Origin of the sequence: Arenibacter palladensis, assembly GCF_900129275.1 — a bacterium.
Lineage (GTDB): Bacteria > Bacteroidota > Bacteroidia > Flavobacteriales > Flavobacteriaceae > Arenibacter > Arenibacter palladensis.
On sequence record NZ_FQUX01000004.1, the window covers coordinates 115,344 to 173,014 of the forward strand.

Sequence of the window (57,671 nt, forward strand, 5' to 3'; positions counted from 1 at the left end):
TATAGCCTCCTCCAAAGTAGCTGCATATTGTAAAATTTCCCTGGTAAGAATACTGATAGGTGTTTTGGCAACCAAGGGAATTTTAGATTTTCCGGCATTGATGGTAACTGTTAGTCCATGTTCGTTCATTCCAGAGACCACTCCCGTCATGCCGGCCCAGGTAACGGACATAAATTTGTGGCCTTCTGTAGGGTCCAGGAAGGAAATTATTTTGTTTTTGGCAAAATCATCCCCTGCGTAAAAGTCAAAATTGCGACCAAGGATCAGACTTCCATCCTCAGATTTATCGCCCCAGACGGCAAAGGAAGAACAGCCAACAAGGGCCAAATCCTGAAGGGCATGCCCTATATCATGGGCGCCATGAAGGTATAGTACCCTGGAATAGGGATCTGCTATGTCATTAAAGTTTTGGGATGCATATTGGGAAAGTCCCCAAATTTCGGCTTTAATTTCCTCGGGAATGTTCTTATACATTTTTCTATTGTACCAAGCCAAGAATTTTCTAAGGAAATATCTTTTTGTTTTGGAAGGGACCAATTCTTCAACCTTGGATAAAAATATTGCCTCTTGTTCTTGAAACAGGTCTTCCGTCAGGGCTCCAGTTATTAATCCCCTTTGCAATGGATCTCCAGATACATAAAGTTCCCACAGACCTTGTTTGTTTTTGGTCAGGGAGTTATTGGAATAAACATAGGAAGAATCCGAGGTTTTTGTTATTTCCGGAATTTGAGGGTTGTAGTTGCTTAAATTGGGCCTATCCTTTAGTGATTTTGAAACTCCACAAGAACCAAAAAACCCAAGTATAATAGCAATACATACAATCCATCTTATCCGGTACATCCTAATTGTTTAATTTATTCCTTTCCAAACCTGTTATTGGTTTTTACCAGCATCCTGTTCTCCTTGAAATCTACCCATTTCTGACCCCAAATTTTCCTCATAGTATTCTCAAATGGTCTCATAAAAAAAAGATTTCCAAACATTTTGGACAACAATACAGGATGTTTTGGCAAGGCCCTTAAGGTAATGGAAAATCCGCCATCCAGATATTTAATATAGTGCCAGTAACCACTGGGCATATAAAGGGCGTCCCCATGTTTCATCTCCACATATAACCCTTCTGCCTTTTTTAGGGCAGGATAGCGATCAAAATCAGGAGCATCCATATTTATGGATTCCAAATTATGGACAGCAAAAGGAACCTTGTACAGGTATTTCGTCTGCTCGGGCGGAAACAAAAGCACACTTTTGTGTCCGTGAAAATGGAAATGAAGCAGGTCTGACAAGTCCATGTCATAATGGGGGAGCACCACGGAACCTTCACCCCCAAAAAACATAACTGGCAGGCGTTTAAAAAATTTCAATCCAATATCCGGGTAACGTATATCCTTAATCAGTTCTGGCATTTTATCCAGGATATTATAGAAAAAAATACGAAGGTCGGTTGGTTTGGTTTTAAGGATTTCCAGATAGTCGTACAACTTCATTTCCGCTACCGGGGCAGCGGAGTTTTGTTTCCCTTTGGTAGGTTCGTTGTTGTACAGGGGAACGACTTGGTCGCCCGCCTTTTTCTGAATGTAATCTATATTCCATTTCTTGCGTGCAGGCCAATCCGAGGTGAGGTTTTCAATTAAAACAGGGCGTTGGGTTTTGTAATACTGATTAATAAAATCCTCTTTGCTAATAGAACTGACCCTTGTTATAGGAATGGTTTTAATCTGTCCCATATTAAACTTCTTGAGCTTTATTGACTTCCAAAATTTTTTCCAATAAATAATCCTTTCCCACTAACTCGGAACAGGTAATAATTGCTCCAATGGTTACACCTAAGATTCCGTGCATGTTTAAACTTTGGCCGGTAAATAGAAGGTTTTTAATTTTTGTTCTGGGGGAAACAAAGGAGTGTAGTGGATTGTTTACGTCTTTTACGTAACCGTACATAGATCCATTATGGGATCCTATATAATCCCTGTAGGACAATGGGGTGGACGCATATACGGTTTGAATGCAATCTCTTAGGTTGGGGAATTTTTTTTCCAATTCCGCAATAAAAATTTCTGTTTTATAAGCCTTGAACTCTTCATATGTTTGTCCTCTATCATTTTTGGATGCAACTGTATTAAAAGTGTTCTGCCAGTACTTAACCTCATCAAAATTCATATAGGTCATAGCTATTAAACTATCTCCCCATCCATCATCCTTTTTATTAATACCCATAGAGACCATATACCCCTCTGGCCAACTTTCCTGAGTATAATTCTGTGCATCCCAAACACGATCTCCATATTTAAAATGATAAAAATTCTTATTGTGATATTTAAAGGATTTGGGTTTTAGGACAATGTATACGCTAAAGGCCGAAATAACACTTTCAATGTTGTTTATTCTGTTGGTGTAGGATTTTCTAAAATTTTCCTCACCGACCATTTTTAAAGTAAGCTTGGGTTCTATATTCGAAATAAAAATATCACCCTTTATTTGCTTTCCATTTTTTATTTCCACCGAAGTGATTTCCCCATTTTCGACATTAAATTTGGAAACTTCATGATGTTTGAAGGTGTCGCCCCCAAATTTCTTTAATTGTCTAATAAGAACTTTGGTAATCTGACTTCCCCCATTAACACATCTGTAGGCGCTTTCTATATAGGAATTTACGGAAAGTGCATGTACATAAAAAGGGGAACGTTCCCCGTCACCTGCATATAGGAAATTTGTCCCCGCAAACACGGCTTGTAATTTCTTATTGTTGGTAAGAGAGTTGATATAGGTTTTGGCATTCAGTTTAAAAACGTCGTCTTGTCCATAGGAAGGATTGCCCTTGTTCAAATTGTATAAGGGAAACTTGGAACAAGTTTCCCTTAATTTTTTACTGTATGTTTTTATTGCCTTTTCCTCCTCTGGAAATTGGCTCAGGAGACTTTTCTCAAACCGCTCATAACCTTGGGCGTGCTTGTATTCCTTTGGGTCCCCTTCAAACGTGACTACATCAAAACCGTCTTCATCCAATTTTTTAAGCTTCAACTGGTCCATGATGCCCAAATACTTAAAATATTGGTTCAGGTTTTGGCCTTCGGAGAGTCCGCCAATATAGTGTACCCCTGTATCAAAGATGGTTTTGTCCCGGACAAAGGTTTGTAGGTTGCCTCCAAATTGATTGTTTTTTTCCAAGACACAGACACTATAACCTTCTTTGGCCATTATCAGGGCAGATACCAATCCCCCTAATCCGCTTCCAACAATTACAATGTCGTAATGTTCTTTCATAAATGGTATTCTTTACAAATTTCAAAACCAATTTTCAAAATTGGCTTTTGGCAGGTCTTACTCCCTTTAATAATTAAAATTGCTTCCTAATTCAATGCGAGGGTTTTAGACTCCTCCGAAATAGGCTTATTCTAGGCCCTAGTTTTTTCTAAGATAATAAGATTTTCATTTTCAAAGACATTTTTAAAACCAGTGGACAATATAATTCTTTCCAACAATTTTGCTCCGTCCTTTACCAAAATCAGTAGCCTAATATTATTTTTTATTGTTGGTGCCAGGCTATCCAAGTCCTGTATTTCCAAATCAATGATCATTATATCCGCAGGCATTGCCATAGCCTCATCAATGGTTTCAGATAAGGTTAACTTGGCTATTTGCTGGGAAATAAAACTGTTTTTTACAATCGGCCTTATTTCTTCATCTGCCAAGTAGGTGAAAATTTTACGATCTACGGCATTTAAAGATAATAGAAAATCCAGTTGCCCGAAATCTTTTGAAAGATGAATTATGGAATCGGAAGATCCAATGCGCTTTGAGATCTGGGCGTAAATTTTGGAATTGTTTTTTAAATCTTTTTTTACCGTACGGTAGATGATATCTCCTTTGTATCGATAATCCTCGAGAATTGTTCTGAGGAAATAAGTATCGCCTTCCACCTCATTTCTCAATGCCTGAAATTCAGATCTGAAATGGGCTGCGATTTTTTTATTGCGCTCTCTGTAGTTTTTACCGAAGCCTTGGTCTTCTGGGGAAATCCTGTCCAAGATCTTGACGGTTATGCTGCCATTTTTTATTACAAAACTTCCTTTGGGAAGCACTTCCGAATTTCCGTGTATCAATACAGGAACTATATCCATACTAAACTTTTCTGCCAAATAAAAGGCCCCTTTATGGAATCGTCTTATTTTGTTGGTCCGGGATCTTGTGCCTTCCGGAAAAGCCATTAATGAGTACCCTTGGGCAACCTTGTTTCTTAAATGTTCAAGGCCATTATCTATTCCTTCGGACACTGGATAAAATCCGGCCAGTTGTACGGCCTTGCCGAATATTGGGGATTTATACACCCAGTCGTTTACCAAATAAATAATCTTTGGATGTAGCATGCCGACCGCCAAAATATCTAAAAAAGAGGTGTGGTTTGCTATGATAATGGCAGGTTTGTTAAAATCCTCCCCGGATTGATTGATTATTTTTTTACTTACAAAGGGATTGGTATAGAGTACCGATTTCATAAATTTTGAAATGGTCCTATGAAACCATTTCATTTTAACTTTTTTACTAAATGGCAGTATTCTCATAAAGGTGACACTCCAAATGGACAAGAGTAGACCACCCGAACCATAATAACCAAATGAAAGGACGGAATGGACAAGTAATCGAAAGCTAATGGGGCGTTTCGCCTTACTCCCAATAAAGAGTAAAAATAATAATGGCTGTATGGCAAATGCTACAAAAACAGCTGATAGGATACCTATAAGCGATACAAGGCTAATGGAATGCAAGGCGGGGTGTTTTGCAAAAATAAGAACGCCAATTCCCAAAACCGTAGTAATGGCCGAAAGCAGAATGGAGGTTCTATGGGTGCTCAGAACTTCTTCTCCCTTACCGTATTCCTTGAGCAGTCCCGTTGTTATGAATATGCTATAATCTATACCCAATCCAAAGATAAAGGTGGAGATGATGATATTAAAGATGTTGAATTCTATATGGAACATGCCCATAATACCAATGGTGAGCCACCAGGTCAATAGAATAGGGATACTGGTCACCAAAACCAGGGAAAAACTCCTAAAGAAAAAGAACAGGATCAGGACTACTATACCAAGGGAGTAACCAATTAGTTTGTTGAAATCGTTTTTGAGATTGCCTAAAAACATTTCATTCATTTCCTGTCTATCGATGACCAATGTTGTGGGGTAAGCTCTAAAAATTTCTTTTACTTTTTCTCCATTATCCTCCTTTAATTTGATCAATGAGGTTACCGTGGTAAAATTATTGTCGGTAACCATGTAGTCATCAACGGGCAAGGCTGCGGCACTACTGTAATCCATAATATTCAAAAGCCTAAAATCTTTGTTGAGAAACGAATAGAATTTGTCAAAGGAATTGGGCTTGAATCCTAATTCAGTGCCGCTTTCCACAAGATTATTTTTTGTATTTTCAATGATATCCTTGTTCCAAAACTCCTTCCAAAGTTCAATTTTTTCTTGCTGCTTTTCTTTGGATAGGACTAGGTTGCCTATAGAGCTAAAACTAAGTATTTCCCCATTATTTCTTAGGCTGTCCAGGGCATAGGATATGGTATTGTTGGTTTGGAGGACCTTTTCGCTATCGTCCCCATAGACGGCCAAATAGATGGACTTGGAAGTTAAATTGGTAAGTGCATCCAATCTTTCCCTAGCCTGTACCAAGGCTGTAGGCTCATAGTTGAGCTTGGCAATATCCTTATTGAAGATTACCTTGTCGTGAAAAAAAATACTGGCAATCAAAAGACCTACTAGGATTGCAATGCTCCATCTGTTCTTGTGCAGGTTATAGGAGGCTATCTTATCCAAGAGGGTGTATTTTACCTTAAGATTATTGGTATTCCTATAAACATGTGGTATAAACAGAAGGGCAAAAATACAGGAACCAATGACGCTCACGGCGGCAAAAATACCAAGGTCCTGTAGGGCTTGCGAGTCTAGGAACAGAAGACACAAAAAGGCCAGGGCAGTGGTAATACTGCTCATGATAACGGGCTGGGCCACATCTGAGTAGAGGGTCTTTACGGAGGGGTTATTTCTTATTTGGGTAAGAATATGTAAGGAATAATCCAAGGTAACCCCTAGCAGCACAGAGCCTATCCCCAAGGAAATGGCAGAAATTTTCCCTCTAGTCAAATACAGTATGGCAACGGATAGAATAGCGCCAAAAAGGGTAGGGGTGAAAAGAATAATGGGAATAGTTAATTTTCTATAAAATAGGATAAGGATCCCCATTAATATGGATAAGGCAATGGTGACTGTAAGGCGTATATCCTTCTTAATTTGTTGTGCGTTGGCCACGGCTATTAGGGTGGCCCCGTAATATTCACTTTTTACCCTGTCCTTGTACAACTGGTCCAACTGATTCTGGGTCTCATAAAGCTCCGTCACAAATTTGGTGTTTTCAACGGTTTCACTGGAAGGGTGGGAAGGGGTGATAAATAGTAAAATGTTTTGAAGGTCCTTGCTTAGGAGAAAACCATCCTTAAGGGTAAACTGTTCCCCTATGCCCAAGCGACTTAATTTTTTTAGGGCAATGAAAGAAATGCCTAGGGGGTCTTTAAGTATCATTTCCTTGGCAACTATGCCAGAGGGGGAAATTAATGTTCTATAGTTTTTTTGTGTTATTTTGGCAATACTGTCCTTGTCGAGTTTTTTGGAAATGGTATTGTAGTCTTCCCTATCCAGCAGTAGAGGAGCATTATCATAGACAAACCCCAGGGTGTTTCCTAGATCTGAGTCATCTATTTTGCCCTGGATTTTTTTTATATGTGAAGACGATTTTTTAGATATACTATCCAGAAAATTATTTGCGTACTTTGTTAGTTCTTCAATGGGTACCCCTGGTTGTCGCACAATATTGACGATGATCTTATCTGAAAAATTTACCGATTTTAATACTTTTTGAACTTCTTCTGTCTTGCTATTGCTGGGTATAAGCTTGGTAATGTCTTCCTCGAATTCAATTTTGAAAGCAAAAAATATAAGGATTAAAAAAAGGGCCAGGAGCCCAATGCCGGACAGTAGTCTTTTCTTGGCCACATATTCATAAAACCTATATAAAAAACTACCCATTTTTAAGTGCAATATTTTTTCTATCAAAAATATTCAAAATAATATAACCGCATATTCCCGCGGCAAAAGCTCCTATAACGGAAAGGGTTATGCTGCCAATTATATAGGATTTTAAATGCTTAATTACTTCAAAATTGGCCCCTGCCTCCTCAAAGGTAAAATTAAACTCTGTACCCAAGACCCAGTGGCCTATTTTAAGGCTGATAAACAGCACAAAAGGGATAAAAGGAGGGAAGCTGACATTGGAAAAAGCGAAGGCAATGGTCTTGTTTAGTTTGAACAAGACGGCTAAGAATATAACTGTCAAGGTCTGGAAACCCCATAATGGTGATAGGCCTATAAGCACTCCCAGTGCAATGGACAGCGCCTTTTTTTCATGGGAATCGTTACTGCCAAGAAAGTCTTCATGGAAAAATCTTTTAACCCCTTTTTTTTTTATTTTGCGGATTAAGTCTCGTGGAAAAATATATAATAGGGTCAGAATTACCAAGTAGGTATTTAAAAGGCTGATTCTTGAAAAATCGGTGAAGGGTCTAAAATGGGATACCCTTTCAGTAACATCATAGGTTACTTTTATGGGAATATTCTTCACTTCTATGCCGTTCCATGCCGCCTTTACGATGGCTTCGATTTCAAACTCAAATTTTTTTGTAAAAAATTTGATGTCCTTTAAGGCGAGTAGTGGATATAGCCTATATCCGGATTGGGTGTCCTGAAGTCTAATCCCAGTTTCGACCCAAAACCAAAAATTGGAAAATTTGTTGCCAAAGCTACTTTTTTTGGGAACGTCTTTTTGTCCCATATTTCTTGCCCCTATATACAGTACATCTTTGGACTTCTCCTTACTAAGGTTGTTAATAAACACGGGTATATCATCCGGAAAATGTTGGCCATCGGAATCAATAGTGATGGCAAAGTGGAAACCTTGTTCCAGGGCCAATTCAAAACCTTTCCTCAAGGCATAACCTTTCCCTATGTTATTTGGAAGGGTAAGCGTATGGATATCGGGGAATTTGGCCAAAATATCGGAAGTGGTATCGGTAGACCCATCATTAACGACTATAACGTTTTGGGTGTATTGCAGCACCCCTTCAACGACTTTTTTTAGGGTTTTATGATTGTTGTAGGTAGGTATTATCACACAGCATTTAAGCTGATCCATAGCTTTAGTTGTGGATGTAGTAGATTGTGACACGGTTTTATTGCAATTTGGTTGTTCCATCCTGTAGAATATTACAAGACATGGTTCGCAAAAATAGGAATTACTGAAGTTAAAACCGTTGCTTTTCTTCAGTATTAAATCCTGTGGATTGTAATATATATGATTTTACAAAATCCCTGACCGCTTTGGAATTGGTCTTTTCGTAGTGGTCTAAAATGAAAGTTTTGTCCTCCTCAATGTTGGATCTATATTTTAAGAACTTGGGGGAATTCTCCTGTATACTCAATCTTAGGCACCTAATTTCTATATTTTCCGGTTTTTGGGATACCGCAAATTCCAGTAATAAAACCCCGTTTTTGAAAAGGTCTTTTCTTTCCGCATTATCCTTGGTGTATTTTGCCGTTAATGCAGAAACTGCACCCTTGTAAGCGACTAATATTGTATTGTCTTCCTTTGAGACAGTTTCCAGTTTATCCCTTAAAGCCAGGGCCGATTCACGGTCGTTGGTGGCCAATGGAAAATCTTTGCGGATCTGGTCTAAATCCGGTGTGGCAGGCGCAATGAAAACTACAAAAAGGAGAAAACAGATCAATTTCATTTAGGCCGCGCTTTTAAAGGTTGCACTTAATTTTAAGGCCACTGTTTCCCCAAAAATGGTCGTACTTTTTACCTTGAACAGGCCGTCTATTTCAGAAAGGTTGATATTTATCAAAAGGACTGGGTCTGTTTCAGGGTTTATAATGGCCATGAATTTTACGTTGGAGGCGACGGATAGAAACAAATCCTTTCCGAGACTTTTTTCCGTTAATTCCTTTATGATTTGAATCATACATACCCCAGGCATAATTGGTTTTCCGGGGAAATGACCCTTAAAAATTTCATGCTTGGGATTCAACTTGATTTGGGCCGAGATGCCTTCTTCGTTTGTATTAAAAGATTCCGTAGTATAAAGTCCTTCTATTAACATTATGGTCACATATTAAATTTATAGGCGAGTCCAATTTGGAATACCCTGTTCAATTGATTCTCCTCCGCATTGCCTCCATATTCTCCGGAGTCATTAAAATCTAAGTCTATCAATCCTTGTTTATATCTCAATTCCAATGCCAAACCAAAATCAAACTCATATCCAATCCCTCCAAACACGGCTAGGTCAATTGGAGTGATTTCTAAATTATCACCGTTGTCGTTAATAAGGTTGATAAAATTGTCATCGAAATTAATATCTAGACTAGGCCCCAAAATAAAATGGAACCCCTGATTTTTACTAACAAAAAATTTATTCGCTAGGGCAATGGATACGTAATTTATATTTAGGTCTTCCCCATTTCTATAGCTGGCAGTACCCCCTTGGTTGGAATATATGATTTCTGGTTGCATAGTATAGCTATCCGTTAATCGAACCGCTAAAAACAATCCTGTGTATAATCCGGATTTGTTGTCCAAGCCCGAATTCAGGACCTTGGCATTGTTCAGTCCCATTCTTACCCCTAGTTGCGACTTGCTTTGTGCAAACATGGTATAGGAAATGGTAAGCAAAAGACCGGTAAGCAGTAATTTTTTCATTTCTAAATGGCTTTTAAATCAATGGTTAACTTAATGTTTTTGTGCCGTATTTTAATTTCCCTTGCATGATCGTTTTCTATTTCCGCAAAAATATAGCTTGATTTGTCCTTACTTCCTTTTGTTTTCAATATTTTATGTAGTCGCTCATCAGCCGTGAGGTAAAAGTAAGTGTTATTCTTAAGCTTGGTCTCTAAGAAAATACTATCGCCCATTTTTCGGTATTGATTCAAGATCTTTGGATTTTCATTGATCAAAACAAATAAATCCCGCTTCAGTAGATTAATAAGAATCTTTTTATTCATTTCACTAGGAATAAAGTTAATTCTGAATTCGTTTTTGATGAACGAAAAATCGAATAACTTATTTCCCATTTCAGTGGTGAACACTACTCTATGGTGTTCTGGCCCCATTTTTTTTATAACAAATATTCCACCAAAGGATTTATCGGCGAAATTTATTTTGGCCTTGTAAATATAATCCATAGCAAGGTCTGAAAAATATGGATTGATTACAGTTGGCGTATGGCCGGATATACTTTCTAGATTGTTCTTTTTTGGAAAGGAGGCACAGGCAAACAGCAAGAGGGTTAGGCTAATTAGAAAATACTTCATTGTCCAAAGGTTTGTTGATCTGACGGTCTTCAAAGACAATTCTGGTATAATCATTAGTGGGTTCCACCATTTTAACCTCCATAACATCTGCCTGTTCCTTATCGAAGAACAAAATAAAAGAGGCTATATAACTTTTTATTTTTTCGTCTTTAGGAACAAAGATGACCTTGTAAAAATCAGGGCTTTTAAAGTAGCTCATTGTGAAATCCGAATCTTGGAACAAGTTGCCTTTTACACTATTGACAATTAATTGATTTATCTTTTTAAACAAGGCACTATTTCCTAGATCCATATTGCTTTTGCTTCCGGAATCGTTTATTAATAATTTATCGTCCTTAAAAATAATACTGTATTTAAAGGGTTCTGTATATTCCCATTTTACCATATTGGGAGCCTTAAATGCCATTTTACCCTGTGTGGTAATATCGTTGGACAAAAAGTCCAGATGCTTATACTGGGTAAAATTACTTTGGATAGTGATCGTGGCCTTGGACGTCTCATTGATCTTGGCCTTGAACTCCGCAATTTCGGTATTGTTCATATTACTTTCTTGAGAGAACAATAGGGAAGTATGGGCAATAAGGACGGCTAAAAATAAAAGGTTACGCATAGGCTTCGATATCTAACAATTGGTCCACGGTTACAGACTGCATTTTGTGCTGCTGTAAAAATAGCAATAACTGTTCCAATACTTCAACTGTTTTTTCACTACTGTCATGCAGTAGGATAATGTCTCCTTTCTTTATTTTGTTGGTAATGCGTTCCAGGATTACTTTTTTAGATCTTTGGGTTGTGTCCAAAGATCGAATATTCCAGCCCACCGTTGTAAGTTTCAATTTTTTGACCGCCTTGTTTATGCTGGGATTGGTTACCCCAAAGGCTGGTCTATATAATTTGGGTTCTAGACCTGTTACTTCTTTTATGGTAGTATTTGTTTTTTGGAGTTCCGATAGTACTTTTTGTGTTCCAAAAAAACCAAATTTGTTGGAATGTGTATAGGTATGGTTCCCAATAGTATGCCCGTTATCCACTATTTTCTTTGCAATTACACCATATTGGTTTACCTGTTGTCCCACACAAAAAAAGGATGCTCTGGCATTATATTTTTGAAGTAGCTCCAATACTCTAGGGGTAAAATTGGGATGGGGGCCATCGTCGAAGGTGATGGCAACCAAATTGTTGCGAATTTTTTTGTTGAAATGTAAGGCGGGGAGATGATAGTCCCAACGGATGTGGAAAGAGCCTATAATGGTTAGTGTTGCCCAAATGGCAACAAGCAGTATATATGCCCACCAACGTATTTCCCAAAAAAAATCCAATATAAGAAGGGTGGCGAAAGCTGCACTAAAAAGACCATTTATAATAGGATACTTCAACATCGGCGAAGAAGGGTGAAACTATGATTTTTACCTCTGTACTGATTGTACAGTAAAACATTTTCCAATCCCTTGATTTTAATGGGGTTTAGGGCAACTGGGCTCGGAATATGCTGGGTCCTAAGAATTTTGGCTCCCAACCAAAACCCAAATGCCGAGGCTGTGTTAAATTCACCACTTAGATGTTTGTAAGCCACTTGTTGGGTGTCTTTAAAAGGGCCATTGGTAAGCTCTGAATAATAGTTGTCATAGTCAATGTCTCCATTATTGCCACTTATCAACACATCAATATCTCCGAAGGTTAGGTTTTTTTCCTTTAAAAATACCTCAAGATTCGCCACAAGATCTGATTTGGCCAAGGTGTTATAGGTCTTTATACCCAGTAGCTGGGCATAGCTGTAATCTTGTTTTTTATTGGACAACACAAAGAAATTGGCACCTTCCCCAAATACAGCGCCACCGGTTTTGGAATGCAGCAGCTCTTTGGAATTTATTTTCTCCGGTTTTATATGTTGTATAAGTTTATGTATGGCATTGGTGTGGTCCCCGGATTCATCAACTCCGCCAACAAGTATGTTTTCCGCTTCCTTTAGTTCTAACTGCATAAAGGCATCGAGGAGGGCCGATTCAAAAGAAACACTGCTATGTACATAGGTGAAATTATATCCCTTGCAGCCAATCCCTAGGGCAATCTGACCTGCAACAGTATTATGGGTAGACTGTATAAACGAAGTAGGAGTAAGGAACTGCTCATTGTTGTCCAAAATGGCGGTTACAAATTTTTCGGAATCCCGAACGCATCCCATTCCCGTTCCGGTAATAATGGCATCTATATCTGTTAGATTTGCCTCCTCCAAGGCTATTTTAGAGGCAACTACCCCCATTTTTATACCCTTTGCCATTCTTCTAGCGGCTGCCGGGGGAATAAAGTCCTTATAGTTGGGTTCTATTACAGGGATAATATTGTCTTGGTACGTAACTATTTCTTCCAAAAAATCATTGTTGTCAAATGTTTTTTGGGCAGATATGGAACCGATACTGTTAATATAAACTTTTTCCATTAGTTGTTGGGAATGCCGATTTCTAATATATTATCTAAAAAGATCAAATGGTCCAAATGTAAATATAAGAAATCCTTCTTAAGGCTATTTTGAAAAAATAAGTGTGGAACAATTTCCTCCAAACCCTAAGGAATTGGACAGAACAGTGTTCAATGCTTTTTCTTTTAAGGTGGTTTGAGGGATCAGGGAAAACTCCTTCATTGGAGTTTTAAAATTTAAATTGGGATAGATAATGTTGTTTTGAAGTGATAATATTGAATATACGGCCTCAATGGCACCAGCTGCGGCCAAGGTATGCCCGGTATAAGCTTTTGTGGAACTAAACTCTGGTACATCTTCTCCAAATACACGGATAATAGCCCTTCCTTCGGATAAATCGTTGTTGCCGGTGGCGGTTCCATGGGCATTGATGTAATCTATGTCCTTTGGCTCCAATCCTGCAACGGCAAGAGCCTTCTCCATGGCCAAGGTGGCACCATCCCCATTTTCGGAAGAGGCCGTTTGGTGATATGCATCGTTGGCATTACCATATCCGACGACATATCCCAAGACTTTTTTCTTTTCCTTTTTTACTAGGAATTCAGATTCCAACACTAAATAAGCAGCAGCTTCCCCTAAATTGAGTCCTTTTCTATTTTCGTCAAAAGGTGTATTGTAGGTGTCGGACAATATCATTAAGGTATTAAAACCATTGATAGTGAATTTGGACAAACAGTCGGCACCACCAACAATTACCCTATCCAATTTTCCGGTTTTAATTAACCTTGCCCCGAACATTATGGCGTTCGCTGCAGAGGAACAGGCTGTGCTGATGGTCGTGACCAAGCTTTGGTCTATGCCCAATTGTTCCGCTATTTTGTCCGTAGAGTCCCCGGCATGGTGGCCTTCAATGTATCTTCTGTTATCCTCGCTTTCCAAGTAATCGTAATAAAACTTTTCGGTCATATCCATGCCTCCAACACTGGTGGAAGAAATAAGGCCTGTCCTGTAGGCTTTTATATTGGTTATTTTGGCATCTTCAAGGGCTTCTTTAGCTGCAATGGCTCCCAATAAGGCCGTCCTGGAGTAATTGTTGTTGGGGCCCAAACCCAGTTTCGCTTCCAATTCCCCGTTGGTGAATTCAATTTCACCAACCATAATACTGCCTTTGTGTACGGTGTCTATTTTGGAGATATGGGAAATTCCTGTTCTACCCTCCAAAAGTGAACTGTAATTCTCGGCCACATTGTTTCCAATAGCCGAAATTATACCCATTCCCGTTATAGCTACTCCTGTGGACATGAATTTTTTAATTTAAGGTATAGATTTCCTTGCATCTAACCAATATCGTTATTCAGTAAATAAACACCTTGGTTTTTACTGTTGATTGTAACAGAATTATTTTGTGCGGTGCTCAGCAATATAATTAGCCATTACTTCAATGGATTCAAATATTTTTTTTCCCTCTTTGGGGTCGGTGAGTTTAATACCATAATCCTTGTCCAACATTACTATGAGTTCCAATGCGTCAATGGAGTCCAGTCCAAGGCCATCACCAAACAAGGGATCGTTATCTGCAATTTCTTCAATTGCAATATCCTCCAAGTTTAATTGAGTAATAATTTTTTCCTTTAGTTCTTGTTTTAAATCGCTCATTTGGTTGTGTACAATTTTATTATTTCTTCTTTATTATGTTCAATGCTTCCTTCCTTGGAAACTAGGTATAAAAATGCTTCATAGTCCTCTACGTCACAGTTTATCCACCCGCACAACACTTCGTCCGCTTTTTCAGATTCAATTAAACTGCTCGCGTAGTCGTGTAGATATTTCGCATTAAAGTGGTTAAAGATAAAAAAACTATTTTCAGAATATAGTCTATGCTTAATACTTATCTCTCCAAGACAAATATTGGGCAAGGTATAGACGAAAACGGCGGGACTCGGAAAATAGTTTTCCTGATCCATAATGGACTCTTGGTGCTTTCTGTCGGTTTGCAGGCTCGATGCACTATTGGAAAATACCAAGGCAATGTTTTTGGATATTTCAGAATCTTGGGTCATTGGCTTTAGTAAAATATCCGAGGCCAGAAACCCAAGTTTGCTAAGGTCATCCATTTTAAAAAACTTGGGATAATTGGTATTCATCTTCTTATAGGCAAGTTTTATAAAAGTGGTGAAATCGCTGCCCTGGTCTTCATAAAGCAACTGATCGTTCAACAGTACCCTGTTGTTGGATATTTTACAATATTCCTTTATTTTGAGATGTTGGGCCTTCATGATCGAACCTTTTTAAATACGGCGGCTGTATTGCAGCCTCCAAAACCGGAGGCAGTCTTCAAGAAAAAATTTAAATCCTTGGCAGTGGGTGCCGTAATTATATTGAGGGGTTGTGAAACTCCCAACTCGGTGAACCCCTTGGAGGGGTATAAAGTATTGTGGTAAAGGGAATGCATGCCAATAATAGTTTCCAAAAGGCCCGATGCCCCTAAGGTGTGTCCAAAATAGCCTTTAAGGCTGTTCAATGGAACAGCGTCCAGACCTAATCTGTTCAGGGCAATTGCCTCCATTTCATCATTGAAAATGGTTGCGGTGCCATGGGCGGAAATATAATCTATATCACTGGGACCTACATTGGCTTCTTTAAAGGCAGAAAGAATACTCCGATAAAGGCCTTCCCCTGTTCTTGATGGTCCGGAAATATGATTGGCGTCATTACAGGAAGCTTCGCCCAATATTTCCACTGCTTCGGGAGGTAAATTGTCCTGGTCCTTGTTTACCAATACACTGGCGGCCACCTCCCCTATATTAATGCCTGATCTTTGCTTGCAATAGGGCTTGCAAGGCAGGGAACTCATGGCCTGGAAAGAATTGAAGCCAGAAAGAATGAAATTGGAAACAATATCCCCTCCAACTATAAAAACTTGATCGAACGTTCCTTGCGAAATGAATCTTTTGGCCGTTGAAATGGCCAATATTCCTGAAACACAGGCGTTGGACAGCACAATGGGTTCTGTAGAAAATCCAAAATGGTTTTTGATTATATACCCTAAAGTACCTAAATAGGCCCTCTCTGCAGGCATTGGGTTCCTTGGATCCAAGGTATCTATATTTCCTTTGGTTGTGGACAGAATTAGACCGACCCTATCCGTTAAAGCTACTCCCGATGCTTGAATGATTTTGTCCAGGGACAGGATCATCATCTGTTCCAAACGGGTATAGTCACCAGCTGGTTGTAATTTTTCAAACGCCTTTCCTAGTTGATCGGAATCTATGACCGAGGCATAGAATGGATTGGGAAATAAAGTTTCGTCTTCAATTAATGTTACCCCGGATAAGCCCTCATGAATATTCTGTACTACCGTAGGACTATCAAAGCCTAAGGAAGATACAATATTGTTATATGAGAGATAGGTCTTATTCATTCAATAATCCAACTTTTTGTTTCCATTCCAAGAAAAATGTAGGCATGGTGAGGGATAAACCTCCTTCGTCTTCCACAAAAACCTGTATGGTTTCCCCGGTGCATACCAATTTGTTTTGCGGGTCATAAATTTCGTATTTAAAAACCATTTTGGCCGCTGGTGAATCTACAAAAATTGTTTTAATAGTGGCAACATCCCCATAGCGCAATGGAAGTTTGTGTTCACAACAAGATTTAACGATCGGGGTGGTGTACCCGGCCGCCTTGTGATCCAGATAGGCAATCCCATGGTGTCTGCCAAAGGCTTCCCTGCCATCCTCAAAATATTGGATATAATTCCCATGCCACACAATGCCCAAAGGGTCTGTTTCTGCAAAGCGAACCCTAATTTCACTGGTAAAGCTTATTTCTGGTTTGTTATTAGACGGCATTTTTTCTTTCATTATACACAATAGAAATTGAGGTGGTTATTACAAAAAATAAAAATAATAATGTTAGTTCAGGTACAAGATCTATAAGGCCAACATCTCTCAAAAAAACATCATAAAAGGCATTTAAGCCCCAATTCATAGGAGATAAATTTGAAAGTGTCTGCATAAAATTGGGCATTATAAAGACAGGCACCCATACCCCTCCCAATGCCGCCAATATAACCACGAAAGTAGCTCCAAAGGGAGCAGATTGTTCCTGGGTTCTTGCTACTGTCCCCAATAGCAATCCAAGGCCAATGGCCGCAAGTCCTGCAAATATGGCTACCAGGAACAACAGTGGAATTTTTCCAGAGACCTCAAGGCTTGGGAGACCTAGGATAGGGAAAAGATAAACACCTATTCCCAACATTAGCCCAAACTGTATTAGACATACGGCAAGGTATATTACAGTTTTGCCCCCTAATACCGTTAGATAGGAAACGGGATTTGTCCTTAGACGGACAAAGGTACCTTGGCTTTTTTCCTTGACCATATTAATGGACAGGGGAACAATGATGAAAAATATGGCAAACAAGGTCCAGGCCGGTACATTGTGTTGCACCGAATTGGGGATTATTTCGTTTTCACCAATACTAGGGGTAATTTCCTTAAAAGTGATAAAACTTTCGGTGTCGAATATTGCTTCGGTTTCATCATCTGTTATTTGCGATTGGAAGGCCTTGTAAATAGTTTGGGTCTCTATTTTAAAGATCATCTTGTCTATTCCATTCTTTATGGAGTTTTTGAAGGCCATCTGTGTTGCGGGGTCAAAATAAAGTATGACCTCTTTTTTCTCCAAACCTGCTTTTTCTGTTTGCGGCGTTTCTTCTTCCAGACCAAATTTGGATAGCAAGCCTTCTACATTCAGATTTACTTTTTTTTCCAGTTCCGAGCTGAGGTTGACTGGTATAACTATGGCCAATTGATACTTGCCTTTGAAAACCAGTTCTTTGGCCTCGCTGTCGGATTCTTTGTCAATAATATTAAAGGATTTGGACTCGGCCAGCCCATCGTAAATATTTTTGGAAACCTCACCCTTGTCAAAGTCCACCCAAAGGATGGGGATTTTGTTATCATTGATAGACCTAAAAGTACTATCCTGAATTAAGGTAATGGTGACCACAAGCACCAAAGGCATTACAAATAGGATGGCCAATCCACCTATGTCCCGGGATAGGAGAAGTAATTCCTTATATGTGGAAGCCCAAAGTTTATGCATGATCTCTAAGTGCTTTTCCGGTCAAGGTCAGGAAGACGTCTTCTAGATTGTGCGATTCCGGATATTGGGAAATAAGATTTTTCGGAGCTCCTTCAATGATGATCCTACCATGGTCAATAATGGCCACTTTGGTACAAAATTGCTCTGCTTCGTTCAAATGGTGGGACGTATAGATAATGGTGGTTCCCTGTGTATTTAATTTTTTTAAATTTTCAATAATTACATTTTTGGATTGTACGTCCACCCCAACTGTGGGTTCGTCCAGGAATAGAACTTTGGGGTCGTGCAGAATGCTGGCAATTAGGTTGACACGGCGTTTCATTCCACCAGAAAAAGTGTCCAATTTTTTGTTGGAAAATTTTCCCAACCCTAATACTTCCAAATGGTAATTGATCTTTTCCTTTAGTTGCTTCCCTTTTAGGCCGTACATACTACCTAGGTAATACAAGTTTTCATAGGCAGTTAGGGTAGGGTAAAGGGCGTATTCCTGTGGAACTATACCAATAAGTTGTTTAAGTTGGTTGGCATTCTTTTGAAAGGTAAGTCCGTTGATGGAAAAGCTGCCAGAGGTAGGTTTTATCAAGGAACTTAGCATAGAGATCAATGTTGTTTTTCCTGCCCCATTAGGCCCTAAAAGCCCAAAAATTTCCCCCTCGTCTATTTTTAGATCAAGGTCCACCACCGAATATTCCGCGTTATTTTTATATTTTTTGGAGAGATGGGATATTAGAATCATGGGCCGCTTTATATTGCCTTTTTCAGTTTTTTAAAAAAAACTTCCTCTTTGTTGGCTATATCTTCAAGAAGGGTGGCTACATGATCATACTGGTCAACAGCCACGGAATTGCTCCTGTTTTTATATATGCGTGATGCCTCCACCGCAAAATCGCGCCATTGGTCACCTATCAAGGTCATTTCTTTGGATAGCTCCAAAAGTTGATTGTTCGTCAATAATTTTCCTGCTTCTTGTAAAAATGCGGCATAAATATATCGAAACCCACCACCTCCGGTACCTATTTCTTCTTGCATGCGCACAATTTGTCCCAAATAATGATTGGCAATTTTGGTACCCTTGGCTTTTGGCCATTTGCGAATAAGTTTGGCAATTTTCCGTATTCCCTTAACCCCAACTACCGGGACGGGCGCCAACATATCCCTACAGGTGTGCTTTATACCCTTAATAATGGCTTTTTCTAGCTGTAACTGTTCAGGGAAAGCGGTTGGATAATAAATATGTCCTTTAGGGGCAAAGGCACCTTTGGCAAATCTTACTTTTTCCAGTTCTTTTTCGGTAAGCGAGGTAACGGTTTCCATTACGGGGTCACTTATCAAATAAATGCCATCCCTTTTACCATATACCACCATATTGTGGGCGTTGAAATGGAAGCGATATTCATCAGGAAAGTAGGGTAGATTGTATACGCCCACCTGAAGTCCTACCGGATTATTTCTTTGTAGGTTTTCGTCCAATCTGTCCTTTGCAGTTTGGGCATTTCGAAATTTTTCACGTTTTATTTTAATTCCGACCCTTGTGGCGAATCGGGTAAAGATAATACCTGGCATTGCCCTATAGGATACTACAGGCGCATGGTTAACTTTTAAGAATGGGATATAGGTAAACAACAGCCCAGAGCCTATACCAAAAACCATGGGTTCGCTTACCGTAAACCCATTGTACGTCATTAAGTTGGCTACCACACCGTTCTCGCAGTGTGCAGCTTGCTTGTGTTTAAAATCTATTTCCATTGTTTAGAGATCGGTACGCTGTAGCTCTTCGATCGTAATATCGAAGACATCTGCATATTTTTGTAATGTTTTGTTATTTAGGTTTTTAAAAACGGCTGGTCTAAAATGTCTTTTAACCCTCCACTTCCAAATCCCCACATAGCTCGCAAGGATTGGGAGATCCATTTTGTGGAGTTCCATATAATATTCCAAGGGACTTACCTTATGGTCCTTTACCCTTTGTTTTGAAGCTGAAATACGCTCGTTCAAAGCTTCTATAGCATTGTTAAGGGCAATGGTCTTGGGACTCCAGCCTGTACTTAATTCTGTTGTGTATTCTCCGTTTTCATCAACGGCATAGCATAGTTCTTTGAAATTGGCCGACTCAAGATTGCTTTTGTCCTGTGGTACTTCATTCTTTTTCATGCCTTAGGTCTTTATAATTTACAGGCCACGGTTGCTGGCTTATAAAGTTATTAATACATTTTCAAATTCGATCCTCAGCGGTAACTAAACTTCCTGGATCAGAAAATTTAATATGCAGTCTGCCACTAATTCCTTCTCTGTATATATTTTGCATTCCATAGTACATATGCTAAAATTTCCAGAACTGTAATTGGATAGGAGTTTGGCCTTGGTAGTTAAGGTGTCTCCTGTTCTGGGCAATAGAAAAATGTTTGCCCTTTTAATACCGCTAATAAATCCAATTACACTATTGCCTTCCCCTTCAAGATCATCCGCTGCAAAGAAATCTTGCCCAACAATCGCGGAACATGACTGTGCGGCATTTTCTATAATCCCTGATTCGGTAAACTTATTGTCCTTTACAAAGATACAATCTTCGGTTACTTTAAATTCCGTGGTCACCGTTTCCTTGTTAAGGTCGATTATTTTGTTGACCATGAGCATTGGCGCTCTATGGGGCAAAAACTTATGTATGTTTATATGTGAACGGGCTGTATTCAATTAGTTTAGTTTGCCAATACGGTTTTCATTTCGCTATTTGCCATAATTTTGTCATTACAGGTTACTTGGATCTTAACCAAAGTAACACCTAAGATCTCATGTAGAATAGTGACAGTTGTTATTAGTTCTTGATCTACGGTTGGTAACTCCAATATTTCGGCCAGTTTAATGGCCCCGATATAACCAGTTGGGGCAGGCTCATTTTTCAGGAAATATTGGTACCCAGTGTGAAGTGCTACAGATTGTGCCATATGTTCAATTAGTCCGGCAGACATAAATTTATTATTGTACACAAACAGATTGGTCAACGTTGGTGTAAAACCGGTAATTACCTTTTCTTTGGAAAAGTGAATCAACTTGTCTACCATTACAAAAGGCGCCTTTTGGGGGATCAGATCTTCAATTAGCCCTTTGTCGTCTATTGTTTGTTTTAATAAATTCATTTAACAAACCGTTAGGTATGCATAGGAGTACGAAAACCTAGCACTTTCCGGTACGTGCAACAAAATTTTATCTCCCTTTTTCAATTGTCCTGAGCTTACCAATTCTTCTAGCATCACAAATATTGAGGCTGCACCCACGTTGCCAACCTTGCTCAAATTCATAAACCATTTCTCCCAAGGTATTTCTACCCCCTGTCGTTTTAATTCCTCGTATAAATTTTCCTTAAAATAATAGGAAGAGATATGTGGTAAATAATAGTCAATATCTGCGGTAGTGATATGGTGCTTGTTCATAGCCATTTTTAGACTGTCCACTCCTTTGCCCAATATGTTCTCTCCTAGGAGTTTAACGTCCTGCTTCATGGCGAAAAGAGATTTGTTGGCCCATTCTTCGGCAGGATATTCGCTCCATGGTTTTAAATGACCATTTTCCAATTTATCACCACCGGCATACATACAGGTTTCCATTTCAAAGGCATAGGAATACCCTTCCATCCATTCAATTTTTAAAGCAATGCCCTTAGGCTCGCTTTCCAACAATACAGCTCCCGAACCATCGGAAAGCATCCAGCGCAAAAATTCCTTATTAAAGGCCAATATGGGGTTGTCTTCCAACTCCTTCAGGTGTTCTACCTCAGTTTCAAAAATATCGGATTTCATCCAAGTTGAGGTTCTTTCCGACCCAGTACATACCGCATTGGACACTTGCCCCGCCTTAATTGCCAAGAAACCATATTTCAAGGCATTCATTCCTGAACAGCAGGCCCCTGATGGGGAATTAACCTCTAAATTTCCGTTTTTTAAAAAGCCGTGTACCATAGAAGCGTGCGATGGCAATATTTGATCGGGACTACTGGTACCACAAGAAAGGAGTTCTATGTCCTTGGTCGTAAAAGTGTCGTCACATAAAAGCTCAATGGCCTCCTTGGTAAGTTGGGCATTGTTATGGGTAATGTTTCCATCTGCGTCTATGGCGTAATATCTGGTCTTAATTTGATTGTTCCGCAGGACTATACGTCTAGCCTTGGAATTCTTACCATTGATAATGCCCAATTTTTCTTCCATTTGTTCATTGTCAATGGGTTCATTAGGTAAGAACTTGGCAATCCTGGTAATATAAACGTCTTTCATTAATTGTTCTTTAAACTAACGGATGAATAGTATGCTTTATCCCTTTTAATTTTATTGTACCGAGGTATGTAAGTCGCCAAAAATACAATAAAAACTATTGGAGCTATAGCCCAAATTGCAAATAACAAATAATATTTGAACAAAACCAGCAATTTTTTTCGTTTCGGATTGCCCGAAGGTCCTTTCTTTATGATAAGGTTGGCCCATTTCGTAAACAAAACATTGCCTCTTATGTCCGTCTGTATCAGCAAGGGTTTTACTTTAACGGCATCCAATTTTAATAATTCATCCTGTAAGTTGGTGTAATCATTATTTAATAACGCTTTACGGATAGGCATGCCAAATTTTTCAGAAGCTTTTATATCCTCGTCGGAAACCCCCGGTTTTGGAAAAATGCCAAGGTACTTGGTTTTTTTTCCTCCTAACATCCAATGTACTATGGTAATAACGCTTATATGATTTATATGGCGGTCTACTAGAGCTATATTGCCCACGAGCTTGGCATTACATGCAACCAGAAGGCGTTTCATTTTTTCTTGTGCCATTAACCACATGTTTCTACAGGCAATTACCGTAACTACCGGTGTCTGGTCTAATAATTTCTTGGCAACATCGGATTTTAAGAAAGAATTAATGGGTATGGAAGGGGTTAAATACCAAACCTGGTAACCAAGAATTATGAGGTCATATTTCCTTTCAAGGATATCGGCCTTTGGTGGCTTTAGCTCACAGGGTATCTGTAGGAAGGATTCAGGAAATGCATCATAGAAATCATCCTGTTTCCAGGGAAATTCATAATCATTTTCGGGACTTATCCTATAATAGGTGATATTTACGTTCTTCCCTTCTATAGAAGAGGCTAAATTTTGAACAATATCCAACAACTGCCCGGATTGGGAGTAATAAACTATAAGAACTTCTTTCATGGTAAGCTATTGATATTCATTATAACACCGCCAAGATGGTCATTTTGTTAGTCCTAAAAGGCCCTCATTTTGACTTTTGGCATGGTTCAAATTTAATTTTAATTTTTGGATCGGTGCCAGATTTGGATAATGTAACCAAAACTTAGTGTTATCCTAACCATACTTAGTTTTTTGAACCCCAAAAATCAAAATAGTTAAACCACTGTAATGGATATTGTTCTATTATCCATTCCATACTTTTAATATAATTGGCTAATAATCCTTCGGCATCCCTCTTCTTAAAATCTGCTTTTCTGGCGTAAAGATGATAGTGTTTATTGGTTTCCTTCATTACATATACAAAAAGGACCGGTACGTTTAATCTGGATCCCATTAAAAAAGGACCGGAAGGAAATTGTGCTTGTTCACCCAAAATCGGAGCGGTCATCAACTTGGCCGTAGTTGCATATCTATCCCCGGTCATGCAAATAATTTCATTTTTTGCCAAGGCGGCATTCATTTCAAAGATATGGGAAAGATCGTCCTGTAGGATGATAAACTTGGTAGATGATTTCTTAATATACCTGTCAAGGTATTCCTTTATTGCTCTATGCTCTGCATCTGTGGTAAGTAAATTAATAGTGGCGCTCCCTTCCAATTCGTCCAGAAAAAATTCAGCAATTTCGAAGTTGCCCAAATGGGCACTGATCAGAATTCCACCTTTTTTGTTGGCCAAGGTTTCGTTTAGATGCTCTATTCCGTCGAAATGGTAGGTGAATCTATTTCTTAGACCGGAGGAAATGGCTACTTTGTCCAAAATGGTCTGCCCGAAGACATAATAGCTTTTGTAAATGGATACAATACTTTTTAGGGTGCCGTATTTAAGTCTTTTACGAAAGTAATAATAGCTGGACTTGGTACTTGCAGGGGCAAAAAAGCAAAAATAAAAGGCGACAAAATATAGAATAAAATAGGCCGATCCCAATCCAAGCCTTCTAATGGAGAAAACAAAAATCTTATAACCTAAAACGGAACCTCTGGACTTTCCTTTCCATTGATTTGGCATTTTTTGCGATTAATATTTTAGTTTAATTTCCTCTCTATAAGGTCATAAAAGTCTTGTAATGTAATAACATTAATGAAATCTTCCCCCACCAATTTAACACTAAAGTTAGATTCGATGGCCACTACTAAATCAACAAAATCCAAACTGTCCAATTCAAGCGTTTTCTTTAAATTGGCCATTGGAGAAATATCATCTGCATCAACTTCAAATTCATCTATAAGAAAGTTGTTTATTTTATCAATAATTACTTCTTTATTCATTTTTAATCTTTCACTTTTTTTATTAGCAATGCTGAATTTGTACCTCCAAATCCAAAAGAATTCGACAAAAATACATCAATTTTTTTATCCAGTGTTTTTCTTACCAGATTTAATTTGGCGGCATCTTCGTCAGGATTTTCGAGATTTATATTAGGCGCAATAAACGAATGTTCCATCATGAGCATGGAATACACAATTTCACTGGCACCTGCCATCCAACATTCATGGCCGGTCATGGACTTTGTAGAACTAACGTAGGGGCCGTTATCCCCAAAAACGGCAAATATGGCCTTGGCTTCATTGGAATCCCCTACAGGAGTGGAAGTAGCATGGGCATTTACATAATCTATTTCACTAGGTTTTATTTGGGCTTGGTCTATAGCCTTTTTCATGGCCAATGTAGGTCCATCAACGTTTGGAGTAGAGATATGATCCCCATTGGAGGAAAACCCATAGCCAATAATTTCACCTAAAATAACAGCATTTCTTTTTTTAGCGGATTCATAGCTTTCAACTATAAGGGATGCTGCCCCTCCGCTAGGTACCAATCCGTCCCTACTTTTGTCGAATGGGCGGGAGGCGGCCCCTGGTGCTACATCGTTGACAGAAAATACACCAAGGCCATCAAAACTTCCCATAGCCAATTCATTGATTTCTTGGGTTCCTCCACATATGATACAATCTTGAAGCCCACTTTTAATTAATTGATAGGCGATACCTATGGCATGCGATCCGCTTGCGCATGCCGCACTTACGGTGAAGTTGATTCCCGTTAATTTGAAAATGGTAGAGAGGTTCATGGTTACGGACGAGTTCATGGCCTTAAAAATGGCACCGGAACCTACTAAAGTAGTATCTTTCTTTTCCCTTAGTTTGTCTATGGATTCTATTACAGATTTGGCAGTGCTATCATTACCGTATAGTACGCCAACTTCATTATTATCTATATACTCTTGGGATATACCTGCATTTCTTAAGGCCTCCAATGTGGCTATATATGCATAGGCTCCTTCTTCGCCCAAACTTAGTCGTTGCCTTCTAGTGAGCAAATCCTTTAGGTCTGGTTCTTCTACCATACCCGTTAAACAGGAGCGATATCCAAATTCCTTGCGTTTTTCGTCATAAACAATTCCTGAAGTTCCCTTGTATAGTGATTCTTTGACTTCGTCCAAGTTTTTTCCTAAACAAGAGTATATTCCCATACCTGTAATTACGACCCTCTTCATTTTTCCTTGTATTATTTTTAAGAATATATTCCTCCGTTGATATTTATGACCTCGCCCGTAATATACGATGACTTTTTGGATGCCAAAAAGGAAACCAAATGGGCAACCTCCCCTGCTTCCCCAAAACGGTTCATAGGAATCATTTTTTTAAGCTCTTTTTCGTCAAGATCACCGGTCATATCTGTTTTTATAAAGCCTGGGGCCACTGCATTAACGGTGATGTTTCTTTTTGCTATTTCCTGGGCCAATGCCTTTGTGCCTGCTATTATTCCTCCTTTTGCAGCAGAATAATTAACCTGTCCCGGTGTACCTTTAAGGCCGGATACTGAAACCATATTTATGATCCTGCCATATTTATGAACCAATAATTTTTGGATCAGGTGATTGGTAACATTGAAAAAACCGTTTAAACTGGTATTGATGACATTGTTCCAATCCTCAGATTTCATCCACATGAAAAGTCCGTCCTTGGTAATCCCGGCATTGTTGACAATTACCTCTATTATCGCGTCTTTGTTGGTCTCATGCCAAAGGTCCAATTTATCTTGTACATCCTTGTTGTCACCTACATTAAACTGAATAAGCTCGGCACTCCCGCCAATTTCTTCTATTTCATTTAAGGTTTCCTGTGCTGCCGATGCGTTGTCTTTATAATTTATTAGAATCTTATACTCGGTATCCAGTGCGAGCTGCAGGCATATAGCTTTTCCGATTCCTCTTGAACCTCCGGTTACCAGTGCAAATTTCTTTTTTTCGCTCATTTATTTAGTTAGTGTGATTTAATTCTTTACGTCGTCGAATACCTCCGCATTTTCGTACCATTTATTGCCCAAAACCTCTCCCTTAGCATTTAGAAATCCCCATTCTTTGTTGTATTTTACTCGGGCAAGTCCATTGATGAACCCTTTTTCCAGATTCTTTTGAAAGATAGAAAACGATAATCCTGCGGTGATATCATATTCGGGTTGTATTGCCCATTTACCGGTCTTATCAATAAAGCCCCATTTTTTTTCTTTTACGGGGGCAAGACCGTTCGCGGAGAACACTTCGGCATCCTTAAACTTGAAATCTATGACCTTTTCTCCCTTCTCATTAATATATCCCCAATTTTTATCCATGAATACCGGGGCCAATCCTTGACTAAAATCCCTTGCCTTATCATAGGTAGGGGGTATGATCCACTCTCCTTTGTTATTGATAAAGCCCATCAATTTATTGCTTCGGGCATATGTTAACTCCGATTTGTCTGTAAATTCCCAAATCTTATCGGCATTCTTTACCGGGTAAAAGTTGCCATTGGCAACAATACCAAAGGTATCCTGTTTTTTTACCCAAACACCTTTACTGTTATAATCTCCAATTTCTTGATTTTCAATGGGGATGTAGATTTCTCCCTTTTTGTTGATCATTCCCCATAGCTCACCTTTTCTTGCCTTGGCATATCCGTCTATAAAGGGTTTTATTTCATCAAAATCCGGTTCCACGATTAATTTTCCGTCGGTTCCTAAAAGACCAATTTTTTCGCCCCTTTTAAAAAAGGCTACCCCATTGTCAAAATCATAATATTTATCCGAAACAGGTGTTTCCAAGGTTTCACCAGAAACATTGATATAATGCCATTGGTCACCTTTGTTTACCAATGCCAGTCCGGAATTAAATTCTTTTACATGCTCATATTCCGGTTGAATTGCCCATTCTCCAGAAGTATTTATGTAACCCCATTTGTCGCCCATTGAAGCGGCGGCGCGTTCGTTAGTAAAGTTGTCCGCTTTCTTGAACTGCGGCTTTATCGCATATTCCCCTGAGGTATTAATATACCCAAATAAGCCATTTTCCCTTACCAAGGCATACTCTTGAGAATAAAAATGACCAAAAACTAAAAAAAGTGCAACCGAAAATCCAATCTTTGTTTTCATCTGAGATTTTTTTAAATTAAAATGTTCATATTCAATACTTACCAAGTAAGGACTCGGTATAGGTTTAAGATTAAACTAAGCCACTATTAAATTATGGATTATTTTATTCAAATAACTTTTCTAACTAAAATTTTTAATTAAGCTCCTTGCACGCGTGAATTTCTTCTTCAAAATTTAGAATAAAGTTCTTCACCTTATTTACATAAGGATACATGGGGACGTCTTTGTCGGAGATAGGGGGGACCAAATTTCTAATATCATCGTACATTTTTTTTGTTTTTGATGATATTTTATCCTGTACTTTCAAATATTCAATGGCCTGGACAATAGTTATTGTTTCTATTGCAAGGACCTCGAAAGTATTTTCGATTACTTTTTTGGTAATATTGGCTGCGTTGGTTCCCATGCTAACAATATCCTGATTGTCGTTGTTGTTGGGGATACTGTGCACGTACATGGGATTGGACAACATTTGGTTCTCTGCAGTGGTAGAGGTGGCAGTAAACTGAACTCCTTGCATCCCAAAATTTAAACCAAGTTTGCCAAGATTGACAAATGGGGGAAGTATATTATTTAGATTTGGATTTAAGAGGTAATTTAATTGTCTTTCGGCGAGCATGCTCATTTTGGTCACAATTAATTTGAGCTTGTCCATTTCAAGGGAAACATAATCGCCGTGAAAATTTCCGCCATGATAAACATGTTCTTTTTCAACATCCACGATAGGGTTGTCATTGGCCGAATTAACTTCTTCAATAAGAATTTTTTCCACGTTGTTCAAAGTATCAAGGACCGGGCCTAAAATTTGGGGTACGCATCTCAAGGAATAGTATTCCTGAACCTTTTCCTCGAAAATTGTAACTTCATTATTGCCATTGTACAAATGGTGTTCCCTTTTACGGGTAAGTGTACTGTCCTTCAAATGATTTCTCATCGATTTGGCAATCTGCTGCTGCCCCTTGTGCTTTTTGGACTGATTTAGTTCTAGGGACAAATGGTCATCATACGCCTGCACTATTTCATTGATGGCAGAAGAACAGCATATCATCCAATCCAATAACTTTCTTGTGTTTATGGTATTGATAAGACCTATACCCGTCATAACGGAAGTTCCATTTATAAGTGCCAAGCCCTCTCTTAGGGTAATGGTAATCGGTTTTAGGTTTTCAATTTTAAAAACTTCTTCCGTTGGTCTTCTCTCTCCCTTGTAAAATACTTCACCTTCGCCTATAAGCACTAGGGCAATATGTGCCAGTTGTACTAAATCCCCACTGGCTCCAACACCACCGTGCTCAAAAATTACAGGGGTAATGTTCTTATTGATAAGAGAAGTCATTAATTCTATAACCGAAATATGTACACCCGAATGGCCAAGGCTCAAAGTGTTCAATCTGGCCAACATGGCGGCCTTAACATATTGTTCTGGGATTAAATTGCCGGTTCCGGAAGCGTGGCTCCTAATTAGGTTATATTGTAATTGAATTCGGTCGGAGTCGTTAATTTTGTATTGGGCCATTGGGCCAAAACCTGTATTTACACCGTAAATAATTTTGTTTTGGGAGAATTTGCTTAAAAAATTAAAACTATTTTCGACGGTGGCTAATACGTCTTTATTTATTAGAATTGATTCTTCTTTAAAAATTATACGATAGAAATCCTCTATTCCCAACTTTCCTTTAATAGTCAACATGTATATAAATTCAATATTTAAAAAGTAAATTGAATAACAATTAATAAAAATAGTTATTTTGGATTGCAAATGTATGATATTTAACCAATCAATATTTTAAAAATAATGAATCAACGTTTAGTCGAAGTCTTGGTAATTGGCGCAGGGCCTTCTGGTTGTGTCTCGGCAGCCTATTTGCAAAGTCAAGGAATTAAAGTTCAAGTGGTTGAAAAAAGTATTTTTCCCAGGTTTGTTATAGGGGAAAGTCTTTTGCCCAGATGTATGGATCATTTTGAGGAAGTAGGTCTGTTGGACGGTTTGAATGCCTTTGGTTTTGAAAAGAAATTTGGAGCCCGATTTATAAAAGGGGATAAAATCTGCGAGTTTGATTTTAGTAAGAAACACACCAAGGGTTGGGATTGGACCTGGCAGGTTCCAAGAGCGGATTTTGACCAGGTATTGGTAGAGGAGTTGACCAAGAAGGGTGTGGATGTCTCCTTTGGACATGAGGTAGTAGATGTTGTTATAGAGGAAAATGGGGAATCGGTAACTACCATAAAGGACGAAAATGGTATACCATACCAGGTAAAAGCCAAATACATTATAGATTCCAGTGGTTATGGGAGGGTTTTGCCCAGATTGCTGGATTTGGACAAACCTTCGGTATTGCCCAATCACTCTTCCATTTTTACACATGTAGTGGACGTAAATCGCCCGGAGGGTAGGGAAGGGACCCTGATTACTTTTGATGTTATAGAGACCGAGGTATGGCTATGGGTAATTCCATTTTCCAATGGAAGAACCAGTATTGGTTACGTAGGCCCTACAGAATTTTTGGAGTCTTTTGAAGGTAGCAACAGCGAAAAATTGAGTCAATTATTAAAGCTGTCCGATTATTATTATGAACGCTTTAAAGGGGTTGATTTTTTATTTGAACCAGTGTTGATAAAGAATTATTCCAAATCGGTTAAGCAACTATATGGAAAAGGATTTGTCTTAACGGGCAATAGCGCTGAATTTTTGGACCCTGTTTTTTCATCGGGGGTTACTTTTGCCACGGAATCGGCTTTGTTGGGGGCCAAACTTATTACCAAAGTCCTGAACGGTCAGGCAGTGGATTGGGAGAAGGAATACTCGGAATATATTAGGGAGGGAGTAAGTGTGTTTTCTTCCTATGTCAGTGAGTGGTACAGTGGTAATCTACAGACCCTGTTTTTCCATCAACCGGAAAACCCTGAGGTAAAAAGACAAATTTGTTCGGTTTTGGCGGGCTATGTTTGGGATAAGACCAACCCCTTTGTAACAAAGCATAATAGACTTATTAGAACAGTGGCCCATATAATAGATCTTGAAAAGCAAAAAAGTGAATGATGTCATCATTCACTTTTTTGTAACCAATCAAAAAAACTTGGTCTAGAAGCCTTTTTTTAGAATTAACTTGGCAAAGGATTTTCCAGTTTTGGCATATCCTTCCCCTAATCTGTCTTCATTGCTAAACGAGCTTCCCCATTGGTCTCCAGGAGCATTTTCACTAGAAACTTCCAACAGTATGTTATTTCTATTATTGGTTTCAACAAATTTTAATAAGGTGCTAACTTTTGCAGGTTGCTTCATGACACCAGCATCCCAGCCGGGATAAACCCATACCGTCTCCACAATAAGGGTGTATTTGGCCTCAGCTAAATTTTCACTAAAGAAAACATTGTGTTCCTCATAAAGATATCTATTCATTAATTCCAAAAATTTTGGTGCATAGATCAATTCCCTACTTGCGTACCAGCTTTTTTCCCAAGATGTACCTTTTCCCCGTGTTTTTTCTTCCAATTCTGCGGAATGCTCTTTTACGTATTCGTCATTTGTGAGATTCTTTTTCAATAGTTTCATATTGTCGTAGACAAATTCTACGTTTATTTCCTTCTGACCCTTGATAAAATTAAAGTCTCCCTGTTTTACTTTTAGCTTTTGGCCATAACTAAATAGGGTTGATAAAAATACTAGAGCAACGATAAAATTGATTTTCATAATAAATAATTAGTGTTTATACCTTCAAATGTATGGGAATTATATTTTAGTGAGGCTTTTCCTAAATTAATATTTCGTCAATTCAGTTCTTGAAATTTGGAAATAAATTTTGTAATCACTGAAAAGTCAGAGCTTTGTGGATTTTTTTTAAATGTTAGGGTTTTGTTATTTCTGGTAATATATGGGTGAATCTTATTCCATATGTTTAATTTTGCCGGATGCAAAAAAGTCAGCAGCGACCACAATTCGAATTTGTTGCCATAATGGCTTCCTTAATGTCTATTGTAGCACTGGCCATTGATGCCCTCTTACCTGCAATGTCTACCATAGGGATAGATATCAATAGCCTGGATCCTACTGAAAATCAAAAGTTTATAACAATGATTTTTTTGGGATTGGGAGTGGGACAATTGATTTTTGGACCATTATCGGATAGTTTTGGAAGGAAGCCTATAGTGTATATTGGTTTTGCTTTATTTTGTGTAGCCAGTGTTATCTGTGTTTTGGCTCCCAATTTAGAGTGGATGATAGTAGGTAGAATTCTACAGGGTATAGGGCTTTCTGCTCCAAGAACAATAAGCATATCCATGATTCGGGATTCCTATAAGGGCGATTATATGGCCAAGATAATGTCTTTCGTTACGGCTTTTTTTATTTTGGTACCTATAGTTGCCCCGGCCATGGGAAAGTTCTTCTTGGATCATTATGGTTGGGAATCTATTTTTTATATGCAATTGGTGGCCACTTTAGGGGTGGGTGTTTGGTTTTGGAGAAGACAACCGGAAACCTTAAAGCCAGAATATAAGATTGAATTTTCCAGTCATGTGTTCGTGGACGGTTTTAAGGAATTGCTACGACATAGGGAAACAATGGCTTTTACTATTGTTTCTGGGCTTATCACTGGAGCCTTTATGGTTTATTTGAGTTCTGCTCAGGAGGTTTTTGAGGTGCAGTACGGCTTGGCCGATAATTTCCCCTTTGTTTTTGCCGGTTTGGCAATATCCGTTGGCTTATCTACTCTTTTGAACGGTACCATGGTGGTGCAATTGGGGATGAGAAGATTGGCATTGATTGCCTTGACCCTATTTTGTACTGTTTCCATAGTTTATGTGGGCTTGTTCTGGAATTCCCAGAATCCAAGTTTATGGATATTGATCACCTTCTTGGCCATGCAATTTTTTACCCTGGGCTTTTTGTTCGGTAACCTTAGGGCCATAGCTATGGAGCCCATTGGCCATATAGCCGGGATAGGGGCTGCCATCACTGGATTTATATCTACTATGATCGCCATTCCCATAGCAACCTATGTTGGTAGTTATATACAGGATACCATTCTTCCTCTATTTGTTGGATTTTTGGTATGCGGGTCCATTTCCTTGGGGATTTTTATGATGATGAGGAGGCGTTCCATATTGGCTGCTGCCTAGCATTTAAAGGGATAAACCGAGTACTGTTGGTAAAATGGACAACTATTTAATAGCAAAATTTATTCTGCTTACCTAAATGGGGTGCCTATGCGTAGAAAGATAGGGAAGGTTATATGTTGAGGTCCGGCATTCCATTTGGGAGCTATAGTCGATATTAGTTTTTCCACTGGATTGTTGCCCTTGTTCTTTGCTATATAATTTTGTACGCTGGACCAGGAATTAAAATAACCCTCTATTTGGTCGATTGTCCATTGGGTTTCAATTTTAAAGGTCTTCTTTATTTCCACTTCATTAAAATTAAATGGAATGGAGCTGTAGCTTTGATCTGTGTGCCGCCTTTCCTTATCCCAATATTTCCCTATGATATCTTGATAAAAATGATTTATAATAAGGTCTATTTCGGGATTTACTTTTAGAAGTCCATAGCCCCAAATAGCTACAACACCATTGGGCTTTAGGAGTCTATTTACTTCCATATTGAAGCTTGGTAGGTCAAACCAATGTACGGCTTGGGCAGCTGTAATTAAATCAAAGTAATGTTTCGGGAAAGTTGTCTTTTCGGCTCTTTGAACGCTATAGTATATGTTTGGTTTGGGAATTGCATTATGAATTTGTTCTTGGCTTATATCGGTGGCAAAAACCCGATCGAAGGAACGGGATAAGATGGCGGCCACCTGACCATTACCTGTGCCACAGTCCCAACAGGTATTCCTAGCCTTACAAAAGGAGTATATATACTTAAACAATTCCTCCGGATAGGTAGGTCGATAAGTTTTATAGGTTTTTGATTGTTGGGAAAAACGGTCCAAGGCTTTTTTCATATTACAAAAGTAAGAAGCAAGGAATATTATAGGAATTCATTCAATATTAAATTGAAGTAATTCCACAATTTCGGACTTTTTAATCACATAATCTTAAAATCGTAGGGTCTCAAACTGTAAGTAAATACCTACGCTCATCGATGAAACGCAAAATTTTATCGTTAAAACGATTTTGGGTCTGCATACGTTCATCGGTATTTTTTTGCACTTAATCCGGAAATTTTCCTCTCAACGAGAAACAGTGCTTTTTATCGAAACAGAACCTAGAAAAATACACTTGCCCAAGTTATATATATAACAAAACGCAAGTCATGAAAACCATACTAACTTTAATCTTTGTTCTTTTTATCGGAATGGCCGCACAGGCTCAGAACGGTGCTGCTGAAGTTAAAGTTGAAACTGTTGCCAGGAGTATCGTTGCTACTACTGCCAAACAAGAAGTAGCCGTAAAAAATGTAAACGCTGTTGCCCGTTTGTATATGTTCAAAAATTCCAAGGTAACCAAAGAATTGTCTTTCTCTACCAAATTGAACAAAGCTAAATTGGCTTAAGACCTATTTTATTTTTTACGGCATACGCACTTCTTAATAACCCCAAAATTTCTAAGTCCTATGTGGTAACTTTGGGATAATACCTTTTCCGTAACCCAAAGGCCACACGGACCAATAAAATTAATGCGGGAACTTCCACCAAGGGGCCAATGACCCCAGCGAATGCCTGTCCCGAATTTAATCCAAATACGGCTATGGCTACGGCTATGGCCAATTCAAAATTGTTCCCTGCCGCCGTGAAGGCCACAGCAGCTGTTTTGTCGTATTCCGCACCCATGGCTTTGGTGAAGAAAAATCCAATGATAAACATCAGCGTAAAATAGATGAGTAAAGGAACCGCTATGATAAGAACATCCATGGGGATCTCAACAATCATTTCGCCTTTTAAGGAAAACATGACCACTATGGTAAACAATAGGGCAATCAAGGTCATGGGGGATATGGTAGGAATAAATGTGTTGGAGTACCATTCCTCACCTTTCAGCTTAACCAGGATCAATCTACTTAAAAAACCCATTGCAAACGGTATTCCCAAATAAATAGCTACGCTTTCGGCTATGGTAGCAATAGAAATGTCTACTATTGCCCCTTCAAATCCGAAGTAGGGAGGTAGTACGGTTATAAAGATCCAGGCATAAAAACTATAGGCAAATACCTGAAATATGCTATTAAGGGCTACCAGTCCGGCACCGTATTCGCTACTTCCTTCCGCCAGATCGTTCCATACCAGTACCATGGCTATGCAACGTGCCAATCCAATAAGGATCAACCCAACCATATATTCCGGGTAATCCCTTAAAAAGGTAATCGCGAGTGCAAACATCAAAATAGGTCCAACAATCCAATTCAGGATCAAGGAAATAGATAAAATTTTGGTGTTTTTAAAAACCTTGGGCAATAGGGAGTAATCTACTTTTGCCAATGGTGGATACATCATTAGGATAAGTCCAATAGCAATGGGAATATTCGTTGCTCCACTACTAAAACTATCGATGATTTTGGGAAAAGTGGGTATAAAATAGCCTATGCCTACGCCCAAAGCCATTGCCAAAAAAATCCATAAGGTAAGATAGCTGTCCAGAAAGCTTAATTTTTTGTTCGAGGCCATTAATTATGATTTTATTTGGGCAAATATGTACATTAATTCGGTTGCAATTTGAAAGCTTCTTTCCTGATACTTTTCAGCCTGCTGCGGGGTGTTGTCAAACGCTTTTGGATCCTCAAAGGTTATAGGGATGCGCTTTTCGGCGCCAGCGATAAACGGACAGCCCCCATCGGCCTGTGAACAGGTCATGACTGCGGCAAATTCCGATTTGGGATTAAAGGCATCATCCAATTTCTTGGAAAAACCTATTACTGCAGGTTCGTTATCGGCATATTTGATGCTGTAAATTGGATTTTTCCCCTCCGAAATAGTTTCTATTTGGAATCCGGTATTTTTTAGGGTTTCTGCCACCATTGGAAATAAGGCAGTAGATTCTGTTCCGCCCGAATAGCACTGTACATTCTTTATGTTAAAATAGAACGCCATTGTTTGTGCCCAGACTTGGGACAAGTGACTCCTTCTGGAATTGTGGGTGCAAATAAAATTAATTCTAATGGGTTCTTGGGCATCTGTTTTAGACTGTATATAGTCAGCAAGGGGCTGTAAAATTTCTTTTCGCTCCTCGCTAATATTATCTGTACTAAGTGTAGAGATGGCTTGATCTATTTGGTCAAAGATCTTCGTTTTTACGGGCATCATTGAATAAGGTTTATAGTGTGGTTAAAGGGTTTAACAGCATCCGGAGTTGGGAGTGCAGCAATTTGCAGAAGTCTCTTGTAATTGGGATAATTTTATTCTCGGTTTTTCTGTCGGAATCCCGCAGTTGTCCTTCGCTAAACAGTCTGTATGCTTGGTGGCCAGAAGAAAGTTGGTACCGTCAAATTCCAATCCAAATTTTTGTATGGTATCTCCTTGGTATTCTACCTCAATTTCCAAATCCCCAATTTCCAATACCTTTTCCGATAGTTCAATGATGTGGACCAATTTTTCAGGATGGAGACGGTGGTCATAGTCATTGGAATCCCATAGCTGAAAATTTACAACTTCCTCTTTACGGACCGTTCCGCCACAGTCTATGAAGTTCTTGGTGATTTTACCTACTTCGGTAACGTGAAAATGACTGGGTACTAGTTTGCCATTTGGCAATTGGAATGCAATAGTATCCAATTTTCCTAAAATTGTTTTTACTTCTGATAGTTTCATTTTATTATTTGTTTATTGCGATTATACGATTATTGAATTAAAAATTTTTAGCAGCAATCCCCTTGTTTGGAGATGTCCTGATTTAGAAATTGGTTTAGGATTTCCTTCATTTCATGCCATTTTTCAGTATTGATACAATAACATACACTGGTGCCCTCCACACTACCTTTAATAAGTCCTAGGAGTTTCAATTCTTTTAGGTGCTGTGATATGGTAGGCTGTGCCAATCCAATTTCACTTACCAGATCACCACAAACACAGGTGTTCAGTTTAAAAAGATGCTGCAGGATGGCCACCCGGGCCGGATGTCCAAACACCTTTGCAAAACTGGCAATTTCATTTTGTTGGTCCGAAAAAATTTCTGTTTTGGCTAAACCCATTTTTTGTTTCATTTGTATATCGCAATATTACGATTAATATTTATTGTGACCAATATTTTTTGTTTTTTTTACAATTATTCCTTTTCATGTGGATTTTTTCTGCTTATCAGGACCGTGTGTATTTCCAACAAAGCTTTTTTTCTCTCATAATCTATATGGTAGACCTCAGGTTCTCCAAATGATTTTGAAGCTAGAAGTGTTTTCAGTATTTCCAATTCATGGAAATGGAAATAGACTCTATCTCCATTGCTATCTACTTTGAAGTTCGATTTATTTGGGTCACCTTCCACAAAACTTAAATAGAGCAACCCGTTATTAATTAATAATCTTTTGCAATCGGCAATTAATTTAATACAATCTGTTGGTGAAAGAAAGGGCAGGCAAAAACCACAAACTATTCCGTCATATAGAGTGTTTAGACCGCCTAACTGTCGGCAATCCAGAACCTTGAATGTAGCGGTTGGATTGTTCTTTTCGGCTAGTTTTATCATATTTGGGGCAACATCTATCCCTAGTATTCTGAAGTCGGGTCTTTTGGATAAAAGATATCTTGTGATGTTACCAGGACCACAGCCTATTTCCAGGATTCGTGCATTTTTTGCTGATATCGAACTACAAATGAGATCATAGGTTTTATTGTACAAGTCCAGGTCCATAAACTTGTCTTGGTACAGGGAAGCTATTTTGTTCCAGGTCTCGGATGTTTCCTTATAGCGGTCCAATGGGGTATTTCATTTTGAATACTAGTAATAGACATAAATATCGTGAATAATCTTCAACCCGGGACTAACGCATTTTATCATTTTTATATTTCAAGTGTTCGAAACTACAAAACGGAGGAGAATATTTTGTAAGTAAGCCCTTATGCTTATCGATGAAATGCAAATGTTTATCGCTAAAGTGAAATTAGGCCTTCTGACGTTTATCGGTAATATTTTGCACTTTATCCGTGATTTTCCCTCTAAACGAGTAACAGTGCTTTTCAGCGAATTGGAACCTGGAAAAGTATGCTTGCGCGAGTTATATATATAACAAAACGCAAATCATGAAAACCATTTTAACTTTAATCTTTGTTCTTTTTATCGGAGTAGCTGCACACGCTCAAAACGGTGCTGCTGAAGTAAAGGTTGAAACTGTTACCATGTCTATAGTAACTGCTACTGCAAAACAGGAAATTGCCGTTAAAAATGAAAATTCTGTAGCGCGTTTGTACATGTTCAAAAATTCTAAAATAACTAAAGAATTGTCTTTCTCTACCAAGTTGAACAAGGCTAAACTAGCTTAGAACTAGGATCAAATTAATAAAGTATCCATTCCACTTTCAAACAAAGAAATATTATGATTATAATAACCCTTCTTGCCTTCTTCTGTATCTGTCTTAATTATTTGGTTGTTTTTCCTAAAACAGAGGGCAATATTAAACCCTTAAAGAGTAGGGTGGAAAAGGAGTAATAATTCAGGTTATAACTAAGGGTGCATTTAAGGGTTTTCTAGCACATTTATTTATTTGTTGGTAGGGCTTCAAATTCCTTTCTTTTATTTTCATACCATTTGGACAAAGCGTCCGGAGATTTCATAAGTTCCTGCATTTTTTTCATTGCCTCGATATGATCTGCGTTTCCGGCCTGGAACATTGCCATACCGTGCTTTTTACTTTGTTCTGCCAATTCCTCGAAGGTATTGGCATGAAATTGCATGTCACAGGCACCTCCCAATTGCTTACATGTCATTGTTTTCATTTCTATCTGTTTTTCATATGGCACACTTACTCTTTAAAGCCTTTAGATTTAGCTTAAATTTTAATTGAGGTTACAAGTTAACTAAATAGCTGTGATTTACTTTGGAAAACAGGACCTTGTTGTTATGGTCTGTTGCTGATTATTTAGGTTTTATAGTCTTCTGAAAATTACGGTTCCATTATGTCCACCAAATCCAAAGGTGTTGCTCATGGCTATATTGATTTCGCCATCCAAAGCATCTCCCGTTACAATGGGTAGTGATTTGGGAATCTGGGGGTCAATATTGACCGTGTTGATGGTTGGGGGGATAATGTTATTTTGAATGGACTTAATAGCTAAAATTGCCTCAACGGCACCTGCGGCTCCCATTAAATGCCCTGTCATGGATTTGGTGGCGCTAATTTTTAGGTGTTTAAATTCATTGTTGAAGGTTTTTGCCACGGCCTTCATCTCGCTGATATCCCCAACGGGTGTGGAAGTGGCATGGGCATTTAAGTAGTTGATTTGCCCAGGATTTAGTTTTGCTTCTTTCATGGCCAACTGCATTGCTTTTATAGCGCCTATACCTTCCGGATGGGTGGCGGAAATATGGTAGGCATCATCGGTCATAGCGGCACCCACTATCTCGGCATAAATCTTTGCTCCACGTTTTTTGGCGTGTTCGTATTCTTCCAATATTAGTGCCCCGGCACCTTCACCCATAACAAATCCGTCCCTGTCAACATCGAATGGCCTGGAGGCGTGTTGTGGATTATCGTTGCGGTTGGATAAGGCTTTCATGGAGCCAAATCCACCAATGGAAGCTTCCGTAATGGGAGCTTCAGATCCTCCGGTAACCATAACTTTGGCCTTGTTTAGCCTTATATAATTGAAAGCGTCCATTATAGCGGAGTTGGAAGAGGCGCATGCCGACACTGCTGTGTAGTTTATACCCATTAATCCAAATTTCATAGCGATCATTCCCGAAGCCATATTCACCAACATCTTTGGAATAAAAAACGGGTTGAAGCGCGGGTTCATTCCCCCTGTGGTATAATTCTTTACCTCGTCTTCAAAGGTTTGCATACCTCCCTGGCCCGAACCCCAGATGACGCCTATATCAAAAGGGGATAGGGATTCCATGTTTAATTCACTATCGGCAAAGGCTTCGGTGACCGAGTAAAGTGCATATTGTGTAAAGGAATCACTCCTTTTTATTTCATTGCGATCCAGGTAATTTTCTGGATTGAAATTTTTTACCTCACTGGCGAAGGTGGTTTTAAATAGGGATGGGTCAAATTTTGTGATTTTTGATGCCCCAGTTTGGCCTTTTATGGCACTATCCCAAAATTCGTTTACAGTATTTCCAATGGGAGTCAAGGCTCCCAACCCTGTTATCACTACTCTCTTCATAAATTCATTTTTTTTTACTGGTAATGCAATGCCGGTGAATAGGTAATTGAGTGCCTAATTATATAGTCACCCCCCTGTTCTTATTGTTCCAAAACTTCGGTAAGTATCCGTTTAAATACATCCACAGGTTGTGCACCTGTAACGGCACTTTTTCTGATAAATACTATGGTTGGCACAGAATTGACTCCTAGGTTTTTCCAATAATCCTCTTTACTTCTTATTTCATATCGGGATTCATCATTATCTAAATTAGCTAAGGCTTCTTCAGCGTTTAAGCCAACATCCAACAGGGCCTGCTTTAAAATAGCTCTGTCCGAGACATCTTTTCTTTCGCTAAAAAAGGCAGTGGTTAAGCGCATCTTTAATTCGGTCTGCTTTCCAAATGCCTTGGCATACTCCAATAATATATGTGCTTCAAAAGTATTTGCCATTCTCATTTCATCAAAATAATCGAAGGTAAATCCCAGTTCTGCTCCCGCCTCGGCCATATATTCCTGTGAACGTTTTTGTTCTTCCAAACTTGAACCATATTTTTCGGTAATATGTTCCTGTACGTTCTGCCCTTCTTTGGGCATATGTGGATTTAGTTCAAAAGGTTGCCACTCTATTTCTACTTGGTCCTGAATACCCATTTCTGAGATAGCTTTATCCAAGCGTTTGTAACCAATGGTGCACCAAGGGCACACTACATCGGATACAATATCTATTTTAATTTTATCTGCCATTACAAAGTGTATTTAGTATATGTTTAGGCTTATATAACTTCACTAATTGGAAATTGTGGTTGCGCATTGGTCAAATTAGGAAGGTCTGCCAAAATTGCTTCGGTATTTAAACCAAACGAATGTTCCAAAGATTGCAAGAATTCAAAAGTTCAAAGTTAATGAATATGAAGCTGGTTGCATACAAGCTGTTCCTATATTGGTGCAATGGGAACTTGGTGGACGCCTAGGATATGTAAACCTTTGGCGTCCTATTCCATTATTAGCCCATTCTTGTGTTTAATTGGTTATAGTTTCGGGTTTCCAAGCAAACTTTTTAAATGCGTCATCAACGGGAGTCTTGGCAATATGGTTGGTATAGTTGCTTATTACCTTTTGTGAAAGACCAAGGATGATTTCCAAAATTTGTCTTTCCCCGTAACCAACGGCATAGAATCTGTTCAATTCGTCTTCCGAAATATTTCCACGGTTCCGAACAATGGATAAAGTGGTCTCATACAACACCTGTAGTTTTTCCGTGGGCATGCTGGTCCTATTTCTTAAGGCTTCACTTAATGCCGGATCTACTTTCATCATATGGGCAATACCGGTATGTGCCGGTATACAGTAGTGACATTCGTGTTCTACGTTAATGGTCTGCCACACTACGGTTAATTCTTCGTTGTTAAAGGAAGAATCAACAAATAATTGATGCAGTGTCTGATATGCCTCTAGGATGCCGGGAGCACTGGCCAATACCCCATGTAAACCGGGTATCATACCAAAAGCCTTAACCGATTTTTGCAAAAAGGGTTTACTTTCTTCAGGTGCGGATTCAATGTCGTGTACTTTTAATGTAGTCATAATTCAATTTTTAATTTATTGTTTATTCTATTTAGGTTTATAACTAAGCAATCGCTTAGTAATGGGGTAAAAAAAATGTCAAAGGTTCGTAAATGCTGTTTCTATATAATCTTCCAATTGTTTTCTACTTAATATTTTAGAGGCCAAGGAAAGTCCCAACATGGAGGCTCCCAAGTAATTTGCCTGTTTTTCAACGGTTGCTAGGTCTTTATTTTTGTCTTGTCTTAAGTTGTTTGCAAACAGGGCTTTAATTTCATTAAAAAAGTTCTTCAATTCTGTCATTATAATTGGATCCCCATGGGCTCCTAATTCATTTACGGTATTGGTAACCAAACACCCCTTTTTGCCATTGTCATCCTTGGAGAATTCCAAGAAATCGTAGAAGTATTGTTTAATACCGATTACCCCGTTGTTCGATTTCTCCAAAATTTCCGTAATACGGTGCATCTTCTTTTTGTATGACTTAATGCATTCCAAAAAAACCCCGTTCTTACTTCCGAAACTTGAATAAATGGAGAATTGGTTTATTCCCATTTCCTTTTCCAACATGCGAACGGAGGTATTCTCATACCCATTGCGCCAGAACAAGCCCATAGCTTTTTCTATTACTTCCTCTTCGTTATATTGTTTGCTCCTTGCCATTTTATAAATACGGTACAAAACTAAGCAGTTGCTTTGAAATAAAAAAACAATTAACATTTTGTTTGATATTCCCCGGATAAATAACTGTTGTGCAGAAAACAATGATCTTAGGTCTCAAAAGGACATATGTCTCCAATTGCAGCTGCCGAACTTCGGTCAAATACTTCTTTTATCGCTAAAGTGAAATTGGGCCTTCTGACGTTTATCGGCAATATTTTGCACTTTATCCGTGATTTTCCCCCTTAACGAGTAACAGTGCTTTTCGGCGAATTGGAACCTGGAAAAGTACGCTTGCGCGAGTTATATATATAACAAAACGCAAGTCATGAAAACCATTTTAACTTTAATCTTTATTCTTTTTATCGGAGTAGCTGCACAAGCTAATAACGGTGCTGCCGAAGTAAAGATTGAAACTGTTGCCATGTCTATAGTAACTGCTACTGCAAAACAGGAAGTTGCCGTTAAAAATGAAAATTCCGTAGCGCGTTTGTACATGTTCAAAAATTCTAAAATAACCAAAGCATTGTCTTTTTCAACTAAATTAAACAAAGCCAAATTGGCCTAACACGATACACTAACCTACTGCCCTTAAACGGACAGTCCCAAAATAGACCATTATGATATTATTTGCGCTTTTAATCCTCATATCCCTAGGCCTTAGTCACATTATTATTTTTCCCAAAACCAAGGGTATCCTAAGACCTTTAAAAGTGTCGGTAAAACAGGACAAGGAATAAGCCATTATTCGTTATCCAATTTTCAGGCTCTTTGAGATACAACCTCAGGTTATTTTAAAAAAATAAGGAAATATATATTAACATGTGTAGACATTACCTATGGGTTAGGTCTTAAAAGGATGTTGTATGTCTGAAAATTTAACAATGTAGTTTGTGCCTTTCTTCGAGGAATCCCTGTTTATGGATCCCTTTAATTGACGGGACAGGTTATGGATAAGTTTTAGCCCCAGCGATTTTGTATTCTTATGGCTGATCCCCTCAGGAAAGCCTTCGCCATCATCACCAATATAAAGTATATAGTCCTTTCCATTGGATTTTACCAGTTCTATATGTATTTCCCCTGGATCGTTATCCTTAATACCGTATTTAAGGGCATTGGTAATTACTTCGTTGATCAATAGTCCTAACGGAATGGCAGTATCTATACCCAGTTTAATATCCGGGATTTTGATGTTAAGGGTGATGTTGTTTTCAGTGCCTTTAAAGGATCGTATAAGATAATCACTTAATTCCTCTACATAGGACTTGTATTCAATTTTGGAAAGATCATGGCGCATATACAGCATCTCATGTACCATGGCCATTGAAATTACCCTATTCTGACTGCTCTTTATCAAAGTTTTTATTCTTGGTTCTTCAATGCTTCTGGATTGAAGGCTAAGTAAACTGGATACGGTTTGAAGGTTGTTCTTTACCCTATGGTGAATTTCCTTTAAAAGCGTGTCTTTCTCCCTGATTCGGGCCTCGTTTTCGTTTCGGATTTTATGTAATTCGTTGTGTGCCTTTAGAAGGTTTTTTCCTATGACACCTCCCAAGAGGTAAACGGAGAACAGAATACTAAAAAGGGCAAAAATATTCTTACTTTCGGCGGGGACCACATTTTCCGTAAAATTAAATTCCGCAATACTCTGGGAGTAGATCAGAATAATGATCAATAGATTTAGATTTAAATAAATACGGCCGTATTCCTTGGTGCTAATATAACCCGCAAAAACCACCAAAGCCAGTACAAAAATAAAGGGACTGTTAATGCCTCCACTGTAAATAGTAATAATGACAGAGGATGCCAATGCCATTATTGAAGTAATATTGTAAGTTAATCCAAGCAATTTATGTTTGTGAAATGCAAGGGTGTTGGCCAAATTAAGAACACCGAAAACAATAAAAATATCAGGGATTATTTGAGTGATATTGAGGAAAAATATACATACAATACCAAATATAATGGACAGGACAGAGGAAATATAGTTAACCCTTAACGTTAAACGGACTTTGTCCTTAAGTCGGTACTGATCCTGAGTGGGTATTTGCATTAAAAAATGGTTAATGGTTGTATTATGAGGGTAAAGATAATCGTTTGAATTAAAGCACGATGAATTTTAAGGTTAAAACAATATTTTTATGGAAATCCCCTATACCTCGTAGGATGGATTTTGGATCTATTGATTTTTGGCCCCAATTATTCACCTTTTTTATTCGATTTTAATTCTATTTTTCCGTCAGAAAAACCTTAGACTTATTATAAATATATTAAAATTTGGACAATAAAAAAGCGACGCCTTTTAGGAGCGTCGCTTTTTTTGGTGTACTACTTGAATTATAAAGCTGTTGGGTGTTTTGGCTAATCTTCTATAATAACCCATTCGCCTTTGTCCAAAAGCGGTTCGGCTTGTTTGTATTTGACCGTCTTGCTTTCGCCGGACATTACATTCTTTATGGTGACTCTTTCGTTTCTTCCTATTTTGGCCTTTTCCCGTACAATGGTTTCGGTTACCTGAGGCCGTCCACCTTGATTTTGGCCTACAGCCCGGCTTTGGGCCGACATTTCATCACTGTTGGGAATTTCTTCCTTGGAGGTCTTTAAATTTTCCTTTGGCCTGCGAATATTTCGGGCCTCCTGAATCTCCGGACTCTGTGTTGGAAGTTCTCCTTTAAACAAGAAAGAAACTATTTCTTTGTTCACCTTTTCTATCATTCCCTTGAAAAGTTCAAAGGCCTCAAATTTGTAGATCAATAAGGGATCCTTTTGTTCATGTACGGCCAATTGGACAGATTGTTTTAACTCGTCCATTTTTCGTAGATGTGTTTTCCAGGAATCGTCAATAATGGCGAGAGAAATGTTTTTTTCAAAATCCGTTACCAATTGGTTGCCGTCACTTTCGTAGGCATCCTGAAGATTGGTAACCACATTCAAGGTTTTAATCCCGTCCGTAAAGGGCACTACAATTCTTTCGAACTTATTGGCGTTGTCTTCATATACCTTTTTGATGACCGGGAAGGCCGTGGCAGCGTTTCGCTCCATTTTGTCCTTGTAATGGGTATATGCCGTTTTATATATAATATTCGCCATTTCCTGTACGCCCATTTTCCCAAAGTCGTTTTCGCTAATAGGGGAGGTGATGGAGAAATATTTTATAAGTTCAAATTCAAAGTTCTTATAGTCGCTGGCTGCCTTGTTGGTGTCCACAATTACCTCGCAAGTGTCGTAGATCATATTGGCAATATCTACTTTAAGTCGCTCGCCTTGTAGGGCGTGACGTCTTCTTTTGTAGACTACTTCCCTTTGGGCGTTCATAACATCATCATATTCCAACAATCGCTTACGGACACCAAAATTGTTTTCCTCCACTTTTTTCTGGGCACGCTCAATAGATTTCGTCATCATGGAATGTTGAATAACCTCACCTTCTTCCAAGCCCATTTTATCCATCATTTTGGCTACCCTGTCCGATCCGAACAATCGCATAAGGTTGTCTTCCAAGGAAACATAGAATTGGGAGCTTCCTGGGTCTCCCTGTCGCCCGGAACGACCTCTAAGCTGTCTGTCTACCCTTCTTGAATCATGGCGTTCTGTTCCTACGATGGCCAAACCACCAGCTTTTTTTACTTCTTCACTTAATTTAATGTCGGTACCACGACCTGCCATGTTGGTAGCTATGGTCACCACACCTGCGTTTCCGGCCTCGGCTACAATATCCGCTTCTTTTTTGTGCAATTTGGCGTTAAGTACATTGTGCGGTACTTTTCTAATGGTCAACATACGGGAAAGAAGTTCAGAAATTTCAACAGAGGTAGTACCAATAAGTACCGGTCTTCCCGACTGTGATATTTTGGTAACCTCATCAATAATGGCATTGTACTTTTCGCGTTTGGTCTTATAGATCAAGTCCTGTCTGTCGTCTCGTGCAATAGGCCTGTTGGTAGGGATTTCCATCACATCCAACTTGTAAATTTCCCAAAATTCCCCGGCTTCGGTAACGGCTGTACCGGTCATCCCTGCCAGTTTACTGTACATTCTAAAGTAGTTCTGCAAGGTTACGGTGGCAAAGGTTTGGGTCATGGCCTCGATCTTTACATTTTCCTTGGCTTCAATGGCCTGGTGCAATCCGTCAGAATAACGTCGCCCATCCATAATACGGCCCGTTTGCTCGTCTACGATCATTACCTTGTTCTCCATAACCACATACTCCACATCCTTCTCAAAAAGTGTGTATGCCTTTAAAAGTTGGTTCATGGTATGGATACGCTCACTTTTTATGGCAAAGTCCTTGAACAATTCCTCCTTTAGTTCGGCTTCCTTGTTGATTTCAAGATCCTGACTCTCAATTTTTGCTATTTCATGGCCAATATCGGGCATTACAAAAAAGTCCTTGTCGCCATCCCCTGATAAATATTCAACTCCTTTTTCGGTAAGCTCTATCTGGTTATTTTTTTCATCGATAACAAACCAAAGTTCTTCATCTACCTTTGGCATTTCACGGTTGTTATCCTGCATATAAAAGTTCTCGGTCTTTTGAAGTAACTGTTTTACCCCTTCTTCACTCAAGAATTTTATTAAGGCTTTGTTTTTAGGAAGACCTCTGTGGACACGTAACAAAAGGAAACCACCTTCTTTGGTATCTCCTTCGGAAATCAACTTTTTGGCCTCGGCCAAAACTCCCGTCAAGTAGGCTCGTTGTTTGTTGACAATATCACCTACTTTGGGTTTCAGTTCATTAAATTCATGTCGATCCCCTTCCGGTACCGGTCCTGAAATGATCAAGGGGGTACGGGCATCATCTACAAGAACGGAATCCACCTCATCCACAATGGCATAATTATGGGGTCTTTGAACCAGGTCACTGGGGGTATGGGCCATATTGTCCCTAAGATAATCAAAGCCGAATTCATTGTTGGTGCCGTAGGTAATATCCGCGTTATAGGCAGCCCTACGTCCGTCAGAATTAGGTTGGTGTTTGTCTATACAATCCACTGAAAGTCCGTGGAATTCGAATATTGGTGCCATCCAGGCGCTATCCCTTTTGGCCAGATAATCGTTTACGGTAACCAAATGGGCTCCGTTTCCGGTTAAAGCGTTTAAATAGAGGGGCAGGGTAGCTACTAAGGTCTTACCTTCCCCAGTTTGCATTTCCGCAATCTTTCCTTGGTGAAGGGCTATCCCCCCAATTAACTGAACATCATAATGTACCATGTCCCAGGTAACTTCCTTTCCGGCGGCATCCCAAGAGTTTTTCCAGATGGCATTGTCGCCATCCAAAGTAACGTAATCCTTTGAACCGGAAAGTAGCCTGTCGTATTCGGAAGCTTTTACGGTAATGGTTTCATTATTGGCAAAGCGTTTTGCTGTTTCCTTGACAACGGCAAAGGCTTCGGGCAACATATCTGACAGGGCCTTTTCGGAAATGGTATATATTTCCCCTTTAAGTTTGTCTATATCCGCATAAATATCTTCGTTCTTGTCTATGTCTGCAGACTCCTTTACTTCTTTTAGCAACTTGTCTATTTGCTCATTGATCTCTTTGCAATCTTCTTTTATTTTATTCTTAAAAAAAGCAGTCTTTGCCCTAAGTTCATCGTGGCTTAATTTTTCCAAAGCCGCTTCGAACGATTTTATTTGATTGACCAAAGGTTGTAGGTCCTTGACATCTTTCTTTGATTTATCCCCTACAAATACCTTTAATACTGAATTTAAAAAACTCATAATGATTTTCTGTTATTAATGAAAGACTTGGTAAAAGCCTTTTCCAATGTATGTGCATAAAATATTCTAGTTGGCACTTGCAATGCCATCTTTTGGATACAAGAGTTCCAACATCAAAATTACGTAAAAAAAAAGCCTCATATGAGACTTTTTTGTTGTAATTCCGTTAATATTTTAATACTCGTCCTCGTTCCAAAGATAGTCTTCTTCGGTAGGATAGTCTGGCCAAATCTCTTCGATTGATTCATAAATCTCCCCTCCTTCTTCCTCCATGGACTGTAGGTTTTCTACAACCTCCAAAGGTGCACCGGTTCTAATTGAGTAATCTATCAATTCGTCTTTTGTTGCGGGCCAGGGCGCATCGCTCAAATAAGATGCTAATTCTAATGTCCAATACATCGTAATTATTTATTTTTTAATATTTTGCAAAAGTAATTTTTAAACTGAAACTGCCAAGTTTTTTTGCGAAAAATTCATCCAATTCTATTCTACTTTTATCGCTTTAATAATTTGATAACGAAGAATTAACGAATTTATTAGTTCTGCTTCTCCGGAATCCACTTTATTTCCTCAGCTTGTACATCATAGGACAATTTTCGTGCCAATACAAAGAGAAAATCGGAAAGTCTGTTAATATAGGATAACAAGATAGGGTCTACAGGCTCAAAATCGTTTAATTGCGACACTAGACGCTCCGCCCTACGGCAAATAGTCCTTGCAATATGACAATATGACACTGTTGTATGCCCTCCAGGCAATATAAAATGGGTCATAGGGGGCAGCTGCTGTTCCATCAGGTCTATTTCCTTCTCTAGGAGGTTTATATCTTCGGCCTCGATTTTAGGAATATTTAAACGGTCCTTTCCACTTTTCAGTTTTTCTTTCTTGGGGTCGATCGCCAATAAGGCCCCAACCGTAAATAGTTTTTCTTGAATTTTTATCAATATCTTCTTGGAGGATTCCTCTATTGGCTGGTCCCGTATTAAACCAATCCAAGAATTGAGTTCGTCCAAGGTGCCATAACTTTCAATTCGGATGTGATGTTTCGGTACCCGGGTACCGCCAAAAAGACCTGTTGTGCCATCATCTCCAGTCTTGGTATATATTTTCATGCCGGTCTATGTGTATTTTTTGGTGCTATTAATTATAATATGGATGATAGGGAAGGGCAAGACTGGCCAAGACTAAGGTTTGTTTTGGGGCAAGTCTTTTATAGTTTTATCCTTGGTCGTTGGACTTGCTTCTATCCTCCCGTTTATAATCTTCCATAAATTTTCTGGATTTTCTATCTCTGGTTCTTCTTTTGGTAAACCCTTGGGCAACAAAGAAAATAACTCCAAGAACGGCAAGTACTATGTAAATGATGTAGTCCATCGGTCATGTTTTTATGAATTTCTTTATCTCCATTAAAAATACGGGTTTAAATCCGAATCTTAAAATGCTCCTTGGCTTGTTCCCTTCTAAAAAATACCAGTCCACAGTAAAAAAGGTCCATGGTTACCGTTACCTGATTCAATTCTTTTATACTTTCCCATAATTTGTGGGTATACTCCGTTTGGTAGATCCCATTTACCAAAACAACAGTATCATTGGCAATGCTATTATTGTCAACAATTAACTCGTCAATGGTTTCCCTGTGTAACTTTTCAATATAAATTATTTGATTGGAAGTGTTGGCAAAGGATACCCCTTTAATGTTTTTTGTTATTTCCTTTTCCAAAGCAATATTGGAAGGGACCAATTGTACTTGTGCTATTTTAAAATAGGCAATTGTTTTTAATAGAATATTTTTGGACTTGGATGTATTAAAATGAGGGGAAGCGTATAGACATTTGGTTATAAACCGGTAGACGAATGGAGAATGTACCCCATGCTGGTTATTGGATGACAGCCAGAACTTAATAAATGCAAATAACCTATATAACATCTTATACTTTGTTGGACAGGATTTATTCGTCCATGGACATGGAAAGCTCGAACCACCTTTCTGTTTTTTCTTCAATAGTATCTGTAATCTCCTTGAGCCTGATGGATAATTTGGAGATCTCATCACCGGAAAGTGTACTGTCTGTAAATTTATTCTGGATTTCAAGCTTTTGGGATTCCAGTTTTTGGATTTCCTTTTCCAGTTGTTTGTACTCCTTTTGTTCCAAAAACGAAAGCTTTTTTCCTGTTTCTTCTTCTTTCCAAGTATTCTTGGTATTTTTTACTTCATTGGCTTTTTCCTTGGATGCCTTGTTTTCCTGTATGTTGCTGTCCTCATAAGTTCTGAAATCGGAATAATTGCCTGGGAAGTCCTCAATTTCTGCATTCCCCCTAAAAACAAAGAGGTGATCCACGATCTTGTCCATAAAATAACGGTCGTGGGAAACGACCAAAAGACAGCCAGGGAAATCGAGTAGAAAACTTTCCAACACGTTCAATGTAACAATGTCCAGATCGTTGGTAGGTTCATCCAGGATCAAAAAGTTTGGATTTTGTATTAAAACCGTACACAGATAAAGGCGTTTGCGTTCCCCTCCACTTAATTTTTCCACAAAATCATATTGCTTCTTACGGTCGAAAAGAAAACGTTCCAATAGTTGTTGGGCAGAAATTTGTTTTCCCTTCATCAAAGGAATGTAATCCCCAAATTCCCGAATAACATCAATTACTTTCTGGCCTTCCTTAATGGTAATTCCCTTTTGGGTGTAATAACCAAACTTAATGGTTTCTCCTATGATTACCTTGCCACTGTCCGGTTGCACGGTACCGCTCAGGATATTTAAAAAGGTGGATTTTCCCGTGCCATTTTTTCCTATGATGCCGATACGTTCCCCCTTTAGAAAATTATATTCAAATTTGTCCAGAATGGGCTTGTTGGGGAAGGATTTGGATATTTTATGGAGCTCTACAATTTTGCTCCCCATACGTTCCATATTAATTTCCAGCTGCACCTCGTGTTCCTTTCTCCGTTGGCTTGCCTTTTCCTTTATGGTGTGAAAATCGTCGATTCTGGATTTTGATTTGGTAGTCCGTGCTTTGGGCTGTCTGCGCATCCAGTCCAGTTCTTTCTTGAACAGTATTTTGGATTTGTGCTGTTCTACGGCTTCCTGTTCTATACGGGCTTCCTTCTTTTCCAAATAATAGGAATAATTGCCCTTATAGGAATACAACTGACCATTATCCAATTCAATGATTTCATTGCAGACCCGTTCCAAAAAATAGCGATCGTGGGTAACCATGAAGAGGGTCATATTCTCCTTGGCGAAATACTGTTCCAGCCATTCTATCATTTCAAGGTCCAAATGGTTGGTAGGTTCATCCAAAATAAGAAGGTCTGGCCTATTGATCAAGGCATTGGCCAATGCCAATCGTTTCTTTTGTCCTCCCGAAAGTAGTCCTACCTTTACATCTAGATCTTCCAATTTTAATTTGAACAGGATCTGCTTATATTGGGTTTCAAAATCCCATGCGTCATAGCGTTCCATAGCTTCAAAGGCCTTTTGGTAGGCATCTGCATCTTCTGGATTCAAAAGGGCATGTTCGTAGTTTTGAATAACCTTTAAAACCTCGTTGTCCGAAGCAAAGATAGTTTCCTCCACGGTTAATTTTTGATCTAGGTCCGGTTCTTGTTCCAAAAATGAAATTCGAATTCCCTTACGACTATTTATCTGGCCGCTGTCCGACGAATCCTTGCCGGATAGTATGTTTAGGATGGAAGTTTTTCCGCTGCCATTTTTTGCAATTAGCGCAATCTTTTGATCCTTGTTGATCCCAAAGGAAATATTTGAAAAAAGTGATAACTCGCCAAATGATTTGGATATGTTTTCTACAGTAAGTAGGTTCATTTAAGGTATTATTTTAAACTGATGTGTTGTTGGAAATACTTCCATAAAAAAAGATATCTTGCGCCTAGCATAATCCAGAGGGGTATGGCCAAGGGGGAGAACACCTGTACTTTAAATATAGCCAATACAATGGTTACACCCAATAATCCAAGTAGAATTAACAAGTACTTGGGCAGCCAACTGGGAGTATTTTTCTTTTTAACAATGATAAAGCCAATAATTAAATTCAACGGAAATACCCAAAGGATATTAAAGTTGTTGGCGGTAGCCGTATGGTCTGTAAAAAACCAAAGGAAAACGAGTAGCATTCCCGCCAGCCCCGTAACAAAAAATAGTACGGAATCCAAGATCCTACTTCTGGTATGATTCTTATAGTCGATATAGGTAATGGTAAGGACAAACAATAACATTGCCAATATCCAAAATAGGGGAGAAGCTAGAAAGTATCCCTTTTCCTCCTTTTTTACGGAAGTTAAAATGGTTCTGTCCCTTATTACCAGATTATGTTCGGATATGGTGGTATTGCCTAATTGTTCCTTTACATATATGGGTAAAAACATATGTTCCTTATCAGTAGCTGTTCTGTCTATTACAGAGCCCAAGGCCAAATCTATCCCGAAACTGGACCAAGAATTGGTAATAAGGTTTTGGTGTATAAGCTGCCTGAAGGTGTAGTTTTTTTCCAAATGGCCCTCATTAAAATGAAGGTTTCCACCTAAGGCCTCTTGCAGGACATCCCCTATTTTGGTGGCGCAATTGTTGAAAAAGAAATCGTATTTGTAATCCCTATTTTCTGGGCGATAATTGTTTTCCAAAAATCGGAACAATTCATTCTTTTCTGTAGGGGCAAGTTGCAAGAGTTGTTCTTTTACCCATCTATTTTCCATTTCATAGGCATACAAAAAATTGGGCATATTTTGCTTGCTCAAGGAATAGTATAATTTACCCATGGCAAATTCCACGTAGAACATGGGCGGGTCAAAATTAAAAGTCCCATAATTGTACACCCAGTCTATTCCCTGGGTGGGATCTTGGATTCTGAAAGCGCTATGGCCAAAAGTGGTGTATAGGTCGCTGCCAGAGCCACAGGTTAAAACGCTTATTTGTGATTCGGGAGATAATTCCCTAACCTGTGCGGTTCCGTGGAACATCAGGCCCATAAAAAATGCAATAAAAAGAATCCTTATGCTCATATACTATTGGGAGCCACTATTTTTTGAAATTACCAACGCAAATATCGAATAATTTATAGGATTTAAGTATGATAGTACAAGCTATTATAAAAAACAGGATATATTTTAACAGCATTTTTTAATAAATGGTATTTTTACATGATGGCACCTAATTTGCAATGTGCAATTGATGGTGAAAAACCAAGTAAAATAAGACCTATGAAGCGCCATATTCCTAATATTATAACTTTGTTAAATGTTTTTTGTGGTTGTATAGCCACCGTGTTTGCAGTTTTGAACAAGTTGGAGGTGGCTGCCTTTTTTGTCTTTTTGGGTATTTTTTTTGATTTTTTCGATGGATTGGCCGCCAGGGCCTTGAACGTGAGAAGTGAGTTGGGGCTTCAATTGGATTCCCTTGCCGATGTAATTACAAGTGGTTTGGTGCCCGGCATAGTAATGTTTCAGCTGTTGAGTATGTCCTATAGCGGAGGATGGAACATTGGTCTTCAACCAGATTCGCCGGAGACCATGCATTGGGCCGCCTTCGACATTCCCTTGATTCCTTTTTTTGGGTTTTTAATTACTCTGGCCTCTGCCTATCGCTTGGCAAAATTTAATCTCGATGAAAATCAGGTTTCCTCTTTTGTGGGACTCCCTACACCTGCCAATGCCTTGTTGATACTTTCCTTTCCCTTAATATTGCTTTATCATAACAATGATTTTTTAAATACGATAATCTTGAATAAATGGTTCTTGATCGGGACAACGCTATTGAGTTCGTATCTGTTAAATGCCAATATTGGTTTATTTGCCCTGAAGTTTAAAAATTGGAGTTTTAGGGATAATGCTCTGCGCTATATTTTTATCGTAGTGAGTTTTGTGCTGATCCTCACCATGAAATTTATGGCTATTCCGGGCATAATAGCTTTTTATATTATAAGCTCTTTGGTGAATAACTTAAAAACACCGAAACAGGATTGATTACTTATATATATGGATCGACCTCAAAGTGGTCGGCCCAATCGATTAATAGAATAAAAAAATGGGTTGAACTTGGGAAGGATTGTTGCTTTGAACAATTTACGTTCAAAGGGATTAACTTTATTTAAAAATCCAATTTCTTTCTACGAAGCTCAAAATTCTGACCCAAATATACCTTTCTTACCATTTCATCGGCAGCCAGGTCTTCTGGAATCCCGGATTTAAGGATACCCCCTTCAAACATAAGGTAGGAACGCTCTGTAATTGCCAAAGTTTCCTGTACGTTGTGGTCTGTAATGAGAATACCGATATTCTTATTTTTAAGTTGGGCTACAATTCTCTGAATATCCTCAACGGCCACGGGGTCTACTCCCGCGAAGGGTTCGTCCAATAAGATGAATTTCGGATCTGTTGCCAAGGCCCTTGCTATCTCCGTACGCCTTCTTTCACCACCCGACAAAAGATCCCCACGGTTCTTGCGAATATGTCCCAGGCCAAATTCTTCAATGAGCGATTCCATTTTCATTAGCTGCTCCTTCTTGCTCAATTTGGTCAACTGAAGCACGCTTAGAATGTTTTGTTCTATACTCAATTTTCTAAATACAGAGGCTTCTTGGGCCAAATATCCAATACCATTTTGCGCTCTCTTGTACATAGGGAAGCGCGTAATTTCCATTTTATCCAGATAAATATTTCCTCCATTGGGTTTTATCAACCCCACTATCATATAGAAAGATGTTGTTTTTCCGGCACCATTGGGTCCTAATAAACCAACGATCTCTCCTTGGTTTACTTCCAATGAAATTCCTTTAACTACTTGACGCCCTCGATAGGACTTCATTATATTATCTGCTCTTAGCTTCATAGTACCTTTCTATTCCCCAAAACTAAGCCTTATATTAGTTTGGGAAAAGATATTGTAGATTTTTTAACCTTCTTGTTTTTCCAATTCCTCCCAATATTCATAGGCCCTTCTCAAGTGGGGGACTACTATAGTGCCGCCTACAAGGGTGGCAATGCCCAAAGTTTCCATGACTTCTTCCTTGCTGGCTCCTTCATTATAGGAGCTTTCCAGATGGTATTTTACACAATCGTCGCAGCGTAGAACAGCAGAGGCAACCAATCCCAATAGCTCTTTGGTCTTTACATCCAGAGCGCCGGCGGCATAGGCATTGGTGTCCAGGTTGAAGATTCTTTTTATAATCTTGTTGTTGTCCGCTAAGAGCTTTTCGTTCATTTTGGAACGATAGTCATTAAATTCCTTAACTTGATTTGACATTTTTCTTCTGATTTTTTTTGGCTTCCCTTCTTAATACCACCTTGGAAATGTAAATACTTATTTGGTATAGGATTAAAATAGGAACTGCCACAATTATCTGACTTGCAACATCCGGAGGGGTAATTACTGCGGATATAATAAGTACCACGACTAGGGCTATTTTTCTGTATTTTCGGAGTATTTCCGGGGTAACCAAACCTACTTTGGTCAAGAAATAAATGATAATGGGCAATTCGAATATTAAACCGCAGGCAATTACGGCTGCCCTTACGGTAGAGATATAGGAAACCAAATCTATTTCCCTCACCACTGAATCACTTATGGAGTAGCCTCCTAAAAAGTTAATGGACAATGGAGCTACTACGTAGTATCCGAACAATACGCCCGTAAAGAAAAGAAAGGAAGCGATAAAGATAAATCCCCTTGCGTTCTGACGCTCATTATCATACAGTCCGGGAGCAATAAATTTCCACATTTCATAGAGTACATAGGGAAATCCTATAATAAAACCTGCCCAAATGGAAGTCCAGATATGTGCGGAGAATTGTTCGGACATTTGCCTACTCTGAACCGTAAATTCCGGTTCAGTATTACAAAATGCCTCACTAAAACCCAATAACTTGGAAAAGTCGCAGAAAACGTGATAAGTGGGGAAATCTGGCATCATCGGGCCAAAAATGACCGTATCAAAAATGAATCCTTTCATTAAAAAAGCTACCCCTCCGATAATAACTACAGCCAAGGTTGATCTTATTAAATGCCATCTTAGTTCTTCCAAATGGTCCAGGAACGACATTTCATTTGGGGTCTTATTCTTTTTTGTCATTACAGTATGCCTTCTTTAATTAAATTGTGTAAATGTACTATTCCTTTGTAATTCTCTCCATCAACAACCAATATTTGTGAGATATTATTGGCCTGCATTATTTCCAATGCCTTTACGGCAAGGACGTCCGAAGCTATTGTTTTAGGAGTAACGCTCATGATGTCCTTGGCAGTTAGGCCATAAATATTGTCATACTTATTGAGCATACGCCTAATATCGCCATCAGTTATTATTCCAACAATTTTTTGGTCTTCCAATACCGCCGCGGCGCCCAACATTTTTTCAGAGATCTCTATGATCACAGATTTTACATCGCTTTTGGTGCTGACCTTTGGAATCTGGTTATTACTGGCAATATCGCCTACCCTTAAGTATAATTTCTTTCCAAGTGCGCCACCAGGGTGGTATTTTGCAAAGTCCTTGCTGCTGAACCCCTTAAGTTCTAGAAGGCAGATTGCCAGGGCATCCCCTATAACCAATTGGGCGGTTGTACTGGTAGTGGGTGCAAGATTGTTTGGGCAAGCCTCTTTTTCAACATAAGTGTTTAAAATATAGTCTGCCTGTGCCGCCAAAAAGGAGTCGGGGTTCCCGGTCATTCCTATTAACTTGTTTTTGCCCCTTTTTATTAAGGGTACAAGCATCTTGATTTCGGCAGTATTTCCACTTTTGGATATGCAGATAACCACATCGTCTTTCTGTACGGTTCCAAGATCACCGTGTATGGCGTCGGCAGCGTGCATAAATATAGATGGGGTACCTGTGGAATTTAAAGTGGCAACGATTTTGGAAGCGATCAGGGCACTTTTACCGATACCGGAAATAATGACCCTGCCTTTGGAATGTCTGATGCATTCCACCGCATTGGAAAAATCTTCGTTTAAGAGAGTCGCTAAAAAGGAAATTGCCTCGGCCTCATTTTCAATGGTTTTCTTTGCTATGGCCAATATAGCTTTGGTGTCGCTCAAAGTAAATTAAAGTTATGTGATGATTTTCCTAAAAGAAAGTCTTATCTTTATTTTACAAAATTACATAATCTTAAGTTTATAGAATATTTTAAATTTGAACAATTTATTTTTCAAATAAATACCTATTTAAAGGACAAAATTCCTTAACTTAAGGAATTTGATTTTTGGCGATGGCGTCAACATATAATATTAATAATGGTGAAGTACGGTATGGGTATAAATGAGATTGATTTACATGCCTCTCTAAAAAAGTATTTTGGATTCTCCCAATTCAAAGGTTTACAGGAAAATGTTGTTAAGAATATTGTACAAGGTAAAAATACCTTTGTAATAATGCCTACAGGTGGTGGAAAATCCCTTTGTTATCAATTGCCTGCGCTAATGCAGGAAGGTACTGCAATTGTGGTATCGCCCTTGATCGCATTGATGAAAAATCAAGTAGATGCAATAAGGGATGTGTCCAGTGAGATAGGGGTGGCCCATGTTTTGAACTCTTCGTTGACAAAGACGGAGATCAAACAAGTGAAGAATGATGTAAGTAGTGGGGTAACCAAGCTTTTGTATGTAGCCCCCGAGTCCTTGACCAAGGAGGAATATGTAGATTTTTTACAGGGAGAGAAAATATCCTTCGTGGCCGTGGATGAGGCCCACTGTATTTCGGAATGGGGACACGATTTTAGGCCGGAATATCGCAATCTTAAATCTATTGTTGGTAGGCTAGGGGATAATATTCCTTTAATTGCCCTAACTGCCACCGCGACCCCCAAGGTACAGGAAGATATTATTAAAAATTTGGGAATAACGGATGCCAAAGTGTTCAAGGCAAGTTTTAATAGACCAAATCTATATTACGAAGT

62 protein-coding genes (2 of these 62 cut by a window edge) are annotated in these 57,671 nt (G+C 38.8%); 7 read left to right on the forward strand and 55 right to left on the reverse strand.

The window, feature by feature from the left end; translation table 11 throughout:
- The 31 genes from BUA60_RS12735 to BUA60_RS12885 form a co-directional block, all read right to left on the reverse strand.
- Positions 1-840, reverse strand: the 5' portion of a protein-coding gene (locus tag BUA60_RS12735; RefSeq protein ID WP_072862235.1) for a C45 family autoproteolytic acyltransferase/hydrolase. It extends 831 nt beyond the left edge of the window; the window shows 840 of its 1,671 coding nt (coding positions 1-840); its start codon is at positions 838-840; the stop codon falls past the left edge of the window.
- 14 nt (positions 841-854) lie between these two features.
- Entirely contained in the window at positions 855-1,727 is an 873-nt protein-coding gene (locus BUA60_RS12740) for a cupin-like domain-containing protein (RefSeq protein WP_072862237.1), read from the reverse strand.
- Position 1,728: 1 nt separating this feature from the next.
- Positions 1,729-3,264 (reverse strand): phytoene desaturase family protein, encoded by a 1,536-nt coding sequence (locus BUA60_RS12745; RefSeq protein WP_072862239.1) that lies wholly within the window; start codon positions 3,262-3,264, stop codon positions 1,729-1,731.
- A gap of 131 nt (positions 3,265-3,395) precedes the next feature.
- Positions 3,396-7,085 carry a 1-acyl-sn-glycerol-3-phosphate acyltransferase gene (locus tag BUA60_RS12750; protein WP_072862241.1) on the reverse strand — a complete coding sequence of 1,230 codons (3,690 nt, stop codon included), beginning with the start codon at positions 7,083-7,085 and terminating at the stop codon, positions 3,396-3,398.
- Positions 7,078-8,247: a DUF2062 domain-containing protein gene (locus tag BUA60_RS12755; protein ID WP_072862718.1), complete on the reverse strand. Its 1,170-nt coding sequence runs from the start codon at positions 8,245-8,247 to the stop codon at positions 7,078-7,080. Before BUA60_RS12755 ends, BUA60_RS12750 begins: the two co-directional genes overlap by 8 nt.
- Positions 8,248-8,356: 109 nt before the next feature.
- Entirely contained in the window at positions 8,357-8,845 is a 489-nt protein-coding gene (locus BUA60_RS12760; RefSeq protein WP_072862243.1) for a hypothetical protein, read from the reverse strand.
- Positions 8,846-9,214 carry an ApeI family dehydratase gene (locus BUA60_RS12765; RefSeq protein ID WP_072862244.1) on the reverse strand — a complete coding sequence of 123 codons (369 nt, stop codon included), beginning with the start codon at positions 9,212-9,214 and terminating at the stop codon, positions 8,846-8,848. It abuts the gene before it with no gap.
- Between the two features lie 5 nt (positions 9,215-9,219).
- Positions 9,220-9,813 (reverse strand): porin family protein, encoded by a 594-nt coding sequence (locus tag BUA60_RS12770; protein WP_072862245.1) that lies wholly within the window; start codon positions 9,811-9,813, stop codon positions 9,220-9,222.
- Positions 9,814-9,815: 2 nt separating this feature from the next.
- Entirely contained in the window at positions 9,816-10,424 is a 609-nt protein-coding gene (locus BUA60_RS12775; RefSeq protein ID WP_072862246.1) for a flexirubin biosynthesis protein LolB2, read from the reverse strand.
- Positions 10,405-11,034: a flexirubin biosynthesis/transport protein LolA2 gene (locus BUA60_RS12780; RefSeq protein WP_072862248.1), complete on the reverse strand. Its 630-nt coding sequence runs from the start codon at positions 11,032-11,034 to the stop codon at positions 10,405-10,407. The genes BUA60_RS12775 and BUA60_RS12780 overlap by 20 nt, the downstream gene beginning before the upstream one ends.
- Entirely contained in the window at positions 11,027-11,803 is a 777-nt protein-coding gene (locus tag BUA60_RS12785; protein ID WP_072862250.1) for a polysaccharide deacetylase family protein, read from the reverse strand. Before BUA60_RS12785 ends, BUA60_RS12780 begins: the two co-directional genes overlap by 8 nt.
- Entirely contained in the window at positions 11,797-12,861 is a 1,065-nt protein-coding gene (locus tag BUA60_RS12790; RefSeq protein ID WP_072862252.1) for a beta-ketoacyl synthase N-terminal-like domain-containing protein, read from the reverse strand. The genes BUA60_RS12785 and BUA60_RS12790 overlap by 7 nt, the downstream gene beginning before the upstream one ends.
- Before the next feature lie 84 nt (positions 12,862-12,945).
- Positions 12,946-14,142, reverse strand: coding sequence for a beta-ketoacyl-[acyl-carrier-protein] synthase family protein (locus BUA60_RS12795; RefSeq protein ID WP_072862254.1), 1,197 nt, complete (start codon positions 14,140-14,142; stop codon positions 12,946-12,948).
- A gap of 96 nt (positions 14,143-14,238) precedes the next feature.
- Positions 14,239-14,496, reverse strand: coding sequence for a phosphopantetheine-binding protein (locus BUA60_RS12800; RefSeq protein ID WP_031442852.1), 258 nt, complete (start codon positions 14,494-14,496; stop codon positions 14,239-14,241).
- Positions 14,493-15,116: a 3-oxoacyl-ACP synthase gene (locus tag BUA60_RS12805; RefSeq protein WP_072862256.1), complete on the reverse strand. Its 624-nt coding sequence runs from the start codon at positions 15,114-15,116 to the stop codon at positions 14,493-14,495. The genes BUA60_RS12800 and BUA60_RS12805 overlap by 4 nt, the downstream gene beginning before the upstream one ends.
- Complete coding sequence (locus tag BUA60_RS12810; protein ID WP_072862258.1) at positions 15,113-16,261, reverse strand: beta-ketoacyl-[acyl-carrier-protein] synthase family protein; 1,149 nt, start codon at positions 16,259-16,261, stop codon at positions 15,113-15,115. Before BUA60_RS12810 ends, BUA60_RS12805 begins: the two co-directional genes overlap by 4 nt.
- Positions 16,254-16,703 carry an acyl-CoA thioesterase gene (locus BUA60_RS12815; protein ID WP_072862260.1) on the reverse strand — a complete coding sequence of 150 codons (450 nt, stop codon included), beginning with the start codon at positions 16,701-16,703 and terminating at the stop codon, positions 16,254-16,256. The genes BUA60_RS12810 and BUA60_RS12815 overlap by 8 nt, the downstream gene beginning before the upstream one ends.
- Positions 16,681-17,949: an ABC transporter permease gene (locus BUA60_RS12820; RefSeq protein ID WP_072862262.1), complete on the reverse strand. Its 1,269-nt coding sequence runs from the start codon at positions 17,947-17,949 to the stop codon at positions 16,681-16,683. Before BUA60_RS12820 ends, BUA60_RS12815 begins: the two co-directional genes overlap by 23 nt.
- Positions 17,942-18,685, reverse strand: coding sequence for an ABC transporter ATP-binding protein (locus BUA60_RS12825; RefSeq protein WP_072862264.1), 744 nt, complete (start codon positions 18,683-18,685; stop codon positions 17,942-17,944). Before BUA60_RS12825 ends, BUA60_RS12820 begins: the two co-directional genes overlap by 8 nt.
- 8 nt (positions 18,686-18,693) lie before the next feature.
- A complete protein-coding gene (locus BUA60_RS12830) occupies positions 18,694-19,695 on the reverse strand; it encodes a BtrH-related acyltransferase DarH (protein ID WP_072862266.1) in 1,002 nt (333 codons plus the stop codon).
- Positions 19,696-19,698: 3 nt separating this feature from the next.
- Entirely contained in the window at positions 19,699-20,100 is a 402-nt protein-coding gene (locus BUA60_RS12835; RefSeq protein ID WP_031442859.1) for a flexirubin biosynthesis protein DarG, read from the reverse strand.
- 84 nt (positions 20,101-20,184) lie between these two features.
- Entirely contained in the window at positions 20,185-20,577 is a 393-nt protein-coding gene (locus tag BUA60_RS12840; protein ID WP_245802548.1) for a hotdog family protein, read from the reverse strand.
- Positions 20,578-20,645: 68 nt separating this feature from the next.
- A complete protein-coding gene (locus BUA60_RS12845; protein WP_072862268.1) occupies positions 20,646-21,083 on the reverse strand; it encodes a hotdog family protein in 438 nt (145 codons plus the stop codon).
- The gene (locus BUA60_RS12850) at positions 21,084-22,214 is read right to left on the reverse strand and encodes a dialkylresorcinol biosynthesis protein DarB (RefSeq protein ID WP_072862270.1); all 1,131 of its coding nucleotides are present in this window, start codon (positions 22,212-22,214) and stop codon (positions 21,084-21,086) included.
- Entirely contained in the window at positions 22,214-23,140 is a 927-nt protein-coding gene (locus BUA60_RS12855) for an NADPH-dependent FMN reductase family protein (RefSeq protein WP_072862272.1), read from the reverse strand. The genes BUA60_RS12850 and BUA60_RS12855 overlap by 1 nt, the downstream gene beginning before the upstream one ends.
- Before the next feature lie 163 nt (positions 23,141-23,303).
- Complete coding sequence (locus BUA60_RS12860) at positions 23,304-24,185, reverse strand: LpxL/LpxP family acyltransferase (protein ID WP_072862273.1); 882 nt, start codon at positions 24,183-24,185, stop codon at positions 23,304-23,306.
- 17 nt (positions 24,186-24,202) lie between these two features.
- Entirely contained in the window at positions 24,203-24,445 is a 243-nt protein-coding gene (locus tag BUA60_RS12865; protein WP_072862275.1) for a phosphopantetheine-binding protein, read from the reverse strand.
- Positions 24,446-24,447: 2 nt separating this feature from the next.
- Positions 24,448-25,671, reverse strand: a complete 1,224-nt coding sequence (locus tag BUA60_RS12870) for a beta-ketoacyl-[acyl-carrier-protein] synthase family protein (RefSeq protein ID WP_072862277.1) — start codon at positions 25,669-25,671, stop codon at positions 24,448-24,450.
- Positions 25,672-25,688: 17 nt separating this feature from the next.
- Positions 25,689-26,432: a flexirubin biosynthesis SDR family reductase FlxB gene (fabG, locus tag BUA60_RS12875; protein WP_072862279.1), complete on the reverse strand. Its 744-nt coding sequence runs from the start codon at positions 26,430-26,432 to the stop codon at positions 25,689-25,691.
- An 18-nt stretch (positions 26,433-26,450) separates the two neighbouring features.
- Positions 26,451-27,587 carry a WG repeat-containing protein gene (locus BUA60_RS12880; protein WP_072862281.1) on the reverse strand — a complete coding sequence of 379 codons (1,137 nt, stop codon included), beginning with the start codon at positions 27,585-27,587 and terminating at the stop codon, positions 26,451-26,453.
- 133 nt (positions 27,588-27,720) lie between these two features.
- Positions 27,721-29,277, reverse strand: a complete 1,557-nt coding sequence (locus BUA60_RS12885) for a flexirubin biosynthesis tyrosine ammonia-lyase FlxA (protein WP_072862283.1) — start codon at positions 29,275-29,277, stop codon at positions 27,721-27,723.
- A gap of 105 nt (positions 29,278-29,382) precedes the next feature.
- On the opposite strand from BUA60_RS12885, the gene BUA60_RS12890 reads away from it, so the two are divergent.
- Positions 29,383-30,627 carry an NAD(P)/FAD-dependent oxidoreductase gene (locus tag BUA60_RS12890; RefSeq protein ID WP_072862285.1) on the forward strand — a complete coding sequence of 415 codons (1,245 nt, stop codon included), beginning with the start codon at positions 29,383-29,385 and terminating at the stop codon, positions 30,625-30,627.
- A 42-nt stretch (positions 30,628-30,669) separates the two neighbouring features.
- Here the strand turns inward: BUA60_RS12890 and BUA60_RS12895 are convergent, their stop codons facing one another.
- Positions 30,670-31,278 (reverse strand): hypothetical protein, encoded by a 609-nt coding sequence (locus BUA60_RS12895; RefSeq protein WP_072862286.1) that lies wholly within the window; start codon positions 31,276-31,278, stop codon positions 30,670-30,672.
- A gap of 218 nt (positions 31,279-31,496) precedes the next feature.
- On the opposite strand from BUA60_RS12895, the gene BUA60_RS12900 reads away from it, so the two are divergent.
- Positions 31,497-32,705, forward strand: coding sequence for a multidrug effflux MFS transporter (locus tag BUA60_RS12900; protein ID WP_072862288.1), 1,209 nt, complete (start codon positions 31,497-31,499; stop codon positions 32,703-32,705).
- 68 nt (positions 32,706-32,773) lie between these two features.
- Here BUA60_RS12900 and BUA60_RS12905 read toward each other — a convergent pair whose 3' ends face one another.
- Entirely contained in the window at positions 32,774-33,526 is a 753-nt protein-coding gene (locus BUA60_RS12905) for a class I SAM-dependent methyltransferase (protein WP_072862289.1), read from the reverse strand.
- 311 nt (positions 33,527-33,837) lie between these two features.
- On the opposite strand from BUA60_RS12905, the gene BUA60_RS12910 reads away from it, so the two are divergent.
- Positions 33,838-34,077: a hypothetical protein gene (locus tag BUA60_RS12910; RefSeq protein WP_072862291.1), complete on the forward strand. Its 240-nt coding sequence runs from the start codon at positions 33,838-33,840 to the stop codon at positions 34,075-34,077.
- A gap of 58 nt (positions 34,078-34,135) precedes the next feature.
- On the opposite strand, the gene arsB is transcribed toward BUA60_RS12910, so the two are convergent.
- From arsB to BUA60_RS12935, 5 genes are all read right to left on the reverse strand, one after another.
- On the reverse strand, positions 34,136-35,185 hold the full coding sequence (gene arsB, locus BUA60_RS12915) for an ACR3 family arsenite efflux transporter (protein WP_072862292.1): 1,050 nt from the start codon (positions 35,183-35,185) through the stop codon (positions 34,136-34,138).
- A gap of 3 nt (positions 35,186-35,188) precedes the next feature.
- Positions 35,189-35,821: an arsenate-mycothiol transferase ArsC gene (locus BUA60_RS12920; protein WP_072862294.1), complete on the reverse strand. Its 633-nt coding sequence runs from the start codon at positions 35,819-35,821 to the stop codon at positions 35,189-35,191.
- Between the two features lie 30 nt (positions 35,822-35,851).
- Positions 35,852-36,325, reverse strand: a complete 474-nt coding sequence (locus BUA60_RS12925) for a DUF6428 family protein (RefSeq protein WP_072862295.1) — start codon at positions 36,323-36,325, stop codon at positions 35,852-35,854.
- Between the two features lie 47 nt (positions 36,326-36,372).
- A complete protein-coding gene (locus tag BUA60_RS12930) occupies positions 36,373-36,705 on the reverse strand; it encodes an ArsR/SmtB family transcription factor (protein WP_072862720.1) in 333 nt (110 codons plus the stop codon).
- A gap of 74 nt (positions 36,706-36,779) precedes the next feature.
- Positions 36,780-37,427 (reverse strand): class I SAM-dependent methyltransferase, encoded by a 648-nt coding sequence (locus BUA60_RS12935; protein ID WP_072862297.1) that lies wholly within the window; start codon positions 37,425-37,427, stop codon positions 36,780-36,782.
- A gap of 323 nt (positions 37,428-37,750) precedes the next feature.
- Here BUA60_RS12935 and BUA60_RS12940 point away from each other — a divergent pair, with 323 nt between their 5' ends.
- The gene (locus tag BUA60_RS12940) at positions 37,751-37,990 is read left to right on the forward strand and encodes a hypothetical protein (protein WP_072862299.1); all 240 of its coding nucleotides are present in this window, start codon (positions 37,751-37,753) and stop codon (positions 37,988-37,990) included.
- A gap of 214 nt (positions 37,991-38,204) precedes the next feature.
- Here the strand turns inward: BUA60_RS12940 and BUA60_RS12945 are convergent, their stop codons facing one another.
- The 5 genes from BUA60_RS12945 to BUA60_RS12965 form a co-directional block, all read right to left on the reverse strand.
- Positions 38,205-38,444, reverse strand: a complete 240-nt coding sequence (locus BUA60_RS12945; protein WP_072862301.1) for a DUF1059 domain-containing protein — start codon at positions 38,442-38,444, stop codon at positions 38,205-38,207.
- A gap of 150 nt (positions 38,445-38,594) precedes the next feature.
- On the reverse strand, positions 38,595-39,836 hold the full coding sequence (gene fabF, locus BUA60_RS12950) for a beta-ketoacyl-ACP synthase II (protein WP_072862302.1): 1,242 nt from the start codon (positions 39,834-39,836) through the stop codon (positions 38,595-38,597).
- 80 nt (positions 39,837-39,916) lie between these two features.
- On the reverse strand, positions 39,917-40,561 hold the full coding sequence (locus tag BUA60_RS12955; protein ID WP_072862304.1) for a DsbA family oxidoreductase: 645 nt from the start codon (positions 40,559-40,561) through the stop codon (positions 39,917-39,919).
- Between the two features lie 276 nt (positions 40,562-40,837).
- Positions 40,838-41,401: a carboxymuconolactone decarboxylase family protein gene (locus BUA60_RS12960; protein WP_072862306.1), complete on the reverse strand. Its 564-nt coding sequence runs from the start codon at positions 41,399-41,401 to the stop codon at positions 40,838-40,840.
- A gap of 78 nt (positions 41,402-41,479) precedes the next feature.
- Positions 41,480-42,043, reverse strand: a complete 564-nt coding sequence (locus BUA60_RS12965) for a TetR/AcrR family transcriptional regulator (RefSeq protein ID WP_072862307.1) — start codon at positions 42,041-42,043, stop codon at positions 41,480-41,482.
- A 325-nt stretch (positions 42,044-42,368) separates the two neighbouring features.
- On the opposite strand from BUA60_RS12965, the gene BUA60_RS12970 reads away from it, so the two are divergent.
- Entirely contained in the window at positions 42,369-42,608 is a 240-nt protein-coding gene (locus tag BUA60_RS12970; RefSeq protein ID WP_072862309.1) for a hypothetical protein, read from the forward strand.
- A 276-nt stretch (positions 42,609-42,884) separates the two neighbouring features.
- Here BUA60_RS12970 and BUA60_RS12975 read toward each other — a convergent pair whose 3' ends face one another.
- The 8 genes from BUA60_RS12975 to BUA60_RS13005 all read right to left on the reverse strand — a co-directional run bounded on the left by BUA60_RS12975 (position 42,885) and on the right by BUA60_RS13005 (position 52,784).
- Positions 42,885-44,093, reverse strand: coding sequence for a sensor histidine kinase (locus BUA60_RS12975; RefSeq protein ID WP_072862311.1), 1,209 nt, complete (start codon positions 44,091-44,093; stop codon positions 42,885-42,887).
- 308 nt (positions 44,094-44,401) lie between these two features.
- Entirely contained in the window at positions 44,402-47,761 is a 3,360-nt protein-coding gene (gene secA / locus BUA60_RS12980; RefSeq protein ID WP_072862312.1) for a preprotein translocase subunit SecA, read from the reverse strand.
- A gap of 174 nt (positions 47,762-47,935) precedes the next feature.
- The gene (locus tag BUA60_RS12985) at positions 47,936-48,160 is read right to left on the reverse strand and encodes a DUF2795 domain-containing protein (protein WP_013994285.1); all 225 of its coding nucleotides are present in this window, start codon (positions 48,158-48,160) and stop codon (positions 47,936-47,938) included.
- 137 nt (positions 48,161-48,297) lie between these two features.
- Positions 48,298-48,873 (reverse strand): cob(I)yrinic acid a,c-diamide adenosyltransferase, encoded by a 576-nt coding sequence (locus BUA60_RS12990; protein WP_072862313.1) that lies wholly within the window; start codon positions 48,871-48,873, stop codon positions 48,298-48,300.
- Between the two features lie 106 nt (positions 48,874-48,979).
- Complete coding sequence (locus BUA60_RS23045) at positions 48,980-49,135, reverse strand: hypothetical protein (RefSeq protein ID WP_176225577.1); 156 nt, start codon at positions 49,133-49,135, stop codon at positions 48,980-48,982.
- A gap of 46 nt (positions 49,136-49,181) precedes the next feature.
- Positions 49,182-49,688, reverse strand: a complete 507-nt coding sequence (locus BUA60_RS12995; protein ID WP_072862315.1) for a hypothetical protein — start codon at positions 49,686-49,688, stop codon at positions 49,182-49,184.
- Between the two features lie 22 nt (positions 49,689-49,710).
- Entirely contained in the window at positions 49,711-51,591 is a 1,881-nt protein-coding gene (locus BUA60_RS13000) for an ABC-F family ATP-binding cassette domain-containing protein (RefSeq protein WP_072862317.1), read from the reverse strand.
- Positions 51,592-51,599: 8 nt separating this feature from the next.
- Positions 51,600-52,784, reverse strand: coding sequence for a lipoprotein N-acyltransferase Lnb domain-containing protein (locus tag BUA60_RS13005; RefSeq protein WP_072862318.1), 1,185 nt, complete (start codon positions 52,782-52,784; stop codon positions 51,600-51,602).
- Positions 52,785-52,982: 198 nt separating this feature from the next.
- On the opposite strand from BUA60_RS13005, the gene BUA60_RS13010 reads away from it, so the two are divergent.
- Positions 52,983-53,744: a CDP-alcohol phosphatidyltransferase family protein gene (locus tag BUA60_RS13010; RefSeq protein WP_072862722.1), complete on the forward strand. Its 762-nt coding sequence runs from the start codon at positions 52,983-52,985 to the stop codon at positions 53,742-53,744.
- Between the two features lie 124 nt (positions 53,745-53,868).
- On the opposite strand, the gene lptB is transcribed toward BUA60_RS13010, so the two are convergent.
- The 4 genes from lptB to BUA60_RS13030 form a co-directional block, all read right to left on the reverse strand.
- Positions 53,869-54,609, reverse strand: coding sequence for an LPS export ABC transporter ATP-binding protein (gene lptB / locus BUA60_RS13015; RefSeq protein ID WP_072862320.1), 741 nt, complete (start codon positions 54,607-54,609; stop codon positions 53,869-53,871).
- A gap of 63 nt (positions 54,610-54,672) precedes the next feature.
- On the reverse strand, positions 54,673-55,023 hold the full coding sequence (locus BUA60_RS13020) for a carboxymuconolactone decarboxylase family protein (RefSeq protein WP_031442895.1): 351 nt from the start codon (positions 55,021-55,023) through the stop codon (positions 54,673-54,675).
- Positions 55,007-55,849: a twin-arginine translocase subunit TatC gene (gene tatC / locus BUA60_RS13025; RefSeq protein ID WP_072862322.1), complete on the reverse strand. Its 843-nt coding sequence runs from the start codon at positions 55,847-55,849 to the stop codon at positions 55,007-55,009. The genes BUA60_RS13020 and tatC overlap by 17 nt, the downstream gene beginning before the upstream one ends.
- Positions 55,849-56,814, reverse strand: a complete 966-nt coding sequence (locus tag BUA60_RS13030; protein ID WP_072862324.1) for a KpsF/GutQ family sugar-phosphate isomerase — start codon at positions 56,812-56,814, stop codon at positions 55,849-55,851. The genes tatC and BUA60_RS13030 overlap by 1 nt, the downstream gene beginning before the upstream one ends.
- 210 nt (positions 56,815-57,024) lie before the next feature.
- On the opposite strand from BUA60_RS13030, the gene recQ reads away from it, so the two are divergent.
- Positions 57,025-57,671: the beginning of a DNA helicase RecQ gene (gene recQ, locus BUA60_RS13035; protein ID WP_072862724.1), read on the forward strand. The gene runs 1,555 nt beyond the window's last position; only the first 647 of its 2,202 coding nucleotides appear in the window; its start codon is at positions 57,025-57,027; the stop codon falls past the right edge of the window.

Coding starts and splice junctions, on each gene's coding strand:
- BUA60_RS12740 (WP_072862237.1), bottom strand. CDS start 1,727: ATGGGACAGATTAAAACCATTCCTATAACAAGGGTCAGTTCTATTAGC.
- BUA60_RS12745 (WP_072862239.1), bottom strand. CDS start 3,264: ATGAAAGAACATTACGACATTGTAATTGTTGGAAGCGGATTAGGGGGA.
- BUA60_RS12750 (WP_072862241.1), bottom strand. CDS start 7,085: ATGGGTAGTTTTTTATATAGGTTTTATGAATATGTGGCCAAGAAAAGA.
- BUA60_RS12755 (WP_072862718.1), bottom strand. CDS start 8,247: ATGGATCAGCTTAAATGCTGTGTGATAATACCTACCTACAACAATCAT.
- BUA60_RS12760 (WP_072862243.1), bottom strand. CDS start 8,845: ATGAAATTGATCTGTTTTCTCCTTTTTGTAGTTTTCATTGCGCCTGCC.
- BUA60_RS12765 (WP_072862244.1), bottom strand. CDS start 9,214: ATGTTAATAGAAGGACTTTATACTACGGAATCTTTTAATACAAACGAA.
- BUA60_RS12770 (WP_072862245.1), bottom strand. CDS start 9,813: ATGAAAAAATTACTGCTTACCGGTCTTTTGCTTACCATTTCCTATACC.
- BUA60_RS12775 (WP_072862246.1), bottom strand. CDS start 10,424: ATGAAGTATTTTCTAATTAGCCTAACCCTCTTGCTGTTTGCCTGTGCC.
- BUA60_RS12780 (WP_072862248.1), bottom strand. CDS start 11,034: ATGCGTAACCTTTTATTTTTAGCCGTCCTTATTGCCCATACTTCCCTA.
- BUA60_RS12785 (WP_072862250.1), bottom strand. CDS start 11,803: ATGTTGAAGTATCCTATTATAAATGGTCTTTTTAGTGCAGCTTTCGCC.
- BUA60_RS12790 (WP_072862252.1), bottom strand. CDS start 12,861: ATGGAAAAAGTTTATATTAACAGTATCGGTTCCATATCTGCCCAAAAA.
- BUA60_RS12795 (WP_072862254.1), bottom strand. CDS start 14,142: ATGTCCACAGGAGTAGCTATAACGGGAATGGGTATAATTTCGGCTATT.
- BUA60_RS12800 (WP_031442852.1), bottom strand. CDS start 14,496: ATGAGCGATTTAAAACAAGAACTAAAGGAAAAAATTATTACTCAATTA.
- BUA60_RS12805 (WP_072862256.1), bottom strand. CDS start 15,116: ATGAAGGCCCAACATCTCAAAATAAAGGAATATTGTAAAATATCCAAC.
- BUA60_RS12810 (WP_072862258.1), bottom strand. CDS start 16,261: ATGAATAAGACCTATCTCTCATATAACAATATTGTATCTTCCTTAGGC.
- BUA60_RS12815 (WP_072862260.1), bottom strand. CDS start 16,703: ATGAAAGAAAAAATGCCGTCTAATAACAAACCAGAAATAAGCTTTACC.
- BUA60_RS12820 (WP_072862262.1), bottom strand. CDS start 17,949: ATGCATAAACTTTGGGCTTCCACATATAAGGAATTACTTCTCCTATCC.
- BUA60_RS12825 (WP_072862264.1), bottom strand. CDS start 18,685: ATGATTCTAATATCCCATCTCTCCAAAAAATATAAAAATAACGCGGAA.
- BUA60_RS12830 (WP_072862266.1), bottom strand. CDS start 19,695: ATGGAAATAGATTTTAAACACAAGCAAGCTGCACACTGCGAGAACGGT.
- BUA60_RS12835 (WP_031442859.1), bottom strand. CDS start 20,100: ATGAAAAAGAATGAAGTACCACAGGACAAAAGCAATCTTGAGTCGGCC.
- BUA60_RS12840 (WP_245802548.1), bottom strand. CDS start 20,577: ATGGTCAACAAAATAATCGACCTTAACAAGGAAACGGTGACCACGGAA.
- BUA60_RS12845 (WP_072862268.1), bottom strand. CDS start 21,083: ATGAATTTATTAAAACAAACAATAGACGACAAAGGGCTAATTGAAGAT.
- BUA60_RS12850 (WP_072862270.1), bottom strand. CDS start 22,214: ATGAAAGACGTTTATATTACCAGGATTGCCAAGTTCTTACCTAATGAA.
- BUA60_RS12855 (WP_072862272.1), bottom strand. CDS start 23,140: ATGAAAGAAGTTCTTATAGTTTATTACTCCCAATCCGGGCAGTTGTTG.
- BUA60_RS12860 (WP_072862273.1), bottom strand. CDS start 24,185: ATGCCAAATCAATGGAAAGGAAAGTCCAGAGGTTCCGTTTTAGGTTAT.
- BUA60_RS12865 (WP_072862275.1), bottom strand. CDS start 24,445: ATGAATAAAGAAGTAATTATTGATAAAATAAACAACTTTCTTATAGAT.
- BUA60_RS12870 (WP_072862277.1), bottom strand. CDS start 25,671: ATGAAGAGGGTCGTAATTACAGGTATGGGAATATACTCTTGTTTAGGA.
- fabG (WP_072862279.1), bottom strand. CDS start 26,432: ATGAGCGAAAAAAAGAAATTTGCACTGGTAACCGGAGGTTCAAGAGGA.
- BUA60_RS12880 (WP_072862281.1), bottom strand. CDS start 27,587: ATGAAAACAAAGATTGGATTTTCGGTTGCACTTTTTTTAGTTTTTGGT.
- BUA60_RS12885 (WP_072862283.1), bottom strand. CDS start 29,277: ATGTTGACTATTAAAGGAAAGTTGGGAATAGAGGATTTCTATCGTATA.
- BUA60_RS12890 (WP_072862285.1), top strand. CDS start 29,383: ATGAATCAACGTTTAGTCGAAGTCTTGGTAATTGGCGCAGGGCCTTCT.
- BUA60_RS12895 (WP_072862286.1), bottom strand. CDS start 31,278: ATGAAAATCAATTTTATCGTTGCTCTAGTATTTTTATCAACCCTATTT.
- BUA60_RS12900 (WP_072862288.1), top strand. CDS start 31,497: ATGCAAAAAAGTCAGCAGCGACCACAATTCGAATTTGTTGCCATAATG.
- BUA60_RS12905 (WP_072862289.1), bottom strand. CDS start 33,526: ATGAAAAAAGCCTTGGACCGTTTTTCCCAACAATCAAAAACCTATAAA.
- BUA60_RS12910 (WP_072862291.1), top strand. CDS start 33,838: ATGAAAACCATACTAACTTTAATCTTTGTTCTTTTTATCGGAATGGCC.
- arsB (WP_072862292.1), bottom strand. CDS start 35,185: ATGGCCTCGAACAAAAAATTAAGCTTTCTGGACAGCTATCTTACCTTA.
- BUA60_RS12920 (WP_072862294.1), bottom strand. CDS start 35,821: ATGATGCCCGTAAAAACGAAGATCTTTGACCAAATAGATCAAGCCATC.
- BUA60_RS12925 (WP_072862295.1), bottom strand. CDS start 36,325: ATGAAACTATCAGAAGTAAAAACAATTTTAGGAAAATTGGATACTATT.
- BUA60_RS12930 (WP_072862720.1), bottom strand. CDS start 36,705: ATGGGTTTAGCCAAAACAGAAATTTTTTCGGACCAACAAAATGAAATT.
- BUA60_RS12940 (WP_072862299.1), top strand. CDS start 37,751: ATGAAAACCATTTTAACTTTAATCTTTGTTCTTTTTATCGGAGTAGCT.
- BUA60_RS12945 (WP_072862301.1), bottom strand. CDS start 38,444: ATGAAAACAATGACATGTAAGCAATTGGGAGGTGCCTGTGACATGCAA.
- fabF (WP_072862302.1), bottom strand. CDS start 39,836: ATGAAGAGAGTAGTGATAACAGGGTTGGGAGCCTTGACTCCCATTGGA.
- BUA60_RS12955 (WP_072862304.1), bottom strand. CDS start 40,561: ATGGCAGATAAAATTAAAATAGATATTGTATCCGATGTAGTGTGCCCT.
- BUA60_RS12960 (WP_072862306.1), bottom strand. CDS start 41,401: ATGACTACATTAAAAGTACACGACATTGAATCCGCACCTGAAGAAAGT.
- BUA60_RS12965 (WP_072862307.1), bottom strand. CDS start 42,043: ATGGCAAGGAGCAAACAATATAACGAAGAGGAAGTAATAGAAAAAGCT.
- BUA60_RS12970 (WP_072862309.1), top strand. CDS start 42,369: ATGAAAACCATTTTAACTTTAATCTTTATTCTTTTTATCGGAGTAGCT.
- BUA60_RS12975 (WP_072862311.1), bottom strand. CDS start 44,093: ATGCAAATACCCACTCAGGATCAGTACCGACTTAAGGACAAAGTCCGT.
- secA (WP_072862312.1), bottom strand. CDS start 47,761: ATGAGTTTTTTAAATTCAGTATTAAAGGTATTTGTAGGGGATAAATCA.
- BUA60_RS12985 (WP_013994285.1), bottom strand. CDS start 48,160: ATGTATTGGACATTAGAATTAGCATCTTATTTGAGCGATGCGCCCTGG.
- BUA60_RS12990 (WP_072862313.1), bottom strand. CDS start 48,873: ATGAAAATATATACCAAGACTGGAGATGATGGCACAACAGGTCTTTTT.
- BUA60_RS23045 (WP_176225577.1), bottom strand. CDS start 49,135: ATGGACTACATCATTTACATAGTACTTGCCGTTCTTGGAGTTATTTTC.
- BUA60_RS12995 (WP_072862315.1), bottom strand. CDS start 49,688: ATGTTATATAGGTTATTTGCATTTATTAAGTTCTGGCTGTCATCCAAT.
- BUA60_RS13000 (WP_072862317.1), bottom strand. CDS start 51,591: ATGAACCTACTTACTGTAGAAAACATATCCAAATCATTTGGCGAGTTA.
- BUA60_RS13005 (WP_072862318.1), bottom strand. CDS start 52,784: ATGAGCATAAGGATTCTTTTTATTGCATTTTTTATGGGCCTGATGTTC.
- BUA60_RS13010 (WP_072862722.1), top strand. CDS start 52,983: ATGAAGCGCCATATTCCTAATATTATAACTTTGTTAAATGTTTTTTGT.
- lptB (WP_072862320.1), bottom strand. CDS start 54,609: ATGAAGCTAAGAGCAGATAATATAATGAAGTCCTATCGAGGGCGTCAA.
- BUA60_RS13020 (WP_031442895.1), bottom strand. CDS start 55,023: ATGTCAAATCAAGTTAAGGAATTTAATGACTATCGTTCCAAAATGAAC.
- tatC (WP_072862322.1), bottom strand. CDS start 55,849: ATGACAAAAAAGAATAAGACCCCAAATGAAATGTCGTTCCTGGACCAT.